The organism is Sphingobium sp. 22B (assembly GCF_001580035.1).
GTDB classification, from domain to species: domain Bacteria; phylum Pseudomonadota; class Alphaproteobacteria; order Sphingomonadales; family Sphingomonadaceae; genus Sphingobium; species Sphingobium fuliginis.
Genome location: NZ_LTAB01000002.1, coordinates 170,539 through 228,209 on the forward strand (window position 1 = coordinate 170,539; position 57,671 = coordinate 228,209).

Below are 57,671 nucleotides of genomic sequence, written 5' to 3' on the forward strand. Positions count from 1 at the left end.
TGCATAGCCGCCCGCCGCGATCGTCTCTTCCCACAGAAGATCGTCCGCGGGCACGCCGTCCGGCAGGTCGCCGGCCACCGGCGGCAACACCGGCATGGCTTCCACCGCGGTCCCGGCCTTGGCGCGGGCATGGTCGCGGGCGGCGGTGGGGTTGGTAAGGGCCGTCATGCCATCACTCCCTTGGTCTGTTTGCTGGATTCCTGTTCATAGAGCGGCGGCAGCAGGGCGGTTGTGGTGACGAGCTGGAGCTGGTGGACGCCGCGCACCCGCCGAAGCGCATCGCACAGTTCCTTGAGCAGCGAGGCAGGCCCCTGCACCAGCAGCACCTCAAGCGACTGGTCATCCTCCAGAAAGACATGCTGAGAGGAGATGACCTCCTTCAGATAGTCCGCCTGCGTCTGGGCAAGCTGATGCCGCACGCGGCCGCGGTCGCCGCGATAGACGATGGTGATGGTGCCGGCCAACATCTCGTCGGGCCGGGTAAAGGCCTCATGTTCGGCAAGCGCATGACGGATGAGTTCGGCGATGAGCTGCGAACGCGACGGCAGTCCGCGTTCCTCCACCATCATGTCGAGCTGCCGGAACAGGTCCGCCGGCAGGCTCATGCTCAGCCTTGCAAGGCCCGCAGATTCGCTACCCATGTCCAATCTTCTCCTCATGATGCCGGTCGCCGTTTTCCGGCGCGGCTATCGCCTCTTCCCCGGCCGCGTCGCTCGCGCGTTTGCGCAGGGCGAGGTCGTAAACAGCCGTCGCGCCGAAGCGGTGCGGGGCGTGCGGGTCGTGACGGCGCTTGTCGAGCGCCAGCACCCGCGTCCCCAGGTTGAAGGCTTCGTGGATGTCGTGAGTCACCATGATGATCGTCAGCGAATAGTCGCGCCAAAGCCGGGTGATCAGCCGGTGCATGTCGGAACGGATACCCGGATCCAGCGCGCCGAACGGTTCATCGAGCAGCAGGATGCGGGGGCGCTTGATAAGCGCCTGCGCGATGGCCAGACGCTGCTGCATGCCGCCCGAAAGCTGTGCGGGATAGAGGTGAAGGCTGTCGCCAAGGCCGACGGCATCCAGCATTTCGGTGGCTTCTTCCACCGCCGCGCTGCGAGCCCTGCCGAACAGGCGCGCCAGAAGCGGCGATTGGGCGCATTCCAGCCCGAAAACCGTGTTCCGCAAGGCCGACAGGTGGGGAAATACCGAATAGCGCTGAAACACGACGCCCCGATCGGGTCCGCATTCAGGCGTCAGCGGCATCCCGTCGAGAAGGATGGAACCCCGCGTCGCCGCTTCCTGGCCGAGGATGAGACGCAGCAGGCTGCTTTTGCCGGCGCCCGAAGGGCCGATGATCGACACGAAAGACCCTTCCTCGATATCGATCGTCACGCGTTCGAGCACGATCTTCTCGCCATATTCGATCCAGACATCACGAAGAGAGAGAAGCGCGCTCAATGGCTGACTCCGTGGGCCCAGGGGAACAGGCGCTGGCTGAGGAAGGTGAGGGAAAGATCCATCACCACGGCCAGCAGCGCGATCCACGCGACATAGGGAATGATGACATCCATCGAGAGATAGCGGCGGACGAGGAATATGCGGTAGCCAAGTCCGATGTCGGATGCGATCGCCTCGGCCGATATGAGGAAGACCCAGGCCGGCCCCAGCGACAGGCGTACGGCGTGAAGCAGGCGCGGCATGGCCTGGGGCAGCGCCACCCTTATCATGATCTGCCAGCTGCTCGCCCCCAGCGTCTGCGCCTTGATGATCTGCTCGCGCGGCAGGGCAGCGACGTGCGCGGCAATGTCCCGCACCATGACAGGGGCTATGCCGATGACGATGAGCGCGACCTTGGCAGTTTCCCCCAGGCCCAGGGCGATGAAGAGGATAGGGAGCAGCGCGATGGGCGGGATCACGGCGATGCCCGTTACCAAAGGTCCGAAGGTCGCCCGCACGGGGGGAAGGATGCCGAGCACCAGCCCCACAAGAAGCGCCGCGAGCGTCGCGATGCCCAAACCGATGCCAAGCCGCTCCAGGCTCGCCAGCGTATCCGCCCAGAATAGCAGCTGTCCCGTCAGCTGGTCCGGCTGGAAAAGCAGCCCGGACATCGCCTTCGTCATGCCGTCGGGCAACGGCAATATCTTGTCGAACTGATTGGCGGCGTGGCGCTGAGCCGCCAGGAAAAGATAGAGCAGGACCAGCAGCAGGATCGGCACCGCCCCCAGCAGCAGCCGGTCGCCTCGGCTGACATGTCGATTCACCCAGCGCATATCATCATCGTCCTACAGAGTGGATCGATCGGGGCAGCTCAAAGCTTTCCGTCGGCCGCCAGTTTCATGAAGCTTTCGTCGAACCGCAGCGTCACATGCTGCGCGTCGCCCAGCGTCTTCCCGCCGGCGAAGCTCATGCCGACGGCATCGGCTGAGGCCGCGCCCTTGAACAGGCCATGGGCGAAGCTGAAATCCCGCACCTGCGCCATGCTTTGAACGAGTGCGGGGGCAGATGTGGCCGCCACGGCGGATTTGGGATCGGCATAGAGATGCGTGGTCGCCAGCTGGCTCTCGAACACTTCGGGTGTCGTGCCCGCCAGCTTCGCCATGGCCGCGCGTGCCGCCTTGCCCTGCGCGTCCTGCCTTTTCATCAGCGCCATCGTATCGAACCAGATGCCGGTCAGCGCCTTGCCCAGATTCGGATTGGCTTTCAGGGTCGCCGTATCGACCACCAGCAGATCCAGTATTTCACCGGGGATCTGGGCCGAGCTGAAGACCTCCTTCGCCCCGGCCTGTCCCTTCATGACCGAAAGCTGCGGGTTCCATGCGACCGCCGCGGTGACGTCCGGACTGGAAAAGGCCCCGACGATATCAGCGTCGGAGGTGTTCACGGTCTTGATGTCGGTGGGCTTCATCCCCGACTTCTCCAGCGCGCGGGCGAGAAGATAGTGGGAGACCGAAAGTTCGACCAGATAGACCTGCCTGCCCTTGATCGCTGAAAAATTGTCGGCGCCCTTGAGCAAGATGCCATCATTGCCGTTCGAATAGTCGCCGACTATGATCGCGCTGGTATCTTTCCCGCCGGCGGCCGGAATCGTCAGGGCATCCATATTGGTCACCGTCACGCCATCGAATTTGCCGGCGGTATATTGATTCACCGATTCAACATAGTCGTTGACCTGAACGATATTGATCTTGATGCCGTATTTATCCGCCCACTTCTTCACGATTCCGGCCTGCTGGGCATAGGGCCATGGCATCCAGCCAGCGTATATCGACCATCCGATGTTGAACTCTGTCTTCGGCTTGGAGGGGGCGTCCGGCGCTTGCGAGCAGGATACAAGCAAAAGCGCTCCAGCCATCAGAGCAGCCCGGCCTGCATTGCGGAACATTCGGATCATTCTTTCGTCCCCTTTCGGCAAACACTATTGCAAAGCAGCACGGGTCTGTCCACCAAGAATTATTACCTTTAAAGTTTTAGGTAATACTCTCCATCGTGGCGGAAATCCGGGGTCCGGCGCCCTGACACCCGCCGTCGGGCCGGCTGAGCGACCGCGCCGATGACCCGCCCCTCCCCGCGAATCGACCAGTTTGCGTTATTTCGACGGATAGACGGCGGCAGCGTCGATCCGTTGGTCGGGGTTTGCGATTCGGGGCCGAACGGTCCCACATAATTCCCACACCGGTCCCACCGCCATTCCTCCCACCAATATTCGAATCGGTCTTCATCGTAAGAAAACCGCCATATTGTGCGTCGCACCCAAACATTGCAGTCATACTGAGCAAGTGCGAAATTATTACGCTTGACCCATTACGTAATATCCATACCGTATAGTTGATCGACCGCTCGTCGAAGCGGCGCAACAAAAGGGTAGATTAGCCGGGCAGTCACCGGCTTGAAGTGAGGGTTCGTGAATCGAAGAACGGCTCGCAATGCTGCTCTCTCAGGCGCTATGGCGCCGGTCGCCAGCAATGCGCGGCATTGTGACCTTGCCGGTTCATCGCACGGCGCTCGAACAGATCAAATGATGATTGCAGCCGCTTCGGTTGCAAAAGACCATGCACATCATGGCATGACAATGACGACTGGCCGGGAACCGGCCGACAAGGTGCCGGCCTAGCCAGAGCGCCAGGGAGAAGGATGTCACTTGAGGCTCAACTGCAAGGGGGTCGAAGTGACTATGAAATTGTTTCGCAATACATTGCTTGGCGCGACCATTCTTATGGGCGTTGGGACCACTTCGGCTTTCGCTCAAGGCGCCGCGGATGGTGCTGACGGTGCAGGCGGCGAGGGCAACGAGATCGTCGTGACGGCCACTCGGCGTGCGGTTTCGATCCAGGACGTGCCGATCAACATCAGCGCCGTCGGCCAGGAGCAGCTCGCCCGGCAGCGGATCGACGACGTGCGCGACATTGCCGACTTTACGCCAGGCGTGACCATATCGGACACGGGCCCGGGCTCGACCGGAACGATCGTGCTTCGCGGCCTCAACGCTTCGGATTCCAGTTCCACCGGCAATTCCTATGACACGGCCTTGGGCGTCTATCTCGGCGAGGTTCCGCTCTATTACGACTTCAAATTGCTCGACATCGCGCGCGTCGAAACGCTGCTCGGGCCGCAGGGGACACTCTATGGCCTTGGCACCCTGGCGGGCGCGATCCGCAATATCCCCAACCGGCCCGACACTGACAAGATCGAGGGCGAGGTGCATAGCCGCCTTTACGGCAAGGGCCACAGCGGCAAGCTGGGCTATCAGGTCGACGGCGTCATCAACATCCCGATCGTCAAGGATCATATCGCCTTCCGGTCGGCCACGGGCTATTTCTACGATCCCGGCTTCATCGACTATCCGCTGCTGCTCCAGACGCCGGGCGTTTCGCTGCCCCAGCCGGATGGTCCGACGAGCATCTCGCCCGCCGGCTATGCCGCGAACCTGAGAAAGGAGAAGGACCTCAATTTCGAGAAGACCTTCACCACCCGCAACCAGTTGCTGTTCCAGGTCAGCGAGGATCTGAAGGTCAATTTCACCTACGCGTTCCAGCAGACCAAGACCGATGGAGGTCAATATAATAGCGACGGCGTACTCGGAACCGGCAAATATCAAAGTGCGGCGCGTTATATCGAGCCGGTGAAGCGCCGTGCGCACCTGGGAGCGATGGAAATCAACGCCAACCTCGCGGACATTGCCGATCTTGTTTCGACAACTGCCTATACCGATGTCAAGAACGACAATCGGACGGACAATACCGACCTTCTGCTCGATCTCGATTATGGCTATGAATCCTTCCCCGCTTTTTCGAGCTGGAACGAAAGCCACGATCGCCGCAAGCAGTTCAACCAGGAAGTCCGCTTCGTTTCCCGCCATGGCGGTCCGTTCAACTGGGTGCTGGGCGGCTTCTACAATCAGCAGAAGCGGCTGCGCGAATATACCGAACATGTTCCGAATCATCCCTGGGTGGAATTCGGAACGCAACCCAACCCCGACGAAGTCGAGTATAACAGCTTCAACAAGTCAAAAGTGACGGAGAAAGCAGTCTTCGGTGAAGGCACGTTGAGGATCATACCCGAATGGCAGGTGACGGCAGGCGTGCGCTATTTCGGCTATACGTCGGACGTCAGCGGACGCGCGGTACTTCCACTGCTCGGCGATCCGGTCAGCCCCTATGATCTTCCTTCTGCCGGCGGCAAGTCGAAGAAGAGCGGCTGGGTGTGGAAGTTTAACAGCTCCTACAACTTCACGCCGGACATCATGGTCTATGGCACCTACAGCAAGGGCTATCGGATCGGAGGGCCGAACACTGTCGCGCCCTGCGTCCTGCCACTCGATCTAACGCAGCAGAATGTGTGCGCGCTGCCCAATGAAATCCAATATGGCCCGGACACCACGAAAAACGCGGAACTCGGCATCCGCACCCAGCTTCTGGATCGCAAGCTGACGTTCAATTTCAACGTCTTCCAGATCAAATGGAACGGTATTCAGGTCGATTCTGCCACCATTAACGGCATCGTGGGCATCACCGTCAACGGCGGCAAGGCGAAGTCGGAGGGCTTCGAAGCGTCGTTCCAGGCCAAGCCGATAGGAGGATTGTCGATCCAGGGAACATATTCCTACACCGATGCCAAGCTGACCCAGGATGTTCCGGGGATCATCGCGGTCAACGACCCGGCGGGAACCTATCCCAGTTCACCCATTCAGCTGGACGCGCTATCGGGTGATCGCCTTCCAGGCTCTGCAAAGAACAGCGGCAGCCTGGGCGCGACCTACACCATGCCGTTCATGGCCGGGAACCTGGTGGCGGACTGGACAGCGACCTATCGCGGCAATGTCGTGACGCGGCTGGGCTGGGACCGCGCCTATGGCGACAAGCTTCCGGGCTATGTGCTGCACCGCGCCTCGCTGGCCTATGAAACGGACCGTTACAGCCTCGTCCTGTTCGCGAACAATATCTTCGACAAATATGCGGTGGCTTCCGTCTCCAATGACCGCTCGCGCGTGGGCCTCAACGATGGAGTGGTACTGCGCTATTACAAGCAGACCGTGATCAATCCGCGCACCTTCGGCATCGAAGCACGCTTCAAATATTGATCTGATGATGCTGCCGGGGCGCCATTTCGAAAGGATGGCCCCCGGCGAGCGCGCAAAGTCATCCCAATGCTGCCTTGTATGAAAGGGAAAGGGCCATGGCCGCTGATGCGCGCAGGGTTCGACGGGTACGGACCCTTGGATTGAGTGCGGCGCTCCTGATGGCGAGCGGCTCGGGATATGCCCCGGACCTGAAGGCAGCTTGCGTAGCGCTGCCGAAGCTCTTCGCGGAAAAGTGGATCGACGGCACGCTGCCGCAGGAGCCCTTCACCCAGGTCCAGCAACTCGACGAGGACAGTTTCGTCATCCGCCAGTCGGTCAAGACTAATTTCGAAGCGCCCTTCCTTTATCTGCTCTTCGGGCGCGACAGGGCTTTGCTGATCGACACAGGGGCCGAAGGCGGCCGCATCAGGCCGACAGTCGACCGGCTGGTCGCGCAGTGGCTGGCCGCTCACGGACGCCGTTCGATCCCGCTCGTGGTCGCCCATAGCCACAGCCATGGCGACCATGTTGCCGGGGACGCCGCCTTCCGTGACCGCCCGGATACGACCGTCGTCGGGCTGAAGCCATCGGACGTGGCCAGCTTTTTCGGCATCTCCCCTTGGCCCGAGGGAGTTGCCAATTTCGACCTGGGCGATCGCGCGCTCAGCGTCATCGCAACACCAGGGCATCAGGCCGCCGCGATCATGATCTACGACCCTCGCCTCAAGATCTTGTTGTCGGGCGACACGCTCTATCCCGGCCGCCTTTACGTGCCGGTAAATTTCATGGCCGACAATCGCGCCAGCATCGAACGGCTGGCAGCCTTCGCGGCGAAGCATCCGATCTGCGCCGTCATGGGAGCTCATATCGAGATGACGTCCGAGTCGGGGCGCGACTATGGGCATGAAGCGTCAACCCATCCAGAGGAACATCCCCTCCCCTTGCCGGCGCAAACCATTGGTGAACTCCAGACCGGCCTGCGAGAGCCGCTGGAGACAGCCGACCAGCGGCAAGTCCACGATCACTTCATCATTGTCCCGGTACCCGCCCGCGCGGAATGATCCGGCGGCGTCGGAAGATTGCCTTCAAGATCAGAGCAAAGTCTGTGATTCTGGCGCAAGATCGATATGCCTCAAGTTGGACGTCACAGTTGGCCCAATCCTGAACGATATTCCCACAAGCCACCACCTTATGGGCTGGTGGGGCACAGAGCCTCGAACAATCCTGTCCGCCTCTCCTTCGGGGAATGGCAGCTTCTGCTGAAAGACGCTCGGCGCACCCGCGGCTTTCCCAAGAAGATTGTTCTCATGGCTGCGCTCCTCCCGATCACGAATTCAACGCCGCCCGTCGGTCCAGAATCTGCTTGAGAGGATTGGGTTTCCCCGGCGCCACACGCCGAAGGGTATTCGTATCGTGATGGTCGAACGGGTCGGGCCTGCCGTGGACGGCAAGAGTGGTGTGAATATCATAGCTCCAGCTATCGTCGCCGTCGAAGCGGATGTCGATCCGGTATGCATCCGTTCGAAAACCATATTCCAGGAAAGCGGTCGAGCATATCCCATATTGCGTCTGACCGCGTGCCGCGACCAGCGACAAATTGTCGTCGCCGACCTTGGCGTGGCCCGCGGCCAGCGCCACCTGCCCACGGGGAATAGCCAATGTCTGCAGGATCAGCCCGGTTGCCGGTTCCCATAGCCAGTAACCGACCTGATCGTGGAAGGTGATGTCCTCTTCCTCGGTCGTGATATGGGTGTGATAGCGCAGGCCGTAGAAAAGCTGCGGCCCGTTGGTTTGAGGATCGATGGCATCGAACGAAACGCGCTCAACGAACACGCGCCGCTCGGGAGCGTCTGCCTTGGGGTTGATATCAACACCCTTATGGGCCTCCCAGCGACCGGCCAGCCTTGCCAGCGGCCCCAGATTGGCGAGCGTGTCGGGGTCGACGCCGGTTGGCTCGGTAAAAATATCCTGAGGAAACGGATTCATGGCCTTTCCCTGCGAAACGAGTGGAACCCGCAACATAGGACCTGATCCTGGTCGACCCAAGGACTCAATTCCTTGCCTGGTTCATAGGCTTAGGGCAAAAAATATGCCGCTCATCGCGTGCGTGAACGTGGACAGCGCGGGAAGGAATATCGGTGCGCCCGTTGCACGCATTGCCGGGATGGGAGAAGAGGCGGGCGATACGGACGGAAACCCTCGTTACGATTCGCGGCATGATCCAGTGCAGGGTTCGTCCCTGAACCGCTTGAGGAAAGAGATATGAGCAAGGACATCATCATCGCTGGCTATGCCCGGACGCCCATGGGCGGCTTTCAGGGCGCACTTTCCAGCGTTTCGGCGCCGGAACTGGGCGCCGTTGCGGTGAAGGCGGCGGTCGAGCGCTCCGGCGCCGCGCCGGAGGCCATCGACCGCATCTATATGGGCTGCGTCCTGCCCGCCGCCCTCGGCCAGGCGCCCGCGCGGCAAGCGGCGCTTGGCGCGGGCCTGCCCCAGTCGGTGGAGGCGACGACGGTCAACAAGATGTGCGGTTCGGGCATGCAGGCGGCAATCATGGCGGCCGAAGCGCTGAGCGCCGGGGCCGTGGACATCGTCGTCGCCGGCGGCATGGAGAGCATGACCAATGCGCCCTATGCCCTGCCCAAGCACCGTTCCGGCGCGCGCATCGGCCACGATCGGGTCATCGACACGATGATGATGGACGGGCTGGAGGACGCCTATGATCGCGGCAAGCCCATGGGAGCCTTTGCCGAGGACACGGCCCGCGATTATCAGTTCACCCGCGCGGAAATGGATGCCTATGCGGTCGAAAGCCTCGCCCGCGCCACTGCGGCGATCGACAGCGGCGCCTTCGCTGCGGAGGTGGTGCCTGTCACCGTCAGGACGCGCGGCGGCGAGGTCCAGGTCGACAAGGACGAACAGCCCGGCAATGCGAAGCCGGAGAAGATACCCTCGCTGAAGCCCGCCTTCGCCAAAGACGGTGCGATCACGGCGGCGTCCTCCGCCTCGATTTCGGACGGCGCAGCCGCGCTGGTGCTGACCCGTGCGGATGTCGCTGAGAAGCTTGGCCTTGCCAGGGAGGCGCGCATCGTCGCCACCGCATCCCATGCCCATGCTCCCGCGCTGTTCACGACTGCCCCGGTCTTCGCGATCCGCAAGGTGCTGGAGAAGGCGGGCTGGTCCGCCGGGGACGTCGATCTCTACGAAGTGAACGAGGCGTTTGCCGCCGTCGCCATGATCGCGATGCGCGACCTCGACATTCCGCATGACAGGATCAACGTCAATGGCGGCGCCACCGCACTGGGTCATCCCATCGGCGCCAGCGGCGCGCGCATCATCGCCACGCTGGTGGCGGCATTGAAGGCCCGCGGCCTCAGGAAAGGCGTCGCGGCGCTCTGCATCGGCGGCGGCGAAGCGACCGCCGTGGCTCTCGAAATCCTCTAAGACGGATAGAGATAACAATTTGGACCGGCGCCGTCCTTCCGGATGGCGCCATCCTTTAATCCATGTCTCTCAGGTTATGGATTATGGCGCGGCGCGACTCATCGCGATGGAACGTCCTGCACGCGGCTGAAGTTTTCCGTTCAGTCGATGACCGGAGCCATGGAGCCAGCCGATGCTCGAACATATTCCCGCCTGGATGGGCAGGATCTTCACCAATGTCCGCGCCGGCCATGAAAGGCTGGCCATCGTCAGGGCCGGGCTGCAGGGAACGGCGCCCATGATCCCGCTGTCCAGCCCGGCTTTCGCTGCCGGCGGCCGGCTGCCGATCCGCTTCACGGCGGATGGCGAAGGGGTATCCCCGCCGCTTGTCTGGGGTGAGGTGCCGGCAGGCACGGCCAGCATCGCGCTGATCGTCGAGGACCCCGACGCGCCCACACCCAATCCGCTGGTCCATGGTCTGCTCTGGGACCTGCCCGGCGATCTCCGCCAGGTGGACGAGGGGGAGATTGCGGAGGGCAAGGAGGCCACAGTCGGTTCCGTTGGCCGAAACAGCTATCTTGCCCAGGCCTGGCTTCCGCCGGACCCGCCGACGGGTCATGGCGAGCATGATTATATTTTCCAGCTCTTCGCCCTGGCACAGTCCATTGATCTGGGGCCGGGGCCCGGCCGGTCCGACATCGTCAAGGCGATGGACGGCCAGGTGCTGGGGGTGGGCGTGCTGGTCGGCACCTATTCCCGCGGCGATCCGGCGCCCGTCGGACATGTCGGCCCCGGCCTGGCGCGCGGTTAGCCCGGGAACAAGGCAGGCGCCTCGTCCGCCTGAACCGGCCGACGCCGATCCTTGGAACGTCTCCGCCCTCAAACCGTTCGGGACATGAAACAGAAACAAATCAGCCTCGCCCGACCGGCGTCCAACCCAGGTTAGTTCGCGCTGCGTAATAAACCGATAGAAAAGCGACAGGAGGGTCGTGCCATGGGCGATGAAGACGACACCGTTCATTATGACGGCACGGAAGGCGGCTGGGGCTCGATCAAGGGCATGGCCGAAATCGCCTGGCGCGAGAAGCCGACGCCGGCCGTCCTCAACACGCTGCGCCGGCAAAACAAGGTCAAGGGGTTCATGTGCGTGTCCTGCGCCTGGACCAAGCCCGCCCATCCGCATGCCGCCGAATTTTGCGAGAACGGGGCCAAGGCCACGTTATGGGAACTGACCAGCCGCCGCTGCACGCCCGAAGTGCTGGCCAGGCACAAGGTCGGCGAGCTCAGGACATGGAAGGACCACGACCTTGAGCAGCTTGGGCGGCTCACCCATCCGATGCGCTTCGATCGGGCGAGCGACCGCTATGTGCCCTGCTCCTGGGAAGAGGCGTTCGAGGCGATCGGCAGGGAACTCAAGGCCATCGATCCCCGCGCCGCCGTCTTCTATTCATCGGGGCGGGCCAGCCTGGAAACAAGCTATCTCTATGCCCTGTTCGCCCGGGCCTATGGTCACAACAACCTGCCGGACAGTTCCAATATGTGCCATGAGACGACGTCCGTCGCGCTCAAGAAGCTCATCGGCTCCCCGGTCGGCACCTGCGTGCTGGCCGATTTCGACCTGTGCGACGCGATCTTCTTCTTCGGGCAGAATACGGGCTCCAACAGCCCCCGGCTGCTGCATCCGCTGCAGGAGGCGGTGAAACGCGGGGTGAAGATCGTGACCTTCAACCCGATCCGCGAAAAGGGTCTGGAAGTCTTCAAAAATCCCCAGAGCCCGACCGAAATGCTGACGCCCAAGGCGACGCAGATCTCGACGCTCTATCTGCAGGTCAAGGCCGGCGGGGACATTGCCGCCATCACCGGACTGATCAAGCATGTCCTTGCCGAGGAAGAAAGGAAGTGGCGCGAGGAACAGCGCCACGTCCTCGACATCGACTTCATCGAGCAGCACTGCACCGGATTCGAAGCGCTCAAGGCCCATGTCGAGGCGACAGGCTGGGAGGAGATCGAGCGCGAGAGCGGCCTTGCCCGCGCCGACCTCCGGCAGGCGGCGCAGATCTACATCGACGCTCCCCGCTCCATCGCCATGTACGGCATGGGCCTGACCCAGCATGTCCATGGCTTCGAAAATCTTGCGGCGCTCACCAATCTGTGGCTGCTCAAGGGCAATATTGGCCGCGACGGCACCGGCATATCCCCGGTCCGCGGCCATTCGAACGTGCAGGGCCAGCGGACGGTCGGCATTTCCGAAAAGCCGGAACTGGTGCCGCTGGACAGGATCGCCCGGCAATATGGCTTCGACCCGCCGCGGGAAGAGGGCATGAACACGGTGAAGGCGTGCGAGAAGATCCTGTCGGGAGAGGTGAAGGCCTTTATCGGCCTGGGGGGCAATTTCGTCCGCGCCATCCCGGAACGCGAGAAGATGGAGGCGGCCTGGCAGCGTCTGCGCCTGACGGTCCAGATCGCGACCAAGCTCAACCGCAGTCACCTCATAAACGGCGAAATCGCCTATCTTCTGCCGTGCCTTGGACGGTCCGAGGAAGACATGCAGGCATCCGGCCCGCAGGCGGTGACGATGGAGGATTCTCTCTCCTGCATCCACGGCTCGCTGGGCAAGAACAAGCCCGCCTCCGACCATCTGAAGTCGGAGGTGGCGATCGTGACCGGAATGGCGAAGGCGACGCTTCCCCCCAATCCAAAGCTGGAATGGGACGCATGGACGGCGGATTATGCCAGGATCAGGGACAGGATCGAGGAAAGCTACCCGGACCAGTTCCACGATTTCAACGACAGGGTGTTCACACCCGGCGGCTTCTACCGCGGCAATTCGGCGCGGGAGCGGATCTGGAAGACCGAGAGCGGAAAGGCGCAGTTCACCGTTCCCAAGACGATGAGTTCGGTCGGCTTCGAACCGGCGGTGGGCCGTTACAGGCTGGTGACCTTGCGGTCGAACGACCAGTTCAACACGACGATCTACGGCTATTCCGACCGGCTGCGCGGCATCGAAGGAACACGTGACGTCGTGCTGATGAACCCTGAGGATATGGGAGCCGCCGGCCTTCGGGAGGGCCAGGTCGTCAGCCTGGCGAGCGATGCCGGGGATGGCGTTCATCGTCAGGTCGACGGCCTGGCGGTCACGCCCTTCCTGCTGCCGCGCGGCTGCCTGGGCGCATATTATCCGGAAATGAATCCCCTGGTTCCGCTCTGGTACCACGACGAACAGTCGAAGACCCCTGCGGCCAAGGGCGTTCCCGTCCGCATCGTCATCTGAGATGCGGAAGCGTGGGGCAGCGGCATTGATGGTGATCCTGCTCGGCGGATGCAGCCAGGAAGCGCGCGACCTCGGCCCCGGCCTGCCGCAGACGGCGCCGCATGGCAATGCGGACCCGCGGATCGACGCCTATCAGGGGAATTTCTACCAGATCGCACAGGGCGGCCGCTATTTCGCCTGGTATGGCTGTTCGCCCTGTCACAGCGAACAGGCAAAGGGCGGCGCCCGATTGTCCGATGGGCAATGGGTTCAGGGCGGGGGCTTCGCGGACGTCTACCGGTCGATCGCGACGGGCCATGGCGGCGCCTATGGCCGACGTGTGCCGGTCGAGCAGCTTTGGCAGATCACGGCCTATGTCCGCGATCTGCCGCTGCACTATCCCGAAAAGCGGCGGCGGCTCCTGCTCGACCAGAAGGGCGAGCCGCAGGAATCGGCTTGGTCCGGCCCGCAATGAGACGATCGACATCGGTCATCGCCATGCTGATCCTGTCCGCCTGCACCGGCGTCCAGTCGCCGCTCGCGCCGGCAGGGGATCAGGCGTCCGCTCTCCACATGCTCCTGATCGTCATGACGGTGGTCTGCGGGCTGGTCTATCTGCTGGTGATGGGCGGGCTCGTCTGGGGCGTCATGCGCGCCCGCTCGCACCGCCGAAAGAATGAAGGACGCGCTGAAAAGCAGGTGGACCGCGCCCTCCATGTCGCGGCGGGGATCATCGTCGTCGGGCTCACCATCCTCATCACCGCCAGCTTCTTCGCTGACCGCGCCCTGTTCGCAACCCGCGGGCAGGACGCCATGGCCGTGCGCGTGACCGGGCATCAATGGTGGTGGCGGATCGAATATCGCGATCCGGCGAGCGGGCGCTGGATCGAGACCGCCAACGAACTCCATTTGCCGCTGGGCCGCACGACACGGGTCGAGCTTGCGTCGGGAGATGTCATTCACAGTTTCTGGGTGCCGAACGTCTCCGGAAAGATCGACATGATTCCCGGCCGTCGCAACCTTCTCGACCTGACGCCGCGTCGAACGGGCTGGTTTCGCGGGGCCTGCACGGAATTTTGCGGCGCGCAACATGCCCATATGGCCTTCGATGTGAAGGTGGAAGCGCCTGCCGACTTCGACCTCTGGCTGAAGACGCAGGCAGCCCCGGCGGCATCCGGCGCGCCCGCCACAGGGCGCGGAGCCCAGCTTTTCGCGACGAAATGCGCGGCCTGCCACAGGATCAGGGGCACATCGGCAACGGGACGGGCGGGACCCGATCTCACCCATGTCGCCGCGCGAAGGTCCATCGCCGCCGGCACGCTGCCCATGACGCGGGGCGCGCTGCAAGGCTGGATCACGCAGCCCCAGGCGTTGAAGCCCGGTACGTCGATGCCGGCCGTGCCGCTGCTGCCTGTAGATGCCGATGCGCTCGCCGCCTATCTGGCGAGGCTCAGATGACCGCCGACGCGACCCTGATCGAACGGCTGGACGAAAGGTGGCGCGACCCGCCGGGCCTGTGGGGTTTCCTGACCACGGTCGATCACAAGCGCATCGCCGCGCGCTACATCGTCACGGCGCTGTTCCTCATGTTCCTGGCCGGCATGCTCGCGCTCGACATGCGATGGCAGCTGTCGGTCGCCGAAAACACCCGCATGAGCCCGCAGCTCTACAGTGAAAGCTTTTCGCTGCACGGTTCGACCATGTTGTTCCTGGTGTCCGTGCCATTGATGGAGGCCATGGCCTTCTGGCTGGTGCCGCTGATGCTCGGCACGCGCAACATGGCTTTCCCGCGCCTTGGCGCCTTCAGCTTCTGGCTCTATTTCGGCGGCGTCCTGACCCTGTGGATCGCCCATGCGATCGACATCACGCCCGACCTTGGCTGGTTCGAATATCCCCCGCTCTCGGGTCCATCCTACAGCCCGGGGCATCGCGCCGACATCTGGGCGCAGATGATCACCTTCACGGAGGTTGCCGCGCTTGCCGCCTCGGTCAATGTCGCGGCGACCATCCTCAAGATGCGGCCCCCGGGCATGACGCTGGCCCGCATGCCGGTATTCCTCTGGGCCATGCTGATCGCATCGATCATGACGATCCTGTCCATGCCGGCGGTCATGCTCGTCACCTCCATGCTGATCGCCGACCGGCTCGTCTCGACCCATTTCTTCTCGCCCGCCGGGGGCGGCGACACGCTTCTGTTCCAGCATCTCTTCTGGTTCTTCGGGCATCCGGAAGTCTATATCATCTTCGTGCCCGCCACCGGGTTCATATCCTCCATCGTCGAGACCTTTTCGCGGCGGACGCTGTTCGGCCATGCCGCCCTCGTCCTCTCCATGATCTCCATCGGCGCGCTGGCCTTCGGCCTGTGGGTGCACCATATGTTCGCCGTCGGCCTGCCCCGCCTGGGCAATGATTTCTACACCGCTGCCAGCATGGCGATCGCGCTGCCCGCCGGATTGCAGATCTTCTGCTGGATCGCAACGATCTGGCTCGGCAGAATCCGTCTTGCGACGCCGATGCTGTGGATTCTGGGCTTCGTCGCGACCTTCGTCATCGGCGGCCTTTCAGGCGTGATGACCGCGTCGGCCGCTCTCGACCTGCAACTCACCGACACCTATTTCGTGGTGGCGCATCTTCATTATGTGCTGATCGGCGGGGCGATCTTCCCGCTTTTGGGGGCCTTTGCCTATTGGTACCCCAAGGCGACCGGGCGGCTGATGTCGGAACGCTGGGGAAAGGTCGCCTTCGTCCTGATCGTCGGCGGCTTCAACCTGGGCTTCATGCCGATGCATTTCCTGGGCCTGATGGGAATGCCCCGTCGCGTCTATACCTATCCGCCCGGCATGGGCTGGGAAACGCTGAACCAGGTCGCGACCGCTGGCAGCGCCATCGCCGTGGCGGGCGGGCTCGTCTTCGTGGGCAATGCGCTATGGGCCTATTGGCGCGGCCAGCCGGCGGGCGACGACCCATGGGGCGGATCGACGCTGGAATGGGCGTCCCCCTCCCCGCCGCCGCCGTACAACATGGCGCATGTGCCCGTGGTGCACGGCCTGACCCCGATGTGGGACGATGCCGGGCGGCTCGACGTCATGGACGGCCTTCGCCCGGACCGGCGCGAAGTGCTGGTGACGTCCGTGACCGACGCCATTCCCCTCTACAGGCAGAAGAGCGCCGCGCCGTCGATCTGGCCGCTGCTGGCGGCGCTCGCGGTCTCCGCCATGTTTATCGGCAGCATCTTCACGCCTTGGGCCATTGTCGTCGGCGCGGCCCCGGTCGCCGCCACCCTGACGGGATGGTTCTGGCCCAGCCGGCCCCGCTCCCGATCGGGACCATTGGGGGTGAATGCATGAGTCCTTCCCGGTCCATCCGGATCGTCGGCGATCTTTCCACCCTGCCGGAAAGCGCATCGGGCCCGCGCCATCTGGTCTGGTGGGGCAATATCGGCTTCATGGTCATAGAGGGGACCGGCTTCGCGCTCGCCGCCGCGGCCTATCTCTACCTTATGACCCAGGCCCCTGCCTGGCCGCCCAAGGGCGACGCCTTGCCCGGACTTTTGTGGAGCGCGATCTTCACCATCGGCCTGCTGCTGAGCGCGGTGCCCAATGTCTGGGTGTTGCGCTGCGCCAGGAAGAAGCATCTGGGCGGCGTGCGCTGGGGTACGCTGGCGATGGCGGTCATCGCAGCCTTGCTCTTCATACCCCGCGCGTTCGAGTTCGCGCATCTCGGCATATCCTGGCATCAGGATGCCTATGGATCGATCGTCTGGACGCTCCTCATCCTCCACACCACCCATGTCGTCACCGACTGGTTCGACACGGTGGTGCTGGGCGTCTGGCTTTTCACCCATGAGGTCGGAGACGATCAGTTCGCGGATGTGGAGGACAATTCCAATTATTGGACCTTCGTGATCCTATGCTGGCTGCCCGTCTATGCCCTCATCTACTGGGCGCCGAGGGCGCTATGACGCCCAGCCGCCTCAGCATCCGGGCGCGGGCCTGGATCGGCCTGCTGCTGCCGCCGATGACCTGGTTCCTGTTCGAACAGGGCCTTTCAGCACTGCTCCATGCCGATTGCGGGCGATGGCGGATCGGCCTTGCTTGGGGGGTGGTCAGCATCGCCCTTTGCGCCTTGGCGGCGCGCATCGCCTGGCCCCTGACAGGGTCGCATGGCCCCCTTTCCCATCCCTGGCTGGCGAGACTCGCCATCGCCGTCGCGGGCATATTCGCGCTGGCGAGCGCCTTCCAGACCCTCGCATTGCTGATCGTGCCGCCATGCGTCGGATAGGCGTGATCCTTCCAGCGGCGGCGCCGGGCTGTCTCGTCCATGCCGGCGCAACGATGCGCTTCACCCGCAAAGTGCCGAGGCCTGCCCATGGCTAGCCGCCCCGTCCCCTCAAGCCTCGTCTGGCTGGCAGCGATCCTTCTGCTCGCGATCTGCGTCACGCTTGTGGCGGGCGGCGCGATCTATCTGGAAACCAGGGCAGCCGATGAAACCCGCGCCGACGCCATGACCGGCGGACATTCGGAAAGGGGCCGGGCAGCCCTTTATCGCCATGGCTGCGGCGCCTGCCATGTCATTCGCGGCATCGACGGCGCGAACGGCATGGTGGGGCCGGACCTGACCCATGTCGGCCAACGCGCAAGCCTGGCCGGTTCGCTCCCCAACGATCCGGAGACGATGGTGCGATGGCTGATGCATCCGCAGGCGCTGCGGCCCGGAAGCGGCATGCCCGAACAGGGCCTGTCGGAGCGTCAGGCACGCGACATCGCCGCCTATCTCTATGCCCGGAACTGAGGGGAGGCATGGCACAAACAGGGTTCCACCAAGCCGAATCCTGGGGCCGATTCAGTTCAGGGTGGGCCGAAAATGGCAGTTTTCCGTGACCCGGAGCGCAGCATATTCAAAGTAAGCGAGCACCGGAAGCACGGGAATGGAAGCTGGGCAGGTGACTCGATTCAACCATTTGCAGGCCGCCATGAGCCTGAATGTAGATCGGTCCTAATGCGCGTCGCCGGATGGACGCTTCACCTTTCTGATCTGGCCGATCCCCAGGAAGACCGTGATGATCGTCACCGGGAACAGCGCGACATCGATCCAGGCGGGCAGATGCCATCCCTGAAGCTCCAGCGCTTCCTTCAGATGGTGCCAAAGGCCAAGGGCATAATAGCTGATGGCCACCACCGACAGCCCTTCCACCGTATGCTGGAGCCGCAATTGCAGCGCGGTCCGGCGGTCCATGGACGCCAGCAGGTCGCGGTTGCGGCGGGCAAGGGCGGTGTCGACCCGCGTGCGCAGCAGGGCGCTGGTCCAGGCGGTCCGCTGCGCCAGATCCTCCAGCCGGCGGGTGAAGGCATCGCAGGTGCGCATGGCCGGCAGCAGGCGCCGCTCGGTGAAATCGTCGAGCGAGCGGTAGCCCCGCACCGGCGCGACGGCGAGGCGGCGAATGCGGTCGCGGCAGATTTCCGCATAGGCCTGCGTCGCGCTCATGCGGTAGCGGGTGCGCGCCACGATCCCGGCCAGCTCCGCGCTCAAGGCGGACAGTTGCTCCAGCACCTGATCGGCATCCGCATCCTTCTGCGCGACGCGGCTCGTGATCGCGGTCAGCCGCTGTTCGAGCGCGGTGAGCAAGGGGGTCGCCTGTTGCGCCTCGGGCAGGCCGAGCAAGGCGATCTTGCGGTAATTGCCCAGTTCCTGGAGCCGCTGGACCAGTTGCGAGCTTTCGCCGCCTTGCAAACCCTTGTCGTGGATGAGCAGCCGGCCGAAGCCGTCGGCATGCAGGCGGAAGTCGCTCCAGATGCGGGCATGGCCGTCCGCAACGTCGGATATGATGAGGTCGTCGGTCGCGAAATGCGCGGCGATCGCCGCGGAGGGCGGTTCGTCCATGACCATGGCGATCTGGGTGGAGCGGATCACCCGGCCCGGCATGTCCGCCATCCATGCGGGCACGTCGCCAAATGGCGCGAGGTCGAACAGCGTCGCGCCCTCGACCGGCGCGAGGAAGCTGTAGGTCATGAATTCGGTATGACGCTCCCAGGAGAAATGGAGGTCGCAGATCCGCGCGGCAAGGAAGCGGTCGCCGGCCTTGAGGGCGGGAAAGCGGTGGGACAGCAGGGCGATGCCCTGCTCGGCCTGCTGCTCGTCGACCAGCAGCACGAATTGCAGCGCGAGGGCCGGCGCATCGAAACGGGGCAGGCCGCGAATATGCATTTCCCGCGAGAGGGACGCCCGCAGCGGATGGTCGCGCTGACCCAGCCCCGCAAAGGGATCGGCCGGGGTGCTGGTCATGTCGTCCATGGGCCGGTTCTTCCTTGGCAGGCTTGCGCTATTAAGTCCGACAATATCGTCCTTGTCGATTCATAATGCGGCTGGATCGCCATTGGCAATCCGCCCTGCCCGAAAGGATGACGGGCAGATGGGCGGGACGGACAGCCTCGCCCGACCCCCGCTATCTGAACAGATCGAGCGGGATCGCCCGGGCCATGGCGCGATAGCCTTCGGGCGAAGGATGCAGCGCATCCCCGACATCGTGGCGGGGAAGCAGGCGGTCGGGGCGAGCGGGATCGCGCACCGCCCGGTCGAAATCGATCACGCCGTCGAAATTCCCCGGTTCGCGAATCCAGCGGTTGACGGCCTGCCGGTCGGCTTCGTTGCGGGCGTCGGGATGATAATAGTCGTTGCCCATGAAGGGCAATATGGTTCCGCCGATCACCTTGATGCCCCGGGCCCGCGCCCGCATGACGATCTGGCGATAGGACCCGATGATGCGCGATACCAGCCGGGCATGTTCGGCATCGCTGACCGGCGCTTCGCGCGTCAGCGTGCCGATGTCGTTGATCCCCTCCAGCAGGATCAGGTAGCGCACGCCCGGCTGCGCCAGCACATCGCGGTCGAGCCGGGCAAGCGCGTTGGGGCCAAGGCCGTCGTTCAACAGGCGGTTGCCGCCTATGCCCTGGTTGACGACCGCCAGATGCCGCGTCGCTGGATCGGCCTGAAGCCGCCGGGCGAGATTGTCGGTCCAGCGGTCATTGCCGTTCGTGGTCGACCCCCTTCCGTCGGTGATGGAATCGCCCAGCGCGACGATCAGCTCCGCCGCCGTGCAGCGCTCCACCTCCAGCGCGGCCAGCGAGAACCAGTGCTCCACCGCCTGCGCCCCCGCCATGGCAGGGTCGGTCAGATGATCGCCCTTGAGCAGCCAGGAGGTCGCCCGCGATCCGGGGTGGGAGGTCTGGCCCGAAGGCTCCTCCCCAAAGGCGATGCTGATCGCCAGATCGTCAAAGGCGCGGACCGGCAGCGCCACCGGATCGGACAGATAATCCGCGCCGGCCGGGATCGTCACATCGCTGCGCCCGTCGAAGCGGAGCGGAAGGAGGGTCTTCGCATCGATGGCCGGCGATCCGGCCCGCAGCGCGCGCGCGATGCTGGCGCCCCTTATGTGCAGCGGCGCGGCGCCCATCAGATTGGACAGGCGCACCCGCAGCCGGTCCCCCGCCATGGAGGGCCGGACGATCTGCCGCAGGCTGCTGTCCGCCAGCATGCCCGGCGCCAGCGCATTGTCCCCGGTGGGCGCCATCTGGGCAGAGGCCCAGGCCGCAGTCCAACGCCCTGCGCATGGCGCCGCCAGAGCCGGGCCCGCGATGCAGGCCGCGAGCGGGAACAGAAAAGCCGCAAAGGTCAACCGCATGGGCTTGTCCTCGTCAGAACGAAAGAAAGGGGCCGGTCTTGCAACCGGCCCCAGGCTCCTTGGGGGAGGATCAGAAATTCGCGCGGATGCCCGCCAGCACCGTTCGGCCCGGATAGTAGATCGAATAGGGTGCATTATCATATTCGAAGGTGGTGCGGATCGGTTCGTTGGTGATGTTGAGCACATCCAGCGTCAGGCGCATCGCCTTGTTGAGGAAAGGCAGTTGATAACCGGCGGACAGATCAAGCTGGCCGCGGGCATCATTGCGCAGGGCGGCACCGGTAATGCCGTTCTGCGGCGCGTTGACCGCGATCGACTTGTCGTTCCAGACATAGTTCAGGCTGACCGAGAGGCCGTTATTCTCATAGAAGCCCTGGAGATTGTACGACCATTTGGAAACGCCGGTCGCAACCAGCCTGGTCGCCTGACCCGGCATCAGCTTCGACGACTGCTTGAGGTAGGTGCCGTTGGCCGAGAAGCCAAGGCCCTTCACCAGGAAGTCGAGCGGCTGCACCCAGGTTGCCTCGATCCCCCTGATCTTGAGGTCGCTGAGGTTGATCGGCCGGTTCACCGAAACGATCAGGTCGTTGATCGCCACGCCGGTCGATGCCGCGCGGTTGGTCAGCGCTTGCTGCTGGGTCGCGATCAGGCTGTCATAGGGAATATTGAGCGACCCGAAGGTGACATCCTGGGACTGGGTGACGGTAAAGCCCTGGACATTCTTCTGGAACAGCGACAGCCCGACATAGCCGATGCCGCCGGTGTAGATTTCGCCGCCCAGATCGTAATTGTCGGAAGTATAGGGCTTCAGCGTCGGATTGCCGGCGGTCGCCACCAGAGCCGAGGGATCGGTGAAGGTCACGCCCGGCAGGATCTGGCTCGCATCCGGGCGCGTCATGGTCCGCGAGGCGGAGGCGCGCAGTTTCACATTGTCGGCAATGTCGTAGGTCAGGTTGATCGACGGCAGGAAATTATCATATTTCGACCGCGAGGTGATGTCGACGATCGCCGTGCCCACCTGGCTGGGACCGACCACCAGCTGGTTGGTGGCGGCGTAGCGCATGCCGGCATTGACGTGCAGGTCGCGGCCCGCGATGGTGGTGACGCCATTCAGTTCGAAATAGGCGCCCCAGACCTTTTCATCCATGTCTCCGGTCGCGCCGCCCGTCACCGCGCCGCGCGTTTCCGGCGCGCTGTCGCGATAGCTGTAATAGTCGGTCGCATCCTTGATCGCGCCGAAATCAGGCATGATGAAGGCGTTATAGCCGATATTCCGGCCTGCCAGATGCCCGAAATTGCCGACCGTCATCGGCATCAGATATTGCGGAATGGCGCTGGTGGGGATCGATCCGGTGGCGCCGGTGCAGCCCGTGCCGCAGACCGAAAGCTGATAGGCCGGGCTGTTGTCATAGGCGCGGATCGAGCGCGTCGCCCGGTCATAGGCGGCGCCGACCTTCACGTTGAACATGGCGTCGCCCAGCATGACGTCCAGATGCGCGCCCTTGGTTTCCGTCTTGCGGCGAACCAGCGCGATGTTCTGGCGATACCATTGCCAGCCGAGATTGGGGTCGTTCAGGTCGACATTGGTGGTGATCGACGGATAATAGCCTTGCAGATTGTCATAATAGACGTCGACCCCCGAATTGGGCGGCGTCTGGAACGCGAAGGTCGGCTGCTCGCGGAAGAAGCGGCTCTTGGAATAATTGGCGCTGAGGTCGACCTTCAGGGTTTCGGTCGGCTGCCAGCTCAGGCTGGGATTGATGTTCCAGAACTTGGTGGTCTGCTTGAACTCGCTCGCCTCCAGGAAGAAGGAAGAGTTGGCGAAGGTACCCGAAGTCACGACCCCGTTGTCGTCGACGGTGAGATCGATCGGAATCATGCCGCCGGTCGCCTGCGCTCCCGTGCCGGGGCCGGAGTTGCGGACCTGCCAGTTCATGTTGATGCGCGAATAGTCACGCTTCGATTTTGCCCAGATGCCGTCGAGGGCGAAGTGCAGCGTATCGCTGGGCCGCCATTCAAGAGAGGCCAGGGCTGAAATGCGCGAACGGTCGCCGACCGTCAGCGTATTGCGGCCAAGGCGGGGCAGCAGCGCGGTGCTGAGCTGGCTGCGGGTCAGGCCGGAGGTCGCGACGACATCAACCGGCTGGCCCGGGATAAGGCCGTGACCTGCATTGGCGGGGACGGTCGAAGCCCAGAAGAAGTTGTTGCCGCCCGGATCGGGGACGCCATTGACCGGACCCAGATTGCCGTCGGTCCAGCCGACCGTGTCGAAGCCATCGATGCGGGTCTTGGTCTTGACGCCGGCCACGCCGACCAGAATGCCGAAAGTGTCGGTCGTATGGCTGGCCACGATCGCGCCGCGTGGGCTCAGCTTTTCATTGCTGTCGGTATATTGGCCTTGCGCGACCACGGTGACATGGGTGCCCGGCTTGTCGAAGGGACGGGCGTTGCGCAGGTTGACGGTGCCCGCAATGCCGCCTTCCAGCGTAGAGGGCGACGGCGTCTTGGCAAGGTCGAGGCGGGTGAAGAGTTCGGACGGGAAGAAGTCGAGGTCGACTTCGCGATTGGCGCTGCCGCCGTTCGTGCCGCCGTCCGACGCGACCTGAAGCTGAGAGCCGTTCAGCAGGACGCGGGTGAAGCTGGGGCCAAGGCCGCGGATCGCGACCTGCGTGCCTTCGCCGCTGATGTCGCGGTTCAGGCGCACGCCGGGCATGCGGTTCAGCGTTTCCGCAAGGTTGGTGGCGGGCAGCTTGCCGATGTCTTCGGCAAAGATGGAGTCGCCGAAGGCGACCGCGTTCTTCTTGGCGTTGGTGGCGCTTTGCAGGCTGCCGCGGATGCCGGTCACGACGATGTCGGCTGCTTCGTCCTGCTGGGCGACGGGTTGAGCGGCGGGCTGGGCCGCGCTGTCCTGGGCGATCGCCGCCTGGGCCAGCGTCAGCGCGCCGAAGGCCGACGCTGCGCAAAGCGCGATGCGGAAAGAGCGAATGTGAGAATCTGCCATTTGAAAATCCCCTCCTGAGCGCAGCTTCCGCCTATCCGGTAAGCCTGTCTGGTAGCGCTATCAGTGCGGCTTTGATAAACCCTGAGTTATTTTTGTCAAGCCCGGAAGCGTCTTTATTGGTAACGGTACAAACGGACCTTCTGGATCTGGAAGTTGCCGGCGGGCAGCCGGATATGGCGCCCCTGATGGGTCTGGTCGCCATTCAGCAATCGTCCGGCGATCCAGCGGCCCTGCGCGTCGAAATGCCCTTCCCAGGCGCTGTCGATCCCGGCGAGACCCGGTCCTGATCCCGCCGGGGCGAAGGTGACGGTGATGCCCTGCCCGGCGATCAGGTAATCCTCCGGCCCGGTCTGAATGACGATGCCGCCTGCGTTAACGGTATCAGGAGTGGCGACGGGTCTCTGGATGTCGGCGAAGGCGACGGTGAAGCGGTAATTGCCGATCGTCTCCGTCACCGGCTCATAGACCAGCGTTTCGTCATAGAGCGATTTCGGCCGGAAAGCCGACATTCGGCCCAGACCCTGCGCGGCGAGGATATGGGGGGCGAGCTGTTCCAGCAGGCCATAGGCCTCGCCCAGCGCCCCCGGCTTCTCGTCGATCGACTCGATGGAAAAGGGGCCGAAGCCGATCGCGTCCAGCTTGCCGATGGCGTAGAAGGCATTGCCGGGCACCTGCGGATGGTCGGCATTATTGGCTTCGGGGATGAACAGCGGATTGTCGGGCCGCTTGTAGATGTTCACGATGTCGACGAAGTTCGGGAAATAAATGTCGGGCGCCAGGAAATCGATGGCGGGCGCTCCCGCCTTCCACACGTCGATCAGGTGCGGCAGCGGCCCGCCGCTCGGATATTCGCCCGGCAGGCGACCGGGGCGGTTGAGCGCGACATTGACATACATGGGCATGGGATAGGCGCCCTTGCCCGCGCGGGTCAGGGCATCGGCAAAGCGCGCATAATGCCAGGCGGTGAAGATTTCCTCCGCCTGATGGCCGGGGCCGAACACTTCGGACCAGGTGCCGGCGGTCCTGTTCCCCTGCTCCTCCCACAGGCGCTTCATCTGCGGGACCAGCGTGTCGCGATGCTGCTGCAAATAGGTCATGAGTTCAGCGGGCACCGGCCCCCTGAAAGCGGCATCGGCGAGGGGACCATAGTCGCGGGCGACCGGCAGCATGCCTATCTCATTTTCCACCTGGGTCATCAGCACCGTATTCTGCCTGTCGTCCACGGCCCTGATGTGCGCCATCAGCGCGGCAAAGGCCTTCTGGTCGGCCTCCAGCGTCGCGGGCGCCATGGCGGAAAGGATTTCGACGCCCTGCCCATTGGGAAGCTGCGCGCGGGGGAAGCGGCTCTGGTCGCGCTTCACCCAGGCGGGGACGTAGGTCGACATGCTGTTCTTCCACGCGCCGAACCAGAGGATGACCAGCTTCAGGTCATTCGCCCGCGCGTCACGGATCAGCGCGTCCACCGAGGAAAAGTCGAACCTGCCCTCCTCCGGCTCGATCAGTTCCCAGGACACAGGGGCCAGCACGGTGTTGAGGTGCATGGCCTTCAGCCGCTTCCAGTGCGGCGCCATATAGGCCGCGCTCGACGCGCTGCTGTTGCCCAGCTCGCCCGCGATCAGCAGCATCGGCTTGCCCTGCACGCTGAGTTGGGTGGCGCTGCCCTGCCTGACGAGCCGGGGCGGTTCGGCCTGCGCCGTGGCGGCCAGCGCGAAGGCGGTGAGCGCGGCGCCGATCCTGGCGAATTGCATCATATTTTCTCCTGGAAGGTGGCGAGCGCGGCCAAGGCGCCCTGCGTTTCGAGGATGGCGAGCCACCGGGCCAGCGCCACGCGGAAAGCCGCATTCGCCGCCAATGCGGGCGGAACCACGGAGTCGAGGCGCAGGATCGCGGCGACCCGCTCCTCCGGCGTGTCGGCATCCGCGAGCCGGGCGGCGATCGTGCCTGCCAGCGGGTCGTCGACGACATGCGCCTTGCCGAGATCGTCCCGTCCCGCCTGCCAACGCACCCATGCCGCGACGGCCAGGGACAGCGCCCCTATCCCCTGCCCCGCCGCCAGCCTCGCGGCGATGGGGGCAAGCAGGCGCTGGGGCAGCTTCTGCGATCCGTCCATGGCGATCTGCCGCGTGCGATGGCGCAGCGTCGGATTGTCGAAGCGGGCCATCAACGCGTCACGATAGGCGGCGATGTCGAGTTCCGGTGGCGGCGACAGCGTCGTCTGCGCCTCATCCCACAGCGCCTCGACAAAGGCGCGTGCCGGGGGAAGCGCCAGCACGTCATGCACATGGTCGATGCCCGCAAGGCCGCCCAGATAGGCGATGCCGCTGTGGGCGCCGTTCAGCAGGCGCAGCTTCGCCTCCTCCCACGGGGCGACGGCCGCCGTCAGTTGCACCCCTGCCCCGAATTCCGGACGCGGGCCGCAAAATCGATCTTCGATTACCCATTGGATGAAGGGTTCGGTCTTGACCATCGCCCGGTCTTCCGCGTCCAGCCGTGCGGCGAGCGCGGCGACATCCTCCGGCGTGGTGGCGGGCACGATGCGGTCGACCATCGTCTCCGGGAAGGCCGCTTCTTCCGCGATCCACTCCGCCAGCACGGGATCATGGCGGCGCGCCAGCGCCAGCACGGCATTGCGCAACCGCTGCCCATTATGCGGCAGATTGTCGCAGGAAATCGCCGTGAAGGGCGGCAGACCCTGCGCCTTCCGCGTCGCCAGCGCCGCGACCAGATAGCCCGGCGCCGTCTGCGGCGCAGCGAGCGAGGCGAGATCGGCCGCCAGTTGCAGATCACCCTCGATCAGCGCGCCGGTAGCGGGGTCGAGCTTATAGCCCTTCTCGGTGATGGTCAGCGTCACGACATGGGTGTCGGGCGACGCCAGGGCGTCCAGCAGCGCCTGCGGCTCCTGCGGCGCGACGATGACCCGCTGGACCGCGCCGATGATCCGCGCCCGCCGGGATGCGCCGTCGCGCACCAGCATGGTGTAGAGGCCGTCCTGCGGCGCCATCTGGTCGCGCACCTGCGGCGAGCGCAGGGACGCGGCGACGATGCCCCAGCGCAGGTCGCCGGCATTCAGCACATCATCGAAGACCGCCGCCTGATGCGCGCGGTGGAAGGCGCCGATCCCCAGATGGACGACGCCGGCCTTCACCACGGCGCGATCATAGGCAGGCCGGATCACATCGGCGGGCAGCGTATCGAGCGTTGCGGAGCATAGTCGCCTCACAGCTTATAGGCCTGCTTCACAAGGTCGTAGGACAAGGCGCGGGCCAGTTCGAAAGCCTCGTCTTCTTCCAGCCGGTGTTCGGCCACCAGCCGCGCCAGCCAGGCGCAGTCCATCCGGCGCGCCATGTCGTGCCGCGCGGGAATCGACAGGAAGGCGCGGGTGTCGTCGTTGAAGCCGACCGTGTTGTAGAAGCCCGCCGTCTCGGTCGCGCGCTCGCGGAAGCGGCGCATTCCTTCCGGACTGTCATGGAACCACCAGGGCGGGCCCAGCTTCAGGGCGGGATAATGGCCCGCCAGCGGCGCGAGTTCGCGGGAATAAACATCCTCGTCCAGGGTGAAGAGGATCAGCGTCAGCCGCGGGTCATTGCCGTAGAGGTCGAGCAGGGGCTTGAGCGCCTGGACGAACTCTCCGGCCGCCGGAATGTCGCCGCCCTTGTCCCTGCCGAAACGCGCCAGCACGGCTGCATTATGGCTGCGATGCACGCCGGGATGGAGCTGCATCACCATGCCGTCCTCGATCGACATGCGCGCCATTTCCACCAGCATATGGCCACGGAACAATTCGGCGTCGCGGTCGCTGACGGGACCGGACATGACGCTGGCATAAAGCGCCTCGATCTCCGCCCTTCCGAGGTGCGCGGTGAAGGCGGTGGGGTGGCCATGATCGGTGGAGGTCGCCCCGGCGGCGCGGAAGTCTGCGCGACGCCTTTCATGGGCGCGCAGATAGCCGGCGAAGCTGCCCACATCCTCCCCCGCCATGGCGCAGAAGGCGCGGACATTGTCGGCAAAGCCGCGCACCGCCGGGTCCATCACCGGGTCCGGCCGATAGGCGGTGATCACCCTGCCGCCCCAGCCGGACGCCCGGATCGCCCGATGATGGTCGAGCGGGTCCAGCGGCCCTTCCGTGGTCGCGATGACCTCTATATCATAACGCTCGAACAGGGCGCGGGGACGGAAGCCGGGCGTCTTCAGCGCGGCGTCGATGATGTCGTAATAATGGTCGGCAGTCTCCGCCTCCAGCCGGACATCGATGCCGAAGGCTTCTGCGAAGACCCAGTCGAGCCACATGCGGGACGGCGTGCCGCGGAACAGGCGATAATGGGCGGCGAACCTGTGCCAGATGGCGCGGGGATCGGTTTCCGTGGGGCTGCCATCCTTGGTCGGAACGCCCAGCTCCTCCAGCTTCACGCCCTGGCTCATCAGCATGCGGAACACATAGTGATCCGGGACGATCAGCAGTTCGGACGGGTTGGCGAAGGGATCGTCATAGGCGAACCAGCGCGGATCGGTATGCCCATGCGGGCTGACGATGGGCAGGTCCCTGACGGTGGCATGGAGCGCGCGGGCGATGTCGCGGGTGCGCGGTTCGGCAGGGAAAAGGCGGTCGGGGTGGAGCTTCAGCGGCTTCATGAACGGGATTCCGAAAGGGTGACGGGCGCGTAGCGCGGCACGATGAGGTGGACGACCAGCAGCGCGATCAGATAGGCGCAGGCCGCGACGATGAAGATCGGCTGGAAGCTGCCGACGCTTTCCAGGATCATGCCGGCGAACTTCGCCATCAGCATGCCGCCGATGGCGCCCGACAGCCCGCCAAGGCCGACGACCGATCCCGCCATCCAGCGGGGAAAGAGGTCGCCCGGCAGCGCATAGACATTGGCGGAAAATCCCTGGTGCCCGGCGCAGGCAAGGCCGATCAGCCCGACCGCCACCCACAGGCCCGGCGCCTGCGCGGCGAAGGCGATGGGCAGGGCGCAGAGCGCGGCGCAGAACATGGCCGTCTTGCGGGCGCGGTTGATGCTCATGCCCCGGCCCATCAGTCGCGACGACAGCCAGCCGCCGGTGACGGACCCCACGTCCGCCAGCAGATAGACGGCGATCAGCGGCGGACCGAAGTCCAGCATCTTGACGCCATATTGCTTGTTGAAGAAGTCCGGCAGCCAGAAGAGGAAGGTCCACCACACCGGATCGATCAGGAAACGCGCGGCGATATAGGCCCAGGTCTGGCGATGGCGGAACAGGGCGCGCCATTTGACCGGGCGCTGCGGCTCCTGCGGGTCGGCTTCGATCCAGGCGAGTTCTTCCTGCGAGAGGGTCTTCTTCTCCCGCGGGCGGCGATAGAAGCCGATCCATGCCGCCAGCCAGACCACCGTCAGCAGGCCGGTCAGGATGAAGGCCCAGCGCCAGCCCATGGTGACGGCGATGACGGGCACGATCAGCGGCGTCAGGATCGCGCCGACATTGGACCCGGCATTGAAGATGCCGATGGCGAAGGCGCGCTCCTTCCTGGGGAACCACTCATTGGTCGCGGCGATGGCGGCGGGGAAGGTTCCCGCCTCCCCGATGGCGAGCGGAATGCGCGCAAGCAGCATCCCCGCCGTCGAGGTGAAGAAGATGTGCATGACGTGGCCGGCGGTCCACAATCCCACCGCCAGCGCATAGCCCGCCCGCGCCCCGATCCGGTCGATCAGCCGCCCGAAGAAGACATAGGCGATGCCGTAGCCCGCCTGGAACCAGATGGCGAGGTCGGCATAGCCGCTCTCGCTCCAGCCGTAGCGGGCCTGGAGATCGGGCTTGAGCGTCGGCAGGACCAGCCGGTCGACATAGCTCAGCACCACCGCCGCGAACAGCAGGGCGCAGACGATCCAGCGGACCTTGCCGGAGGGTTTGGGGATGGATCGGGTCATGGTCGGTCCCTATGATCCGTCATCCCCGCGCAGGCGGCGATCCGGTTCGCGCCCCATATCCAGCCGCAAGGCCGGGAGAGGGATACCCGCCCGCGCGGGGCTGACGGAGAAGGAGGGGCAGGCACGGATCACCAACTGAACATCGTGCCGTCTTCCAGCCGGTTCACCGGCAGGAAGGCGCGCTTATATTCATATCCGGCGGCCAGTTGCTCGTCGATGTCGACGCCCAGGCCCGGCGCCTCGCCCGGATGCATCATGCCGTCGGAGAAAGTGTAGGCATGGGGGAAGACCGCGTCGGTCTCGGGCGTGTGCCGCATATATTCCTGAATGCCGAAATTGGGCACGCTAAGGTCGAAATGCAGCGCGGCGGCCATGCAGACCGGCGACAGGTCGGTCGCGCCATGGCAGCCTGTGCGGACCTGATAGAGATCGGCCAGCGCGGCGATCCGTCGCAGATGGGTGATCCCGCCCGCATGCACCACGGTCGCGCGGATATAATCGATCAGCTGGTTCTGGATCAGGTCCTTCGCGTCCCAGATCGAATTGAAGATCTCCCCCACCGCCAGCGGCGCGGTGGTGTGCTGGCGGATCAGCCTGAACGCCTCCTGATTTTCCGCCGGCGTCGCATCCTCCAGCCAGAAGGGGCGATATGGCTCCAGGTCCCGGCCCAGACGTCCGGCCTCTATGGGGGTCAGGCGGTGATGGATGTCGTGCAGCAGATGCACGTCCCAGCCCAGCGCTTCGCGGGCGGCCTTGAAGAGTTCGGGAACGACGCGAAGATATTTGGACGTGTTCCAGACATTTTCGGTCGGCAGGTCGGCATCGGCGGGTTCGTAGAAATATTTGTCCTTCGACACGCCATAGGTCGACGCCATGCCCGGCACGCCGCATTGCAGGCGGATCGCCTTGTAACCCTGCGCCCGATATTCCAGCGCGGCGTTGATCGTATCCTCTATGGTCGTGCCGTTGGCGTGACCATAGACCATCACCCCCTCCCGGCTGGCCCCGCCCAGGAGCTGATAGACGGGCAGGCCCGCAATCTTGCCCTTGATGTCCCACAGCGCCATGTCGACCGCGGCAATGGCGGTCATGGTGACGGGACCGCGCCGCCAATAGGCGCCCTTGTAGAGATATTGCCAGATGTCCTCGATCCGGTGCGCGTCCCGCCCGATCAGACAGGGAACGACATGGTCGGCCAGATAGCTCCCCACCGCCAATTCGCGGCCGTTGAGCGTCGCATCGCCCACGCCATGGACGCCCTCATCGGTGATGATCTTGAGCGTGACGAAATTGCGGCCGGGGCAGGTGACGATGACCTTGGCATCGATGATCTTGGGCATTGGATGATCCTGTTCAGATGATTTCGAGCGTGGTTTTCTGGAGATTTTCACTGTCCGGCCCGGTCATGACGTCGAACAGGCCGGGTTCGACCACTTCCTCCATGTCGAGATTCCAGAGCGCGAAGGCGGCGGGGCCCAGCGTCATGCGCACGGCGCGGCTCTCGCCGGGGGCCAGCGTTATGCGTTCGAAGCCCTTCAGTTCCCTGATCGGCCGGGTGACGCTGGCGGTCTGGTCGCGAACGTAAAGCTGCACGACCGCATCCCCTGCCCTCTGCCCGGCATTGCGGACGTCGACCTCCACCGTCACCTCGCCGCCCGTGCCGATGCGCGGCGACGACAGGCGGGGCGGCCCGAATTCGAAACGGGTGTAGCTGAGGCCGAAGCCGAAGGGGAAGAGCGGCGAAATATCCTCGAACACATAGCCGCGCCGGGCCGATGGCTTGCGGTTGTAGAAGATCGGTATCTGCCCCGCGTCGCGCGCCACCGTGACGGGCAGCTTCGCGCCGGGATTGACGTCCCCGAACAGGATGTCGGCCATGGCGGTGCCGCCCTCCTGCCCCGGATACCAGCACTCCAGCAGCGCATTGGCGCCATCTGCGACCATGGGATAGCTGGGCGGGCGGCCGTTGATGGCGCACACCACCACCGGCTTGCCTGTCGCCTTCAGCGCGGCGAACAGGGCGTTCTGCTCGCCCAGCAGGTCCAGGCTCGTGCGGTCGCCCAGATGGTTCTTCGCAAAGCCTTCCCGGCTGGTCTGTTCCGTGTCGCCGATGGCGAGCAGGACGATGTCCGCCGTCTTCGCGACCTCGACCGCCTGCGCGATCAGGGCGCGGTTCTCCGCCGGGTCCGCCAGCAGCACCTCGTCCGCAGAGCGATCCTCGCTCCGCGTGATGAAGACGCCCTGGGCATGGACGACCTCCGCCTTGCCCCTGAGCTTCGCCTGCACGCCTTCCAGCAGGGAGACGGTCTGGCGCGGGACGCTGCTATAACCGCCCAGTCGCGCAATGGCGGCATTGGGACCGATCACCGCAACCCGCCGGTGCGCGCCGGGCGTGAGCGGCAGCGTGCCGTCATTGCCGAGCAGCACGATGGAGCGATGCGCCGCCTTCAGCGCCAGCGCGCGCGCCTCCGCATTGCCGGTCAGCCGCTCATGATCCTTGCGCGGCCAGGGATTTTCGAACAGACCCGCACGGAACTTGAGCGTCAGCATCCGGGTGCAGGCCAGATCGACCGCCTCAAGCGGCACCTTGCCCGCCCGGACCTGTTCGACGAGCGTCCGATAGGTCTGGCCATCGGGCAGTTCGCAATCGACGCCCGCCCGCAGCGCGGCGCGCGCCGCCGCCTCCGGGTCGGGCTGGACATGGTGGATGCTGTCCAGTTCGTGGACCGCGCCATAGTCGCTGACCACGGCGCCGTCGAAACGCCATTCGCCGCGCAATATGTCGTTCAGCAGCCAGCGGTTCTGGTGCGAAGGCACGCCGTCTATCTCATTATAGGACGGCATGACGGCGGCGATGCCGGTGCGCTTCACCACCTCCCGGAAGGGTGGAAAGAAATTCTCGCGCAGTTCCCGTTCGGAGATCGGCGCGGGCGCGATATTCTCGCCGCTCTGGGGTTGGCCGTGGCCGGTCATGTGCTTGAGCGTCGCCATGACCTTGTCCGGGCCGATCCGCCTGCTCTCGCCCTGAAGGCCGCGCACGGCGGCCACGCCCATCTCGGCGCAGAGATAGGGGTCTTCGCCGAAGGTCTCCTCGATCCGGCCCCAGCGCGGGTCGCGGGCAATGTCGACCACCGGCGACAGCGCCAGATGGACGCCGCGCGCCCGCACCTCGCGGGCGATGACGGACTGAACCTCCTCCATCAACTGGCGGTCGAAACTGCCCGCGAGCCCGATCGCCATGGGGAACATGGTCGCCTCTGTCGCCATGAGCCCGTGCAGCGCCTCCTCATGGAACAGCACCGGAATGCCGAGCCGCGTCTCCTCCGTCGCCCATTTCTGGACGGCGGTGATGAAGGCGACGGTATCGGCGGGCGTCCGCCAGCGCGCGCCCACGCCGCCCGCCTGGGTCGATCCGTTCGGCGCGCCGCGGCGGTCGGACGGGCGGGTGATCTGGCCGAAGCCGTCGGGATAGGCCTTGCTCGCCTTGGCGGGAGAGAAGGTCAGATCGTCCATGATGTCGGCCTTGGTCGCCCAGAGCGCGATGATCTGGCCAACCTTTTCCTCCAGCGTCATGCGCGCCAGCAGGTCCCTGACGCGCAGGTCGATGGGGGCGGAAGCATCCTTGTAGAGCGGCCCGCCCCTCCCCTTCGCGGCGGCGGGCGCGGCGGCGAGCAGCGAGGTCGAAGCGAGCAGGCCCAGCGCCTGCCGGCGCGCGAAACCGTTCATGGCACCACCGTCAGCGTTGCCGATTTGAGCGCGACCGAACTGTTGCCGGTCATGATCTCGAAATCGCCCGGCTCGACCACGCGGTCCATATGATCGTTCCACATCCGCAGCGCTTCCGGCCCGACCGTGAAGGTCACCGTGCGAACCTCGCCGGGCTTCAGCGTCACGCGCTGAAATCCCTTCAGTTCCTTGATCGGCCGGGTGACGGAACTGACCTTGTCCCGCACATATAATTGGACGACCTCGTCGCCCTCTCGCTGGCCGCCATTGCGCACGTCGACCGACACGCTGGTCGTGCCGCCGACGCCGATCTTCGCGGCCGACAGTCGCGGCGCGGACAGGTCGAAGCTCGTATAGCTGAGGCCGAAACCGAAGGGGTAGAGCGGATCGGTCGTATCGAAAAGATAGCCGCGCCGCGCGCTGGGCTTCGCATTGTAGAACATCGGCAATTGCCCCGCCGAGCGCGGAATGGTCACCGGCAGCTTGCCGCCCGGATTGACGTCCCCGAACAGCACGTCCGCCACGGCATGGCCGCCCTGCTCGCCCAGATACCAGCCCTCCAGAATGGCGTCCGCCTGTTCCGAAACCTTGACGGTGGAGGCAGGGCGGCCGTTGATGAGCACCACGGCGATCGGCTTACCCAGCGCCTTCAGCGCGTCGAACAGGTCCTGCTGCTCCCCCACCAGGTCCAGGCTGGGCCGGTCGCCCAGATGATTGTCGGCCCAGCCTTCCCGGCTCGACTGTTCCGTGTCGCCCAGCGTCAGGACGATGCGATCGGCATGACGGGCCGCCTCGACCGCCTGCGCGATCAGGCGGCGGTTTTCGGCGGGATCGGACCGGACGACCTTGTCGGCCCACCAATCGTCATTCTCCGTGATCCTGACGCCCTGCGCGAAGACGATCTTCGCCCGGGTTCCGGCTTTGGCCCTGATGCCTTCGAGGATCGAGACGCTATGCGGCGGCTGGCCATAATAGCCGCCCAGCCGCGCCACGGCGGCGCTGGGGCCGATGACGGCGATGCTGCCCTCCGGCTTCAGCGGCAGCATGCCGTCATTCTTGAGCAGGGTGATGGAGCGCTGCGCCGCCTTGAGCGCCAATGCGCGGGCCTGCGCATTATTGGTGATCTTCTCCGACGCCGCCGCATCGGCATAGGGATTTTCGAACAGGCCCGCGCGGAATTTCAGTTCCAGCATGCGCCGCACGGCACGGTCGACCAGTGCCTCGCTGATCCTGCCCTCGCGCACCTGCCGGCCGAGCGTCGCATAGGAGAGGCCATCGGGCAGGTCCGCATCCACGCCCGCATCCAGTGCGCGCCCCGCCGCCTGTTCCAGATCGCCGGCAATATGGTGGATGCTCATCAACTGGTCGATCGCCGAATAGTCGCTGACCACCGCGCCCCTGAAGCCCCATTCGCCGCGCAGCACATCGCGCAGCAGCCAGCGATTGGCGTGGGAGGGCACGCCGTCGATTTCATTATAGCTGGCCATCACCGCCTCGATCCCGGTGCGTTTCACCACCTGTTCGAAGGGCGGAAAGAAATTCTCGCGCAGTTCGCGTTCGGAAACCGGCGCAGGACCGACATTGGTGCCGCTTTCGGGCTGGCCATGGCCTGTCAGATGCTTGAGCGTCGCGAACACCTTGCCCGGCGGCAGCAGGCGCGAACGCCCCTTGCCCTGCAGCCCCTCGACAGCGGCCACCCCCATTTCTCCGACCAGATAGGGGTCTTCGCCATAGGTTTCCTCGATCCGGCCCCAGCGCGGATCGCGGGCGATGTCGACCACGGGGGAAAGGACGAGGCTGACGCCGCGCGAGCGGATTTCGCGGGCGATGACGGCATTCACCTCGCGCAGCATGTCAGGGTCCCAGGATGAGGCCAGGGCAATCGACTGCGGAAAGCTGGTAGCGCCAACAGCCGCATAGCCGTGCAGTCCTTCCTCATGGAACAGGATCGGAATGCCCAGCCGCGTCCGCGTCGTCGCCCAGCGTTGCAGCGCATTGACCAGCGCCACTGTCTGGCGCGGATTTCGGCCGGGAACTTCGCGGGGGGAAAAGGCCCCCTTGGCATCGGACGGGCGGGTGAACTGCCCCATGCCATGGGGAAAGATCTGCGCCAGTTTCGATGGGTCGAGCTGCAACCTGTCGTCGAAAATCTTGACCTTGTCGGTCCACACCGCCGTGATCTGGGCGATTTTCTCCTCCAGCGTCATGCGGGAGAGCAGATCGTCGACCCGCGATTCGATGGGGGCGGAAGCATCCTTGTAGAGCGGACGCGCGCCCGTCGACGCAGGCGCCGCCAGAACGGGGACGGCGGGCGTCGCGACCGTCAGCGTCAGCAGCGAAACCGCGCCCAACAGCTTGCGGAACCGGATCACGAAACAGCCTCTCCCCTTTTTTGCGGCGGCTTCCAGCTTTTTGCTTGCCGCATCCCAACTGATAGCGTTAACATTGCTCAGACAAGAGCGGCCTGTCAATGCCCTTCGATCCGAAGCGTCGGTTCGGGTGAAGACGGGAAGGAGAGGAAAGGGGATCTATGTTCGCGCGTCTGTTCTGCTGGACCGTCGCCACCGCCGTGATGACGGCGCCCGCCATGGCGGAGGACGGCTATGATCTGTGGCTGCGGCACGAAAAGGTGCAGGATGGCGGCAATCTGGCGCGGCACGCCACGGCGATCGTTGCGCCGGGCCGCGGTGCGACCGCACTGGCCGCCCGCGATGAATTGATGCGCGGCCTTGCGGGCGCGAATGGCGCGGCGCCGGCGCTGGCTGACAAGCCCATGAATGGCGCGATCTGGCTGGCGACTCCGGCTTCCGCCCCCGATCTGCCGGTGAAGCTCGATGGGCTGGGCGAAGAGGGCTATGCCATTCGCTCGGTCGCGCTGGACGGCCAGTCCGTGACGGTGATCGCGGCCAATGGCGATGCCGGACTTCTTTATGGGGCCTATGCCTATTTGCGGCTGGCGGAAACGGGCGCCCCGCTGGACCGGCTCGACATTCGCAGCGCGCCGCGCATGAAGCTGCGCTTGCTCAACCATTGGGACAATCTGGATGGCACGGTGGAGCGCGGCTATGCCGGTCAATCCATCTGGGACTGGTGGCGCCTTCCCGACTGGAAGGGGCCGCGATACGCCGACTATGCCCGCGCCAATGCCTCCATCGGCATCAACGGCACGGTCCTCAACAATGTGAACGCCAGGTCCGACAGCCTGACCGCGCCCTATATCGCCAAGGCGGCGGCGCTGGCGGACGTGTTCCGGCCCTATGGCATCAAGGTCTATCTGTCGGTGAAATGGACCGCGCCGATGGAGCTGTCCGGCCTCGGGACCGCCGATCCGCTCGACCCGGCAGTCGCCGCCTGGTGGAAGGCGAAGGCCGACGAGATCTACAGGGCCATTCCCGATTTCGGCGGCTTCCTGGTGAAGGCGAACAGCGAAGGGCAGCCGGGGCCGCAGGATTACAGGCGCACCCATGCCGATGGCGCGAACATGCTGGCCGCGGCCGTGAAGCCGCATGGCGGCATCGTGATGTGGCGCGCCTTCGTCTATGCGCATGACAATCCGGACGACCGCGCCAAGCAGGCCTATAACGACTTCAAGCCGCTGGACGGCCAGTTCGCGGACAATGTGCTGGTGCAGGTGAAGAACGGCGCGATCGACTTCCAGCCGCGCGAACCCTTCCATCCTCTGTTCGGCGCCATGCCCCGGACGCCGCTGATGATGGAATTCCAGATCACCAAGGAATATCTGGGCCAGTCGACCCACCTCACCTATCTCGGCCCCTTGTTCGAGGAGACGCTGAAAAGCGACACCTTCGCCCGCGGCAAGGGGTCGACCGTGGCCAGGGTGATCGACGGGTCGCTGGAGGGCCACAAGCTGACTGGCATTGCCGGCGTCGCCAATATCGGCGCCGACCGCGACTGGAGCGGATCGATCTTCAACCAGGCGGACTGGTACGCCTTCGGCCGCCTTGCCTGGGACCCGGATCTGTCGGCGGAGGCGATCGCACGCGAATGGGCGGCGCAGACTTTCTCGACGGATGCGAAGGTGGTCGATCCGGTGGTCGCCATGATGATGGGATCCCGGGAGGCGGCGGTCGACTATATGACCCCGCTCGGCCTGTCCCATGTCATGGGCACCGGCCATCATTACGGCCCGGCTCCCTGGATTTCAGAGCTTGCCCGGCCCGAATGGAACCCGGTCTATTATCATAAGGCGGACGCGCAGGGGATCGGCTTCGACCGGACGAGGACCGGCAGCAACGCCATCGCCCAATATGCCCCGCCGGTCGCCAGGATGCTCGCCAACCCGAAGACGACGCCGGAACGCGACCTCCTCTGGTTCCACCATGTCGGCTGGGATGCGAAGCTGAAATCGGGCGAAACCCTGTGGAACGGCCTCATCCGCCATTATGACGCGGGGGTAGCCTATGTCGCGGCCATGCGCAGGACGTGGGACAGCCTGCGTCCCCATGTCGATGCGGAACGCTTCGCCCAGACGCAGTCCTTCCTCGGCATCCAGCATCGCGAGGCGAAATGGTGGCGCGATGCCAGCATCGCCTATTTCCAGACGCTGTCCAAACGCCCGCTGCCGGCGGGCACGGCACCGCCGGAACATGATCTGAACTGGTACAAATCGCTCGCTTTCCCCTATGCGCCGGGCAATCCATGACTGGCTTTCAATGGCCGCAAAGGCTAGGCGGTGAACGACCATGAACGAACGTAAGCCGCCGACAATCCGGGAAGTCGCAGCGCGGGCCGGCGTGTCCGTGATGACCGTGTCGCGCGTCGCGAACAAGCAGAGCTGGGTCAGCCCCCAGACCCGAGCCCGGGTGGAAAAGGCGATCGCGGAACTGAACTATGCGCCCAATGTCTCCGCCCGGGCGCTGGCCGGGGGCGACGACCGGCGAGTGGCGCTGCTTTACCGCAATACGACGACCTCCGCCTATCTGGGCGAACTGTTGCTGGGCGGGTTGGACGAGGCGGCGAAGCATCACCTCCACCTGGTGGTGGAACAGTGCGAGATGGGCGCCACGGCGCAGGACATCGTCGCCCAGGTTCTTCAGGCGCGCGTTTCCGGCGTCATCGTGCCGCCGCCCCTGTGCGACTGGGACGAACTGGCGCAGGCGCTCGGGCGGCAGGGCATTCCCTGGGTCGCGATCGCGCCGGACGAGAACCATGGCATGATGGTGGTCGCGATAGACGACCGCCAGGCCGCGAGCGAGATGACGCGGCATCTGATCGACCTCGGCCACCGCCGCATCGCCTTCATCCAGGGCAATCCCCAGCACCGTTCCAGCGCGCGACGGCTGGAGGGCTTTCGCGTCGCCATGACCGCGCAGGGCCTGCCGGTTGAGGAAGATTATATCGTCGAGGGCGATTTCAGCTACCGGTCCGGGCTGGAGGCGGCGGCGCATCTGCTGAGCCTGAAGACGCCGCCGACAGCGATCTTCGCCTGCAACGACGATATGGCCGCGGCGACCATCACCATCGCGCATCAGCGTCAGATCAACGTGCCGGCCGATCTGACGGTCTGCGGTTTCGACGACACGCCGCTTGCCGCCGCGATCTGGCCCACGCTCACCACCATCCGCCAGCCGATTCGCGACATGAGCCGGGCCGCCATGACCCTGCTGGCGGAAGCCATGAAGGGCGGGGAAGAAGTGGACGGGCGGGGGTTGGCGCGACTGGACTACAGCCTGGTCCGCCGGCAATCCGACGCGGTTCCGCGCCTGCACCACCGACGGGGGTAGCGGGCCGGGCCCGCAAGCCATGTCCTGCCGCAAGGGCTGGAGCAGCTTTCCACCGCTATCCTGGGACCTGAAATTTCCTAGGCAAAGCGCGCCAGCAACTGGTTGAGCAGCGGACGCAAGCGGCGTATCTCATCGCGATGCGTGGCCGACAGCTTCGCCAGCAGGTCCAGCGCGCCCGGCGTCAATTGCAATTGCGCGCGCCGCCGGTCCGTGGCGCTGGCATGGCGCGTCACCAGCCCCAGCTTTTCCAGCCGGTCGACCAGCCCCGTCGCGCTGTGGGGCTTCAGCAACAGTCGCCGCGCGACATAGCCGACGGTCGCATCCTCGGCCGGCGCGGCGCGCAGTGCGAGCAAGGCCTGATGCTGCTGCGGGGTGAGTCCCACCCTGGCCGCCCGCTCGCTGCTGAACGCCTGGAACTGTCGCAGAGCGAAGCGGAATTCCGCCAGCGCCGCATAATCTTCATCCTGCAATATGGCGCCGTCTGCTTCCATCTGACCTTCATCTTCATATATCGCGTCGCGATTTGATCGCGCAGCCTGACAGCATCAAAGAAGGATTTGCATGATTCGGGAACCCCCGCGTCGGTCCCGGCGCGATTTCTACCGGCGGCAGAGGAACATCGGCGCGTGCGGGCGATCTGCGGCTAGCCTGCCGGACTGACGGCGTCATTGAAATAAGGCATGGCCACATAGGTGATCAGGCCATTGGCGGATCCCACCCGCCCTTCCGAAAAGGCATTCATCGCCTTCGCGGTCAGCCAGGCGTTGCGAAGGGCGCCCCAGGGCCTGAACAACTCAAGTCGTTGCTCTGAAACGGCATTGCCCCCGCACCGATAATATTCCTCGAGAAAGTCAGTCCAGGGCATGACCTGCTCGACAGCCGACCGGCAATAGGCAAGGTCTTCCGCAGGATCGCCCAGCAACGCCAGTTCCCAGTCGAGCACCGCGCTGACGCCATTCCCGTCCGCGAGCAGGTTGTGGGGCCCGAAGTCGCTATGGACAAGGGCCTCCGCCGGGGCGACATGATCGCTGTCTGCATGGATCCGGGCGAAGGCCATTTCGATCCGGGGCGACACCTCCCTCGTGTTCGCGCGCCATTCGTCCCATGCCTGCCTGATGCGCCTGCGCAGGCGATCCGCAGGAGAAATCCCGCCGCCCAGAAGCGCCGGAGGCAAGTGGGAAACAGGTGTCGCATGTATCCGGGCGAGAATTCCCGCCAAGCTGCGCACATGGGCGGGATCGGCATCGATGAAGCCGAATGCGCTGCCCATGGGTTTCCCCGCCACGCGATCGGTCAGGATGAACGGCGGGCCCAGTTCCGAATTGTCGCGCTCACACAGGAAAAGCGTCGGCACCGGAACGCCCTGTTGCTTCAGCAGGCGCAGCAAGGGCGCCTCCTCGCTGACGCGCGTCCGTATGAAGGCGCTCTCAATATCCTGACGCAAGACCAGGGAAGATCCGGCTTCGAATCCCGACGCGGTGATGAAGATCGTCGATTTCGAACGGCCTCCCGGCAGGACATTGACCGAACCCACCTCGATCTTCGCGAATTCCGGCGCCGCCCGCCGCAAATATCCCGTGACGACATCCGGCTGAAGCCGGTCGCGCACCTGCTGGAGCGAGGAAATGTCGATGTCCGTGGCCTGCGCGACATAGGCCACCGCATCCGCTTCCCGCGCGCCCCAGCGGGCTTCCTGTTCCTCTATCGCGGCAAGCAGCCGGGAGGCGGCATCGGCTTTGGTCCCTTGCCCGCCGGCCCTGTCGGACAAAGCCGGGATCGAGGCCGCCAATGCAGCCCGGATGTCGAGGAGCCGGGCGAACGCGCCGCCCTCCCCTCCCGCGTCATGGGCCACATCCGATCCCCGGCCCAGAAGGTCGTCCGCACATGCGGCAAGCCGCTGATATTCGGTGCAGCTCTCGGCCGCGACATGCTCCAGCGGGCCCAACTGCGCGGCAAGCCGCAGCAGCGTGGGCCGCAGCAACGACACGATCTCCAGCGCTTCGCCATCAAGCTGCGGCTCGACATATTTGGCAAGGTCGCGCGCCGCCACGCCCAGCAACTGGCTGATCCGGTTCAGCGGCGCCCGGCTGGATGGGCTCTCCTGACGGTCCATCTCAGCTTCCCTGATGCAAGGATCGGGAGAGGGCCATGCGTCGGCCGCCCGATGCTCCCATGGAATATGGGATGGGAGATGTCGTTCCGCCGGTCATGTTTCTCTCCGCTGCCCGGGCATCAAGGTTCCGTTTCTTACCAGAAGGCGTTGCCGTAGCGCTTCACCAGATACCATCTGCCGTCCACCTTCCGGACCGTATCAGTATATTGGCCATAGCCTTCGAGCAGCGCCTTGCCGTCCTTCATATTGCCCATGGCCACGAAGGAGATCACGGTGGCCTCATCGGGCCTGGCCGGATCGGGGATCACTTCCGGGGTCGACACGATATGCCGCATCGGCGTGCCGGGGCCGCAGATGCCGGCTTCCTGCATCTCCCGCGCCCGCCGCATGATGCCCTGCCGCCCGACATAGGGTTCCAGCCCTTCGAGATGCCAGACGCCGTCCTCGACATATTCCGCGGCAAGCTGCTCCAGCGTTTCCCACTGGTCGGTGACGCGCGCGACGCGGGCGATGAGGTTGCGAATGGCGAGTTCGTCTGCGACTTCCATCGGATATTCTCCTTTGCGCTGGTCCGGTCAGGGACGTTCGATGCGGACGACATGGTCCGCCACGGGCATCCCGTCGAACAGAGGCACGACAAGCTCCATGGCACGGGCCCCTTCCGGCGATTGCGGGAATTCGACAAGATGGGCTTCGACCGACGCCCAGTTCATCATCATATAATATATGCCGGGCGTATCGATCGATTTTTCAAGGGCGCAGCCCCTATATCCCTTGAGCGCCGAAGTGATCTCGCACGCCTCGTAGAAGACTCGCTCGAACTCTTCTTCCTTGCCCGGCAATATCTTGACGCGGGAAATCTCCAAGATCATCGGATGCTCCATCGTTGCGGGCGGATCGCCAGAGGCGGCCCACCCTATATTATCCTAGAATTTCACAGTGCCGGTCACGCCATAGGTGCGCGGGTCGGCGCGGATCGTGAGATTGCCGAAACCGCCCGGCGAACCCTGTTGCAGATAATATTCGTTCGTAAGGTTCGCACCCCAGAGCCTGAGGCCATAGCGCTCATCGGGTGAAGTCCAACCCAGCGCCGCGGAGAGCAGATAATAGTTCTTCTGCGGGAAGTTCTTGTCCGGTCCGAAATAATAGCCGTCATTATAGTAGAGCGAGGATGACAGGGCAAAGCGGCCCGCCTTGGTCGGAACGACATATTCGAAACCGATATTGCCCGCGAAGGGCGGCGCGGCGACCGTGTCGTTGCCCGTGGCGTCCTGCGTCGCCGGATGCGGAGTAAGCGGCGACGGAGTGAAGAGCGGCGCATCGGGATAGCGGTCATATTGTCCGTCGAGTATCGAAAAGCCGGCCGTGATCGTCAGATTTTCGATCGGTATCGCCTGGATTTCAGCTTCGATCCCCTTGATCGTGGCGCGGGCCGCGTTGGTGGAGAAGGAGGTGCCGTTTCGAATGACCTGAAGCTGTATATCCTTATATTTGTAGAGGAAGGCAGCCGCGTTCAGGCGGAGCCTGCGGTCGAACAGCTCGCTTTTCAGCCCGACCTCATAGGCGTCCAATATTTCCGGCCTGAACGAAGGCGCCGTCGGCGTCAACAGGTTGAAGCCGCCGCTCTTCACGCCCCGATTGTAGGAAATATAGCCATGGACGTCGCGCGCCACTTCATAATCGAGCGCCATGCGCCATGTCAGCTTGTCGAAACTCTGCTCTTGCGGGCCGACCGGCACAATGCCGAATATGGTGCGCGTGTCCCCGAAGAAGCGCTGCTTCTCGCTCGTATAGCGCAATCCGCCGGTGGCCTTCAGCCCCTTGACCAGTTCCACGGTCGCCTGGCCGAACCCGGCATAGGATTTGCTCGACTGGCCATTGTTGAAGTCGATATAGGGAACGCCGCTCAATTCTATCGCCAGTCCCGACAGGCGGCCGGAAACGTAACGAGCCTTGTTGTCATAATAGAAGGCGCCGACGATCCATTGCACGGGTGAAGCCGAGGGCGAACTGATCTGGAATTCCTGCGTCCAGTTGCGTTGCCTGTTCGGCAGGTCGGCGCGGATGAAATCCAGCGGCGTCCCGTCGGAATCGAAGGCGCTGTGCGTATGCGTCTCGCGATAGGCGGTGATGCTGGTGAACAGGACGGACCCCGCATCATATTCCAGCCGCAGCGAACCGCCATATTGCTTGAGGTCGCCCGTCGGCACGACATTGGTGCGCGTGTCGAAGCTACCGGTGGTCAGTTCGCCATCGATGCCGAGCACGCCCTTGGGCAGCACGAAATCGGGGTGCATGGCCGAACTTTTCGCATAATCGCCCGACAGGCGGACGGTCAGGGCATCGGTCGGCTCCCAGATCAGCTTGGAACGGATGCCGAAATTCTTCGACTTGCGCGTTTCCCTGTCCAGGATCAGGTTGCGGCCGAAGCCATCGCCCTGGTGCCGCCATGTCACGGCCACATCGGCCGCCAGCGTCGAACCGATCGGCCCGGTGACATAGCCATTGGCGCTGAACGTGTCGTAATTGGCATAGCCGGCGCTGAACTCCCCGCCGGGCGTATGAGAGGGGTCCCTGGTGACGATCTGGATCACGCCGCCCGTGGCGTTCCGCCCGAACAGCGTGCCCTGCGGGCCTTTCAACACCTCGACCCGCTGGATATTGTTGAACTGGTTGAGCGCGGCGTTCGGGGAGGCGATGTAGACCCCGTCGATGTAGAGCGCGACCGATTGTTCGATATTGGGATTGCCGTCATTGGTGCCGACACCGCGCAAATAGACCGCCGAAGCGACGCCCGTGGTCTGGAATTGCAGGCCCGGCACGCTCGCGTTCAGTCCCACCAGCGAGTCGACGCCCTGCCGCGCCAGTGCATCCGAAGTGACCGCCGATACGGCGATCGGCACATCCTGCAACCGTTCCGCGCGGCGCTGGGCCGTGACGACAATGTCCTCCAGCTGCCCTGCCGATGCCTGATCGGCCGGCGTGCCGCCGGACTGCGCCCAGGCCGGGATCGACGGAACGGCACAGATCGCCGCCATGGAGCAGCGATATAGGAAAGACCTGCCTGTCATCTTCACCTCCCCATCCTGCCCCGGCCATTGTCGATATTGCCGACGGGATTTTCCCTATCCATTCTTTTCCTGCCCTTTATCGAGCCGCTTCGTCCCCCTTTCGATGATCCGATTGCATGTCCCGGGTCATGCTGCGTCCGGTTCCGTCAAGACTTCGACGGGGAAGGTCTTGCGGAGCACCCGTCTGGCGATCTTCCACTTTCCGTCGACCTTGCGATATACATCTTCATATTTGACCTGATAGCGCGCGTTCATGCCGTTCTTCATGAGCGCCTGCGTCAGGGCGAAGGCGGTCCCGGTCGCCACCCCATCCTTGACATCATGGATGATGTGGGTGGCCATCAGATGAACGGCATATTCCGTTTCGCGCACGATCTTCTTGCCATATTCGGCAATGGCGGCGCGCCCGTCATGAAGGCCCAAGCCGAATTCGCGTTCATCGAAAAATGCATCATCCGTAAAAAGATCGACCCATTCATCGATATGGAAGTTGTCGACATGATAGGCGTAGAGATGGTTGAGTTGCTGCAAATCCAGACGATCTTGATCAATCATCGCATATCTCCCCGGAACGGCCGATTGTCCCGATACAAACCCCGTCAGGCGGACGCGCGGGTTCCGCTGTGCCGATAATCAGGGTCTTCGACGATGTCGTCGGAGACCGGAAGCAGGAACGTGCCCATCGTCCGCGAATCGTCGAAGGCGGTGTTGACCGAAATGCCGCTGGCGCCCAGTTCGTGCAGCCGTTCGGCCACGCGCTCCAGATCCTCCTCGGTACGGGCGCGGATCTTGTACACGGCGGTATATTCATGGCTGGGCTGCGCCAGCACGCCGGGCGCCAGTCGCGCCCGCGCCACCTTGTAGCGGCGGCAGGAGGCAATTTCCTCGACCGTCAATATGTCCGGAACATGAACCTCGGTATACCAGCGATTGAAAGCATCATGGTCGGTGCCGGGATGCGTCGTCGCCGTCAGAATTAGAAGAGCCGATACTTCTTCCGCCTCGCTCATGATCCGTCTCCTGCTTTTTTCTGGTCGATCCGCCCGGAGGCAGCTTCAGCCATCCAGCATATAGATCGCATCCATATAGTCAACTAGCGATATAATTCTTCCCCGTCGCCGGGGCTGAACCGCGGCAACGGTCCCGACGCTAAGGACGGTGAAGATGGACATGGGTTTTCAACGCCTGGCTGCTGCCGCTCCGCATCGCCTCCAGCACGGCGGGAACCTCGTCCAGCCCGACCCTCCGATCCACCAGGCTGCGCGGCTCAACGCCGCCCGCGTCGAACGCGTCGGCCGTGGCCTGAAACTCTTCGAGCGAATAAGCGGAGGTGAAACGGATCACGGCCTCCTTCATCGTGGCCGCCGCCGGCACGAAGCTGGCGCTGCCGCCGCATATGCCGATGAAGACGATGGTGCCGCCCGGCCGGACAAGGTCGATCGCAGCGGACACCATCTCCGGCGCGCCGGTGCATTCGAACACGATGTCGGGCGCGCCTTGCAGCGCCTCGGCAACGGCGCCCGGCTCCGACGGCATCGGCACCAGGCTGGTCGCCCCCATGGTGCTGGCGAGATCGCGGCGGCGGGCGGACCGCGCAAGGGCGGCGACGCGGGACGCTCCCTGCCGGCGCGACCAGTAGATCGCGCCCGCGCCCATGGCGCCGACACCGATGACGGCAATGCGGGAGGTCGCGTCCACCCCGCCCATTCTGACGCCGCGCAGGGCGGAAGCCATGGGCTCGATCAGCGCGCCGTCCGTTTCCGACAGGGTGGACGGCAGTTTGACCGACCAGCGTTCATCCGCCAGCGTAAATTCGCCAAGGCCACCCATCATCATCCGGAAGCCCCTCTCGCAATCGAGCGGGCGTCCGGCAATGCAGGGGCGGCAGGCGCCGCAGCCGGCCTGCGGCATTACGGCCAGGCGATCGCCAATCCTCAGCCGTTCCACATCCGGTCCCAGCGAAACGACCTCGCCGCAAAATTCATGCCCCAGCGCTGATCCCAGGGGGTAGTTCCAGCCCACGCCCGAGGTCATGGAAACATCCGTGCCGCAGATGCCGCAGCGGCTGACCCGCACCACCGCCTCGTGCGGACCGGGCACCGGTTCCGGCACCTCCTCGATCGCGAGCGGCTGGCCCGCGCCCTTGAAGATCGCGGCCTTCATAAGCCGAGCAGGCGGAAGACGTCATGATCCAACAGCGCATTGGCCGCCCGCACGGCATTGCGCGTGTTGACGGCCTCCGGTTGCCATTTGCTGCTGTTGTTCAGCCAGATCAACAGCGAATAGACGATGGTGCAGCGATAGGCATACCACGCCTCCTCGAAACTGGGCGCAACGGCGCCATGCGCCTTGAGCCCGGCGATATAGCGGGCCAGCAGGGGCCTTTCCCAATTGCGCCTGTCGCCGGTGTCCAGCACGGAGACCAGAAAATAGGAAAAGCTGATCGGCCATGCCTCGACCCGCGCGCACCAGTCGAGGAAACCGGGCGTCCCATCGGCTTCGAGATAGAGGTTGCCGAGATGCTCGTCGCCATGGATCACAGTGCGCGCCATGCCGCGATGCACGGCATGCATGCGCTTCATGGCCGCCGCCATCCGGCTTGCGTCGCGCAGCATGCGGGGCAATGCCTCGCCACGCGGCAGGGTGACGAAATTGTCCCAATATTCCGGCTTCACCAATTGTTCGATATAGCTTTCGTGGATCTTGAGCGTTCGCTGGACGAGCGGAGACCCGGGACCGAAGCGGCCGCCGGGTTCAAGCTCCGCGCTGCCGAGCCATGGCGCATGCGTGCGGGCCAGGCTGTCTATGAAGGCGGCAGCCTCGTCATATTCCAGTTGCGCGCGCTCCTTGAGCGACACCGCCCCGGCGGCATGGATGTCCTTCAGGATCGCCACGCCCTCGCAGCGCTCCTGATCGAAGCGCATGGCGTAGCAATCCGGGGTGTTGACCGCGATGAAGGGAACCACCTCCTCATAGCTCAGCAGTTCCAGCTCATTGCCCACGTCCAGACCCGATTTCGGAGCGTCCGGATCGGCCTTGAAGCTGCCCTTGACGAAGACGCTCTGCGGAACGCCGTCAAATGGGGGCGCGCCATGGTCGAGGTACACCACCGCCTTGTTCGGCTTGTGCCCGACGAACCCCTCGACCCTGACCGCCTTCACCCCGATCCCCGGAAAGCGCGCAGCGAGGCCCCGGTTGATCCAGTCGGGCGTGATGTCCGACAATGATCGGGGAATGGGCAAATCTGGCGAAATGGCGTCGGTCGCTGGCATAAAAGGTCCATTCTCAATCTGCCGCCGGCAATGCGCGCCTGGCTGCCGCGGCGGTTTCAGTCCAGCCGTTCGGGTCCATCCATGATCAGCCGCGTCGCCGCTTCGACGAAGCGCGGCAGGTAGAAGAAACCGACATGGGCGATGTTCAGATTGTCGAGCCTGCCCGTCGCAAAGCAGTTGGTCGCGAGCGCCGCGGCCAATGCGTTGCGGCAATATCCCCAGACCCGGAAATAGTGCAGCCGGGCGGGATCGAACTCTATTCCCGAAGTCGACCGGTAATCGTCCAGGAAGCGGCGCCAGTCGAGATGGGGACCGGCCGTGTTCCTGACATAGGCGACATCCTCGGCCGGGTCCCCGATATGCGCGAATTCCCAATCCAGCACGACGCTGAGCGCGTCGCCGTCGAACAGGATGTTCTGAAGCCCGACATCGCCATGCAACAGAGCCGGCGCACCATCGGGAGAGGGCACATTGTCCAGCAGCCAGCCCTCCAATGCGCCGAGGCCGGGCACCGCAAGTTCCTGCTCCCTGCGGTACAGGGCGAAGAAGCCGCGGATATAATCGCGCGTCACCTCGCCAATGGGCATGGACCACAGGTCCGAACGGATGGATGGCGTCAGGTCGCCCAACTGGTGCATCGGCGGCAATCGGTGCAGCCTGCCGATCCCCTGGGCCAGTGCCGTGAACGCCCCTTCGGGCAGCTTGCCCGACGATCCGAAAACATCCCCGATCACCCTGCCCCTGGCGCGCTTCATGACGAAGAAGCTGCCCGGAATCGCCGTACTCGCGGTTTCGATCCACAGCGCGTCCGGGGCAGGGAAGCCGGCCTTGAACACTTCGCGGACGACCGGATATTCGGCCTCCACATTATGGCAGTCATTCTCCAGCGTGGGACGGGCCCGGTCCCGCCGCAGCACGAAATCGCCGTCCAGCCCGTTGCCACGCGCGGAAAAGAGCACGGTTTCCTTGCCGAACCCGCCGGAAACGCGCTGCACGCCGGTGAGTTCGAGGGTGGGATCTTCCAGCCGCTCGACCAGATATTGCCGCAGCTTTTCGGCCGTGACGCCGTCGTCGCCCGCATCATTGCCATCCGCAGCGCTGCCGGCCAGGCCGTTCAGGCGCGCCGCGTCCCATTGCGCCACCCTTATGGCTGCTCCCTTCTGTGCGGGCGACAGCCGCCGGTCGGCCATGAAACGGCTCAACAGCGCCTCGAGTTCGGCAAGGAGAGTAGTATCGAGAAAGCCGGCGTCCTGAAGGCGGGCGGCGAAAGCCTGCAACGCGGCGTGCAGATCCGGGGCAACCGCCGGCAACGCGGCATCACCGCTCAAGGGCTTCAGCGCATGGCTAAGGTCGCGGACCTCCGCCAGGTCGCCGGCACGCCCGCGCCGCGCCTGCGCCTCGATCATGGCGATCGCCGCAAGCGCGGCTTCCTCGTCCGAGGCATAGCCGATCTGCGCACCGAATTTCCGGGTGAGAAATTCCTTGAGGCCATGTGCCAACTGAGCGGTGGGCACCTGCATCAGGCAAGACTCCCTCTGCGCGAAGCCAATGTGGGCATCCGCATATTCATACCTCTATTCCCGACCGCAAGGGACCGAAATCCTCCATGCTGATCAAATGCCATCCGACGGTTCATGCCGGGTTCCCTGGGCCGCCAGTCGGTCGGGCTGGCCCAGCAGATCGGCCACGAAACGGACGAAGCGGGCCGCATCGGCGCCATTGATGACGCGATGATCGTAGCTGAAGGACAGGGGCAGCATCCTGCGCCACTCAATGCCTCCCTCTTCGGTCGGGAACGGAACGGGACGGGCCTGCGTCACGCCCAGGATCGAGACGTCCGGCGCATTGATGATCGGGGTGAAACTGGTCCCGCCGATATGCCCAAGGGAACTCAGGGTAATGCAACTGCCCGACATCTCCGACAGGCTCAGCCCCTTGCTCCTGGCCTTTTCCGACAAGGCGCGCAGCTCGGCCGCAATCTCCTTCAGGCCCTTTTTGTCGACGTCGCGGATGACCGGGACGACCAGCCCACGCGGCGTGTCGACGGCAATGCCGACATGGCGATAATGTTTTTCGACGATCTGCTGGTTCACCGGATCGAGCGAGACGCAAAAGGCGGGAAAAGCCTCCAGCGCAAGCGCCAGAGCCTTTGCAAGGAAGACCACCGGCGTCAGCCTGCTTTCGGGATTGGCGTCGTTCCATTCCGCCCGCCAGGCTTCCAGGACGGTGATGTCCGCTTCGTCATTATGGGTGACATGCGGGATGGTGACCCAGTTCCGACCGAGAAAATTCGCCGTCAGCATTTGCATGCGATCGGCTTTCCTGACGCTGATCTCTCCGAATTCGGCAAAGTCCGCGACAGGGAGCGGCGCCAGGGCGGACAGGAAAGTAGGAACGTCGGTCATGATGTTTTTTCAATCCTCATCCTGATGCGCCTTTGCGGGTCTCTGGATGCCGTGGCCGCGATCAATTCGCGCATCCGCCGGGCTGAAATTTCATATAGTGCGTATATATATAATACGCAATATTGCTTTTTACGGGGAAGAGGGCGGCTGAATATGGAAGTTCGCAGCACGCCTACTGGATATGACAATCACCTCTGACCGCGGCGATACAATCACGCCCTAAGCGATTGATAATATTGCCGCTGAGGCCCGGACCCGATGGACCCCGCCCACAACCCATTGGTCGGCCCATGGCCAGATCCTCCTTCCCGTCCCCTTCCTTCCCCGTTGACAACCTCCGGCAAAGTTGAAAGAGTAAGCTAGCGAACAATCAAGCAAAGAGGAATTGGCGGGGGAAGGAGCGGGAGGCACTTTGGCAGGCAAGCCGGCTGCGACCACGGCCGGGATTCCGGCCCCGACGCCGGGCGCGGAACTCCCCGGAGAAGCGCAGCGGCTTGTCCGGCGGGCCATGCCCGGAAGCCATTGAGCGCCTCCCCTCCATCGCGGCAACGAAAAGCTGATCGCCATCACGTCGGCCGCATGCGCAGCCGGTCAACAGGAGAGAGACTTTGGAAGCAAATTTTCCGACGCCCGATGGAGCAACGCTCCTGGAAATCTACCGCAAGGCGACGCTGATACGCCAGAATGACGATCGCGCGCACAAGGTCATCCGGTCCGGCCGTCTGGTCATGCCCTTCTACAGCACCAAGGGACAGGAGATCATACCGTCCGCCGTTTCGGTGAACCTGCGGCCCGACGACTATCTCTGCACCATCTATCGCGGCCTGCACGACTCGCTGGCCAAGGGATTGTCGCTCAAGAAGCTGTGGGCCGAACTGGGCGGCCGCGCCACCGGATCGTGCAAGGGCAAGGGCGGTCCCATGCACATCACCGATCCCTCCGCCGGGATCATGGTCACGACGGGGATCGTCGGCAGCACCATGCCCATCGCCAACGGCCTGGGCTGGGCTTCCAGGCTGGCGGGCAACGGCCGAGTCACCATCGCCAATTTCGGCGACGGCGCATCCAATATCGGCGCCTTCCACGAATCGCTCAATCTGGCCTCGGTCTGGAAACTGCCGGTGATCTTCATATGCCAGAACAACCGTTATGCCGAACATACGGCCTATGCCACCTGCACCGCCGTGGAGAAGGTGTCGACCCGCGCGCTGGGCTATACCATGCCCGGATATACGGTGGACGGGAACGACCCGGACGAGATGTACGGAACAGCGCGCATCGCCATCGAACGGGCGCGTGCCGGCGAAGGCCCGACCCTGATCGAGGCGATCACCTATCGCCATAACGGCCATGTCTATGGCGATGACGGCTCCTATCGCGACCGTGAAGAACTTGCCGCGGCCATCGCCGCGGACCCGGTGCCCAGGCTCAGGGCGCGGCTGATAGCCGAAGGCATCGCCTCGGAGGATCAACTGAGCGCAATCGAGGAAGGATTCGAGCGCGAACTGGACGAGGCGGTGGATGCCGCGCTCGCCGCGCCCTTCCCTGCGCTCGACGAACTGAAGCGCGACATCTTCGCAAATGAGATCGGGTGAAAGAAATGGCTGACGTAGAAAAGATGACGATGTTCCAGGCCATCGGCGTCGCCCTGGACGATGCCATGGCGGCCGATGACACCGTGCTCTGCCTGGGCGAAGACCTGGCGGACGGGGAAGGCGGCGGCGTCATGGGCGTGACGCGCGGGCTGTCCGCCAAATATGGGGATGAACGGGTCCGCTCCACGCCCATCGCCGAACAGGCCATCATCGGCGCGGCGATCGGCGCGGCGCTGGGCGGTTACAAGCCCGTGGCGGAGATCATGCTGATGAACTTCATCACCATCGGCATGGATATGCTCGTCAATCATGCGGCCAAGCTGCGCTTCATGTCCGGCGGCCAGACCAATGTGCCCATCGTCGTGCGCACGATGACGGGTTCGGGCCTGTCGCTGGGCGGACAGCACAGCGACTATCTGGAGGCGTGGTTCGCCCATGTCGGCGGCATCAAGGTGGTGGCGCCATCCAATCCGGCGGACGCCTACGGGCTGATGCTGTCCGCCATAGACGATCCGGACCCGGTGCTTTTCATCGAGAATATCCCCATCGGAACGGCGCGCGGCGAGCTTCGCGACAGACATGTGCGCATTCCCATCGGCAAGGCCCGCGTGGCGCGCGAAGGAACCGATCTGACGATCGTCACCCATTCGCGCATGGTGGTCGAATCGCTGGCCGCCGCCGCCGCACTGGAAAAGGACGGCATCATGGTGGAGGTGATCGACCTGCGCACCATATCGCCATGGGACCGGGACGCCGTGCTGTCCTCCGTCGCGAAGACCAGGCGCGCGCTCGTCGTGCAGGAGGCCGCACGCGAATTCGGCATCAATGGCGAGATCGCCTCCGTCATCACGGAGGAGTTTTTCAGGGATCTCAGGGCGCCAGTAGGACGTCTGGGCGGGGAGATGTGCGCGGTGCCCTTCTCCAAGCCTCTCGAGACCGCCTTCGCCCCCTCCGCCGCGGGCATAGAGGAATCGGTTCGTTCATTGATCGCCAGATCGGCGCAGTGACGACGACTTGGGGCGGACGCCCGTGGAGCCGCGTTCGTCCCAAGCATGAATTGCCGCATGAGGAAGCGGAAGATGCCGAAGGTCATCAGCTTTCACCGAACCGGTGGGCCCGAAGTCCTCAGCTATGCGGAAACGGCCTTTGGCGAACCGGGGCCGGGCGAACTGCGCATCCGGGTCGCGGCGATCGGACTGAACCGGGCGGAGTTGCTGTACCGCGCCGGCCGGATGGGGCAGCCGGCGGGCTTCCCCGCCACGCTTGGTTCGGAAGGCGCGGGAACGGTCGAGGCGGTGGGGCAAGATGTCGAGGGCTTTACCCCCGGGGATCGGATCGCAACCATTCCGGGCTTTTCCACCCTGCCCGGCTTCTCGACCGAGCCGACGGCCCATGCCTGCGCTGTCTATGGCGAAAAGGCGTTCGTCCCGGCCGCCATGGCCGTGAAAATCCCCGACGGCATGTCCTTTGTCGAGGCGTCCTCGATCTGGATGCAATATGCCACGGCCTATAGCGGGCTGGTCGATGCGGCTTCGCTGCGCGCTGGACAGTTCGCGCTCATCACGGCTGCGTCGGCATCCACCGGCATTGCCGCGATCCAGATCGCCAAGCTGCTTGGCGCAACACCCATCGCCGCGACGCGAAGCCGGGCGAAGGCCGAGGTCCTGGGCCAGCAAGGCGCCGCCCATGTGATCGTAACGGGCGAAAGCGACCTTGCCGGGCAAGTACGGCGCATCACGGGCGATGCGGGAGCGAACGCGATCTTCGATCCCGTGGCGGGCGCCGGCGTGGCGCAGCTTGTGGAGGCAGCCGCTCATGGCGGCCATATCATCCTCTACGGCATCATGGACGATCGGCCGACGACCATAGACGTGGCCCAGGCCATGGCCAAGGCGCTTCATCTGCACTTCCCCTCGCAATTCACGGTCAGCCTGGACCCGGAAAAGCGGGAACGGATGAAGCGGCTGGTCCTTGGCGGATTGGCGACCGGCGTCCTCAAGCCCGTGATAGACCGCGTCTTCCCCTTCGACCAAATGATCGAGGCGCACCGCTATCTGGAAGGCCAGGCGCATGTGGGCAAAGTCGTCGTCGCCGTCGAATAGCCGAATCATCCTGCGGATAATCGAGATCAGCTGCCATTCGTTCGGGCTGAATGACCTGAATTCAATGCAGGCTATGCTAGACCGCACGTTCCTGCGCGCGGGCATGGTATCCGACGTCGTTGAGATATTCGGCGACGATGTTCTTCTCCATGAAATGCCAGACGCCGTCCATCTTCTCGAACCTGTCTTCATAGCGTCCGGCAAGCACGATCTGATAGGCTTGCCCCGGCGGGCGCTGATAGACGGTGTAATATGATATTCCGCTGCCCTTGTTGCCGTCCAGATGGATCGAATGATTGCTGATCACATGGCGCGTCAGCGGATCGCCGCGATGTTCGGGCAGAACCAGCCGGCCCGCTGCGTCATAGGTCGAAACCTCCCGGCGGTAGAATTGCTCCACCTCCTTCGCTCCCGTGAACCATGGCCCCTGCACGCCCAGCCATGTCACGCACATCCGACCATGGCGCAAAAGTTCGCCGAGGCCGGCGAAATCCCCGGCGTCGAGCAGATAGCTATATTCATAGGATAGCTGGCGTATCCGTTCGTAATCGTCGCTCATGCCTGATCCTCTCCATTTGCGGTTTTCAGAAGCGGTAGCCGGCGGTGACGCCGAAGGTGCGCGGCAGGCCGGCGAAGCGGTCCAGATTGTCGGCGCTATAGGCCACGGACTGCCAGTAGTCTTCATCGGTGAAGTTGCGGGCGAACAGACCGATGCGCCAGCCCGCCCCGGCTTCGACACCGATCCGGGCATCCAGCACGGCCCGCGCGGGAATGCGCGTCACCGCACTTTCGCCCAGGTCCGCGAAGGTTCTGCTGCTGAACGTTCCGCCAATGCCCAGATAGCCGGAGAGGCCCGAAGAGAGTGGCGCGCGATATTCGGCATCGAACGTTCCACTCCAGGGCGGAGCGAAATTGAACTCCCTGCGACCGAAGTCCACCACCTGTCCCAGGCTGTTGAAGCCGCGATATGCCCGCACTTCCGTCTGCACATAGGTGACGCCGCCCCGAAGCGTGAGGCCTTCGAACGGCCGGACGACGATTTCGGCATCGAAGCCATAATCTTCCGACCGAGGAATGTTGATCAGGGTCGAAACGGAACCGATGGCCGGAACGGGAACATAGGTGTAGAACTGCTTGTCCTTATAGTCATAATAGAAGATGGACAGGTTCATCTGCAGTTTCCTGTCGAACAGGCTGAATTTCCCGCCCAGTTCGTAGGAGGTCAACTCTTCCTGCTTGAGGTCCCTGACCTGCGAAGCGAGCAGGACGCCCGTCAATGGATAGGTGCCCGATTTATATCCCCGGCTGACCAGACCATAGACCAGCGTATCGTCGTCCGGCTTGATATTGATGCCCAGCCGCCATGACAGATTGTCCTCATTCTGCGCATGCGCGGTCGTGGTCGGCAGATAATCCGCATTGGGGCCGATGTCGTTCACGACCAGACAGCGGGCGGAAAAATAGGCATTCTCGACACCCGGCCGGCTCATGCCCGCTATCGTCCCCTGCACGGCAGCCATGAGAACATTGCCTTCCAGGCATCCGTCGACGGTCTGCCGGCTATCGGTGTAGCGAATGCCCGCCGTAAGCGCGACATTCCGGCTCAGATCGACATCCACATTGCCGAAGACGCCCGCGGCGCGATTGCTGAGATCGAACTTCCAGTCCGGCCGAGTCCCGGCAGGCAGGCTTGAAAAGCCGTATTCCGCGGTCACATGGTCGAATATGTCGTCATATTGATAATTGGCGCCGACGATGTAGCGGACGCCTGCATCCGGCATCTCGCCCGACAACCGCACTTCCTGGAAGATGGTTTCGATCGTGCCGCCCGTCGTGCCGCGCGCCAGGACCAGCACCGTTCCGTCATAATCGCGCGGCTGATAGACCTTCGTGTTCACATAGCTGGTCAGCGACGTCAGCGTCATATGGTCGTTCAGTTCGAAATCCGCCCGCAGCGCGGCATTGAACTGGCGATTGCGCTGGTGGAAGTCATAATCGCTGTCGACATCCGCGTCCCGGTTGCCGCGCGGCAGAGGATAACCGATCAGGCCGGGCGCCGCAGCCGCCGGAATGATCGGTGCGACCAGATGAAGCTGCGCCTGCTGCGATTCGCCATGGTCGTAATTCGCGCCGATATGAAGGGCGAACTTCACCCGCTCGCCGGGCGTCCAGTCGAGCAGGAGCCTGCCGCTGGCGCGGTTCTGATCCCCTATCTCACGCGTGCCGAGATAATAGCCGCGTTGCCAGGCGCCGCCCTGCGTCGTCGTTGCAGCGACCCTCGCGCGCAGACTGTCCGACAGAGGGCCGCTGACGAATCCCTCCACCATCACCTGGCCGAAATGATTGACCTCGCCGCTGAAGCCGGCGCTCAGCCTCTCCGTCGGTTTCGCCGCTATGAGGTTGATCGACCCGCCCGTGGCGTTCTGGCCGTATAAGGTGCCTTGCGGCCCCTTCAATATCTCCACCCGCTCGAGATCGAACATCATGCCCGCGGTCATCGGCGCATAGGGGAGCGCCGCCTCGTCCACATAGACGCTGACCGCCGGGGGAGTCGCGATCTGGGCAGCGTTGAAGTTGACGCCCCGCATGGAAAAGACGGGGAATCCGGCATAGGTGGTGCCGGTGGTCAGGCCCGGTGCGATCTTGGGCAGGTCGACCACTTCGGTGACGCCCGCGCTCTGCAATTGCTCGCCGGTCGCCGCGACGATGGTGATGCCCACGTCGCTCAGCCGCTCCGCACGCCGCTGCGCGGTGACGATGATGTCGGAATAGCCCGATGGCGTTCCCGTAGCGGTCGTTTGCGCCACGGCCGGGACGGCCAGAGCCAAAAGGGAGCAACAACCTGATAGGGCAGTAACATGCATGACATTCCCCTCCTTGGTTCGGGCGGCGCATTTCCAGCCGCTTCCGATCGTCCTGCTTCCTGTCTTCGTTCGGGCTTGGCTTTCGGCGATGGCGCGAGCGGGCCGCTCCGACAGGGCGTCGTCACGATGAACGAAAACGCTCCAGCCCCTGGAGGCCGCATTTGCCGAGCCGTCGATCCTCAAGGGTCAACGGGACAATGCTCCCGCCCAGCCGCATTCGGGCACTGACGGAAGCGTGCAAAGATCCGGCGAGGCGCTCAATCGAGCATTTCCCTCGTTTCCCCGACACCGAAAATGATCAACGAAACCCCTGTCCTGCCAAAGGTCGTCATGTCATGCTTGCCTTCGTCGGAAGCGAAGGCATCCTCCGCGGACTGCTTGTCGTCGAACCAGAGAAAGGCCAATCCGTCATGGCTCGGTTCCCCGCCGAACTTGCCTGTCACCGGGTCGAAGGAATCCGTGGGCGGATGCACCGTATAACGACGAAGGCCGGGCAATTTCCTGGCGATTTCAGCATGATCGTTCAACCACCAGTCCCGGAATTGACCGGCCGTCCAGTGATCGGGGCGCTTCATGATGCCGACGATAGCGTACATTCGGGCTTCTCCTCCCCTGTGCAGGATAAAATCGCGCGGTCGGCCTTGGCGACTCGAATTCATTCGCTAGCGGACATATTGCTATTTGATTGTACGAAAGCTATCAATATCGCAACGCCGGATGGACAAGCCGGCAACAGCGCGAGAGGCGGTGAGAGGTATCATGAACAAGCCATTTGATTTTCGGAAGGGATTCTCCGTCGACAAGGACGCCAAATATGGCGAGAAGCATCCCTATATCGACAACGGCACTGCCCTCATCGATCCGAAGCGTTATTACGACCCGCAGGAGGCGGAGCGCGAATGGGACAAGATGTGGACCAAGACATGGCTGATGGCCGGCCTTGCATCGGACTGCCCCAATGTCGGTGACGTCTTCAAATTCGATGT

General features: G+C 64.1%; 47 protein-coding genes (2 of these 47 only partly in view). 17 read left to right on the top strand and 30 right to left on the bottom strand.

What is annotated here, in order from left to right:
• The 5 genes in view from A0J57_RS03740 to A0J57_RS03760 are tightly spaced (at most 38 nt apart) and all read right to left on the bottom strand, a layout consistent with a single transcriptional unit that may run on beyond the window.
• On the bottom strand, positions 1–168 hold the 5' portion of the coding sequence (locus A0J57_RS03740) for an urea amidolyase associated protein UAAP1 (RefSeq protein ID WP_061933910.1). Its footprint begins 654 nt before the window's first position; only the first 168 of its 822 coding nucleotides appear in the window; the start codon lies at positions 166–168; its stop codon lies beyond the left edge, outside the window.
• Complete coding sequence (locus A0J57_RS03745; protein WP_025546584.1) at positions 165–641, bottom strand: CopG family ribbon-helix-helix protein; 477 nt, start codon at positions 639–641, stop codon at positions 165–167. The genes A0J57_RS03740 and A0J57_RS03745 overlap by 4 nt, the downstream gene beginning before the upstream one ends.
• Positions 634–1,440: an ABC transporter ATP-binding protein gene (locus A0J57_RS03750; protein WP_044660831.1), complete on the bottom strand. Its 807-nt coding sequence runs from the start codon at positions 1,438–1,440 to the stop codon at positions 634–636. Before A0J57_RS03750 ends, A0J57_RS03745 begins: the two co-directional genes overlap by 8 nt.
• Positions 1,437–2,252 carry an ABC transporter permease gene (locus A0J57_RS03755; protein WP_044660832.1) on the bottom strand — a complete coding sequence of 272 codons (816 nt, stop codon included), beginning with the start codon at positions 2,250–2,252 and terminating at the stop codon, positions 1,437–1,439. The genes A0J57_RS03750 and A0J57_RS03755 overlap by 4 nt, the downstream gene beginning before the upstream one ends.
• Positions 2,253–2,290: 38 nt before the next feature.
• Entirely contained in the window at positions 2,291–3,373 is a 1,083-nt protein-coding gene (locus A0J57_RS03760; protein ID WP_044660833.1) for a putative urea ABC transporter substrate-binding protein, read from the bottom strand.
• A 780-nt stretch (positions 3,374–4,153) separates the two neighbouring features.
• Here A0J57_RS03760 and A0J57_RS03765 point away from each other — a divergent pair.
• Both A0J57_RS03765 and A0J57_RS03770 read left to right on the top strand, forming a co-directional pair.
• A complete protein-coding gene (locus tag A0J57_RS03765; RefSeq protein ID WP_061933912.1) occupies positions 4,154–6,559 on the top strand; it encodes a TonB-dependent receptor in 2,406 nt (801 codons plus the stop codon).
• A gap of 158 nt (positions 6,560–6,717) precedes the next feature.
• Entirely contained in the window at positions 6,718–7,599 is an 882-nt protein-coding gene (locus A0J57_RS03770; protein WP_101756437.1) for an MBL fold metallo-hydrolase, read from the top strand.
• Between the two features lie 265 nt (positions 7,600–7,864).
• On the opposite strand, the gene A0J57_RS03775 is transcribed toward A0J57_RS03770, so the two are convergent.
• Complete coding sequence (locus A0J57_RS03775; protein WP_235600776.1) at positions 7,865–8,560, bottom strand: FABP family protein; 696 nt, start codon at positions 8,558–8,560, stop codon at positions 7,865–7,867.
• Positions 8,561–8,800: 240 nt separating this feature from the next.
• On the opposite strand from A0J57_RS03775, the gene A0J57_RS03780 reads away from it, so the two are divergent.
• The 9 genes from A0J57_RS03780 (at position 8,801) to A0J57_RS03820 (ending at position 18,002) form a co-directional block, all read left to right on the top strand.
• Entirely contained in the window at positions 8,801–9,982 is a 1,182-nt protein-coding gene (locus A0J57_RS03780) for an acetyl-CoA C-acyltransferase (protein WP_061933918.1), read from the top strand.
• 172 nt (positions 9,983–10,154) lie between these two features.
• Positions 10,155–10,772, top strand: a complete 618-nt coding sequence (locus A0J57_RS03785) for a YbhB/YbcL family Raf kinase inhibitor-like protein (protein WP_061933920.1) — start codon at positions 10,155–10,157, stop codon at positions 10,770–10,772.
• Positions 10,773–10,955: 183 nt separating this feature from the next.
• Positions 10,956–13,232 carry an FdhF/YdeP family oxidoreductase gene (locus tag A0J57_RS03790; RefSeq protein ID WP_061933922.1) on the top strand — a complete coding sequence of 759 codons (2,277 nt, stop codon included), beginning with the start codon at positions 10,956–10,958 and terminating at the stop codon, positions 13,230–13,232.
• Positions 13,233–13,260: 28 nt separating this feature from the next.
• Positions 13,261–13,686, top strand: a complete 426-nt coding sequence (locus A0J57_RS03795; RefSeq protein WP_153017801.1) for a cytochrome c — start codon at positions 13,261–13,263, stop codon at positions 13,684–13,686.
• A complete protein-coding gene (gene coxB / locus A0J57_RS03800) occupies positions 13,668–14,669 on the top strand; it encodes a cytochrome c oxidase subunit II (RefSeq protein WP_201030920.1) in 1,002 nt (333 codons plus the stop codon). Before A0J57_RS03795 ends, coxB begins: the two co-directional genes overlap by 19 nt.
• Positions 14,666–16,558, top strand: coding sequence for a cbb3-type cytochrome c oxidase subunit I (locus A0J57_RS03805; protein ID WP_061933928.1), 1,893 nt, complete (start codon positions 14,666–14,668; stop codon positions 16,556–16,558). The genes coxB and A0J57_RS03805 overlap by 4 nt, the downstream gene beginning before the upstream one ends.
• Positions 16,555–17,172: a cytochrome c oxidase subunit III gene (locus A0J57_RS03810; RefSeq protein WP_048575588.1), complete on the top strand. Its 618-nt coding sequence runs from the start codon at positions 16,555–16,557 to the stop codon at positions 17,170–17,172. The genes A0J57_RS03805 and A0J57_RS03810 overlap by 4 nt, the downstream gene beginning before the upstream one ends.
• Complete coding sequence (locus A0J57_RS03815) at positions 17,169–17,492, top strand: hypothetical protein (protein ID WP_061933930.1); 324 nt, start codon at positions 17,169–17,171, stop codon at positions 17,490–17,492. The genes A0J57_RS03810 and A0J57_RS03815 overlap by 4 nt, the downstream gene beginning before the upstream one ends.
• Positions 17,493–17,579: 87 nt before the next feature.
• Positions 17,580–18,002: a cytochrome c family protein gene (locus tag A0J57_RS03820; protein WP_082718569.1), complete on the top strand. Its 423-nt coding sequence runs from the start codon at positions 17,580–17,582 to the stop codon at positions 18,000–18,002.
• Between the two features lie 204 nt (positions 18,003–18,206).
• Here the strand turns inward: A0J57_RS03820 and A0J57_RS03825 are convergent, their stop codons facing one another.
• From A0J57_RS03825 to A0J57_RS03870, 10 genes are all read right to left on the bottom strand, one after another.
• The gene (locus tag A0J57_RS03825) at positions 18,207–19,502 is read right to left on the bottom strand and encodes a DUF3422 domain-containing protein (RefSeq protein ID WP_061933932.1); all 1,296 of its coding nucleotides are present in this window, start codon (positions 19,500–19,502) and stop codon (positions 18,207–18,209) included.
• A 151-nt stretch (positions 19,503–19,653) separates the two neighbouring features.
• Positions 19,654–20,889 carry an SGNH/GDSL hydrolase family protein gene (locus A0J57_RS03830; RefSeq protein ID WP_061933934.1) on the bottom strand — a complete coding sequence of 412 codons (1,236 nt, stop codon included), beginning with the start codon at positions 20,887–20,889 and terminating at the stop codon, positions 19,654–19,656.
• A 70-nt stretch (positions 20,890–20,959) separates the two neighbouring features.
• Positions 20,960–23,890, bottom strand: coding sequence for a TonB-dependent receptor (locus tag A0J57_RS03835; RefSeq protein ID WP_061933936.1), 2,931 nt, complete (start codon positions 23,888–23,890; stop codon positions 20,960–20,962).
• Between the two features lie 113 nt (positions 23,891–24,003).
• Positions 24,004–25,641, bottom strand: coding sequence for a DUF5597 domain-containing protein (locus A0J57_RS03840; RefSeq protein WP_061933938.1), 1,638 nt, complete (start codon positions 25,639–25,641; stop codon positions 24,004–24,006).
• Positions 25,638–27,110, bottom strand: a complete 1,473-nt coding sequence (locus A0J57_RS03845; RefSeq protein ID WP_061933940.1) for a mannitol dehydrogenase family protein — start codon at positions 27,108–27,110, stop codon at positions 25,638–25,640. The genes A0J57_RS03840 and A0J57_RS03845 overlap by 4 nt, the downstream gene beginning before the upstream one ends.
• Positions 27,107–28,519 carry a glucuronate isomerase gene (gene uxaC / locus A0J57_RS03850; RefSeq protein ID WP_061933942.1) on the bottom strand — a complete coding sequence of 471 codons (1,413 nt, stop codon included), beginning with the start codon at positions 28,517–28,519 and terminating at the stop codon, positions 27,107–27,109. Before uxaC ends, A0J57_RS03845 begins: the two co-directional genes overlap by 4 nt.
• On the bottom strand, positions 28,516–29,793 hold the full coding sequence (locus A0J57_RS03855; protein WP_061933944.1) for an MFS transporter: 1,278 nt from the start codon (positions 29,791–29,793) through the stop codon (positions 28,516–28,518). The genes uxaC and A0J57_RS03855 overlap by 4 nt, the downstream gene beginning before the upstream one ends.
• Positions 29,794–29,921: 128 nt before the next feature.
• On the bottom strand, positions 29,922–31,133 hold the full coding sequence (gene manD / locus A0J57_RS03860) for a D-mannonate dehydratase ManD (RefSeq protein WP_025546910.1): 1,212 nt from the start codon (positions 31,131–31,133) through the stop codon (positions 29,922–29,924).
• A gap of 13 nt (positions 31,134–31,146) precedes the next feature.
• Entirely contained in the window at positions 31,147–33,519 is a 2,373-nt protein-coding gene (locus A0J57_RS03865; RefSeq protein WP_061933946.1) for a glycoside hydrolase family 3 N-terminal domain-containing protein, read from the bottom strand.
• Positions 33,516–35,891 carry a glycoside hydrolase family 3 N-terminal domain-containing protein gene (locus tag A0J57_RS03870; RefSeq protein ID WP_061933949.1) on the bottom strand — a complete coding sequence of 792 codons (2,376 nt, stop codon included), beginning with the start codon at positions 35,889–35,891 and terminating at the stop codon, positions 33,516–33,518. The genes A0J57_RS03865 and A0J57_RS03870 overlap by 4 nt, the downstream gene beginning before the upstream one ends.
• A 158-nt stretch (positions 35,892–36,049) precedes the next feature.
• On the opposite strand from A0J57_RS03870, the gene A0J57_RS03875 reads away from it, so the two are divergent.
• A complete protein-coding gene (locus tag A0J57_RS03875; RefSeq protein WP_061933950.1) occupies positions 36,050–38,182 on the top strand; it encodes an alpha-glucuronidase family glycosyl hydrolase in 2,133 nt (710 codons plus the stop codon).
• A gap of 40 nt (positions 38,183–38,222) precedes the next feature.
• Positions 38,223–39,263, top strand: coding sequence for a LacI family DNA-binding transcriptional regulator (locus A0J57_RS03880; protein ID WP_061933951.1), 1,041 nt, complete (start codon positions 38,223–38,225; stop codon positions 39,261–39,263).
• 77 nt (positions 39,264–39,340) lie between these two features.
• Here A0J57_RS03880 and A0J57_RS03885 read toward each other — a convergent pair whose 3' ends face one another.
• From A0J57_RS03885 to A0J57_RS03935, 11 genes are all read right to left on the bottom strand, one after another.
• Entirely contained in the window at positions 39,341–39,754 is a 414-nt protein-coding gene (locus A0J57_RS03885; protein ID WP_061933953.1) for a MarR family winged helix-turn-helix transcriptional regulator, read from the bottom strand.
• 152 nt (positions 39,755–39,906) lie between these two features.
• Positions 39,907–41,376 (bottom strand): phosphotransferase family protein, encoded by a 1,470-nt coding sequence (locus tag A0J57_RS03890; protein ID WP_061933955.1) that lies wholly within the window; start codon positions 41,374–41,376, stop codon positions 39,907–39,909.
• Positions 41,377–41,510: 134 nt separating this feature from the next.
• Positions 41,511–41,924: a nuclear transport factor 2 family protein gene (locus A0J57_RS03895; protein ID WP_061933956.1), complete on the bottom strand. Its 414-nt coding sequence runs from the start codon at positions 41,922–41,924 to the stop codon at positions 41,511–41,513.
• Between the two features lie 27 nt (positions 41,925–41,951).
• Positions 41,952–42,248 carry an antibiotic biosynthesis monooxygenase gene (locus A0J57_RS03900; RefSeq protein WP_061933957.1) on the bottom strand — a complete coding sequence of 99 codons (297 nt, stop codon included), beginning with the start codon at positions 42,246–42,248 and terminating at the stop codon, positions 41,952–41,954.
• Positions 42,249–42,302: 54 nt separating this feature from the next.
• Positions 42,303–44,447 carry a TonB-dependent receptor gene (locus A0J57_RS03905; RefSeq protein WP_082718570.1) on the bottom strand — a complete coding sequence of 715 codons (2,145 nt, stop codon included), beginning with the start codon at positions 44,445–44,447 and terminating at the stop codon, positions 42,303–42,305.
• Between the two features lie 126 nt (positions 44,448–44,573).
• Positions 44,574–45,002 carry a nuclear transport factor 2 family protein gene (locus A0J57_RS03910; protein ID WP_061933959.1) on the bottom strand — a complete coding sequence of 143 codons (429 nt, stop codon included), beginning with the start codon at positions 45,000–45,002 and terminating at the stop codon, positions 44,574–44,576.
• 44 nt (positions 45,003–45,046) lie between these two features.
• Entirely contained in the window at positions 45,047–45,457 is a 411-nt protein-coding gene (locus A0J57_RS03915; protein ID WP_061933960.1) for a DUF4286 family protein, read from the bottom strand.
• Positions 45,458–45,596: 139 nt separating this feature from the next.
• Entirely contained in the window at positions 45,597–46,610 is a 1,014-nt protein-coding gene (locus tag A0J57_RS03920) for a zinc-binding dehydrogenase (RefSeq protein ID WP_061933962.1), read from the bottom strand.
• Positions 46,607–47,719: a hypothetical protein gene (locus A0J57_RS03925; protein WP_061933964.1), complete on the bottom strand. Its 1,113-nt coding sequence runs from the start codon at positions 47,717–47,719 to the stop codon at positions 46,607–46,609. Before A0J57_RS03925 ends, A0J57_RS03920 begins: the two co-directional genes overlap by 4 nt.
• A gap of 56 nt (positions 47,720–47,775) precedes the next feature.
• Positions 47,776–49,239 (bottom strand): phosphotransferase family protein, encoded by a 1,464-nt coding sequence (locus A0J57_RS03930; protein WP_061933966.1) that lies wholly within the window; start codon positions 49,237–49,239, stop codon positions 47,776–47,778.
• Positions 49,240–49,332: 93 nt separating this feature from the next.
• Entirely contained in the window at positions 49,333–50,124 is a 792-nt protein-coding gene (locus A0J57_RS03935) for a 2-oxo acid dehydrogenase subunit E2 (protein WP_061933969.1), read from the bottom strand.
• Between the two features lie 608 nt (positions 50,125–50,732).
• On the opposite strand from A0J57_RS03935, the gene A0J57_RS03940 reads away from it, so the two are divergent.
• The 3 genes from A0J57_RS03940 to A0J57_RS03950 all read left to right on the top strand — a co-directional run bounded on the left by A0J57_RS03940 (position 50,733) and on the right by A0J57_RS03950 (position 53,821).
• Positions 50,733–51,719, top strand: coding sequence for a thiamine pyrophosphate-dependent dehydrogenase E1 component subunit alpha (locus A0J57_RS03940; protein ID WP_061933970.1), 987 nt, complete (start codon positions 50,733–50,735; stop codon positions 51,717–51,719).
• A 5-nt stretch (positions 51,720–51,724) separates the two neighbouring features.
• Entirely contained in the window at positions 51,725–52,726 is a 1,002-nt protein-coding gene (locus A0J57_RS03945) for an alpha-ketoacid dehydrogenase subunit beta (RefSeq protein ID WP_061933972.1), read from the top strand.
• Between the two features lie 72 nt (positions 52,727–52,798).
• On the top strand, positions 52,799–53,821 hold the full coding sequence (locus A0J57_RS03950; RefSeq protein ID WP_064232601.1) for a zinc-dependent alcohol dehydrogenase family protein: 1,023 nt from the start codon (positions 52,799–52,801) through the stop codon (positions 53,819–53,821).
• Between the two features lie 76 nt (positions 53,822–53,897).
• Here the strand turns inward: A0J57_RS03950 and A0J57_RS03955 are convergent, their stop codons facing one another.
• From A0J57_RS03955 to A0J57_RS03965, 3 genes are all read right to left on the bottom strand, one after another.
• Positions 53,898–54,380, bottom strand: a complete 483-nt coding sequence (locus tag A0J57_RS03955) for a nuclear transport factor 2 family protein (protein WP_061933976.1) — start codon at positions 54,378–54,380, stop codon at positions 53,898–53,900.
• Positions 54,381–54,405: 25 nt separating this feature from the next.
• Positions 54,406–56,628, bottom strand: coding sequence for a TonB-dependent receptor (locus A0J57_RS03960; protein WP_158298500.1), 2,223 nt, complete (start codon positions 56,626–56,628; stop codon positions 54,406–54,408).
• Positions 56,629–56,942: 314 nt separating this feature from the next.
• Positions 56,943–57,281, bottom strand: coding sequence for an EthD family reductase (locus tag A0J57_RS03965; RefSeq protein ID WP_061933980.1), 339 nt, complete (start codon positions 57,279–57,281; stop codon positions 56,943–56,945).
• Between the two features lie 163 nt (positions 57,282–57,444).
• Here A0J57_RS03965 and A0J57_RS03970 point away from each other — a divergent pair, with 163 nt between their 5' ends.
• Positions 57,445–57,671, top strand: the 5' portion of a protein-coding gene (locus A0J57_RS03970) for an aromatic ring-hydroxylating dioxygenase subunit alpha (RefSeq protein WP_061933982.1). The gene runs 1,141 nt beyond the window's last position; 227 of the gene's 1,368 nt are visible here — the first part of the coding sequence; it begins with the start codon at positions 57,445–57,447; its stop codon lies off the right edge, out of view.

Excerpts from the sequence above, each read along its gene's own strand:
- A0J57_RS03945 (WP_061933972.1), top strand. The coding sequence starts at position 51,725 with ATGGCTGACGTAGAAAAGATGACGATGTTCCAGGCCATCGGCGTCGCC.
- A0J57_RS03745 (WP_025546584.1), bottom strand. The coding sequence starts at position 641 with ATGGGTAGCGAATCTGCGGGCCTTGCAAGGCTGAGCATGAGCCTGCCG.
- A0J57_RS03950 (WP_064232601.1), top strand. The coding sequence starts at position 52,799 with ATGCCGAAGGTCATCAGCTTTCACCGAACCGGTGGGCCCGAAGTCCTC.
- A0J57_RS03920 (WP_061933962.1), bottom strand. The coding sequence starts at position 46,610 with ATGAAGGCCGCGATCTTCAAGGGCGCGGGCCAGCCGCTCGCGATCGAG.
- A0J57_RS03935 (WP_061933969.1), bottom strand. The coding sequence starts at position 50,124 with ATGACCGACGTTCCTACTTTCCTGTCCGCCCTGGCGCCGCTCCCTGTC.
- A0J57_RS03855 (WP_061933944.1), bottom strand. The coding sequence starts at position 29,793 with ATGACCCGATCCATCCCCAAACCCTCCGGCAAGGTCCGCTGGATCGTC.
- A0J57_RS03815 (WP_061933930.1), top strand. The coding sequence starts at position 17,169 with ATGACGCCCAGCCGCCTCAGCATCCGGGCGCGGGCCTGGATCGGCCTG.
- A0J57_RS03925 (WP_061933964.1), bottom strand. The coding sequence starts at position 47,719 with ATGCCAGCGACCGACGCCATTTCGCCAGATTTGCCCATTCCCCGATCA.
- A0J57_RS03790 (WP_061933922.1), top strand. The coding sequence starts at position 10,956 with ATGGGCGATGAAGACGACACCGTTCATTATGACGGCACGGAAGGCGGC.
- A0J57_RS03825 (WP_061933932.1), bottom strand. The coding sequence starts at position 19,502 with ATGGACGACATGACCAGCACCCCGGCCGATCCCTTTGCGGGGCTGGGT.
- A0J57_RS03885 (WP_061933953.1), bottom strand. The coding sequence starts at position 39,754 with ATGGAAGCAGACGGCGCCATATTGCAGGATGAAGATTATGCGGCGCTG.
- A0J57_RS03770 (WP_101756437.1), top strand. The coding sequence starts at position 6,718 with ATGGCGAGCGGCTCGGGATATGCCCCGGACCTGAAGGCAGCTTGCGTA.
- A0J57_RS03795 (WP_153017801.1), top strand. The coding sequence starts at position 13,261 with ATGGTGATCCTGCTCGGCGGATGCAGCCAGGAAGCGCGCGACCTCGGC.
- A0J57_RS03755 (WP_044660832.1), bottom strand. The coding sequence starts at position 2,252 with ATGCGCTGGGTGAATCGACATGTCAGCCGAGGCGACCGGCTGCTGCTG.
- A0J57_RS03840 (WP_061933938.1), bottom strand. The coding sequence starts at position 25,641 with ATGATGCAATTCGCCAGGATCGGCGCCGCGCTCACCGCCTTCGCGCTG.
- A0J57_RS03830 (WP_061933934.1), bottom strand. The coding sequence starts at position 20,889 with ATGCGGTTGACCTTTGCGGCTTTTCTGTTCCCGCTCGCGGCCTGCATC.
- A0J57_RS03810 (WP_048575588.1), top strand. The coding sequence starts at position 16,555 with ATGAGTCCTTCCCGGTCCATCCGGATCGTCGGCGATCTTTCCACCCTG.
- A0J57_RS03775 (WP_235600776.1), bottom strand. The coding sequence starts at position 8,560 with ATGTTGCGGGTTCCACTCGTTTCGCAGGGAAAGGCCATGAATCCGTTT.
- A0J57_RS03785 (WP_061933920.1), top strand. The coding sequence starts at position 10,155 with ATGCTCGAACATATTCCCGCCTGGATGGGCAGGATCTTCACCAATGTC.
- A0J57_RS03760 (WP_044660833.1), bottom strand. The coding sequence starts at position 3,373 with ATGATCCGAATGTTCCGCAATGCAGGCCGGGCTGCTCTGATGGCTGGA.
- A0J57_RS03900 (WP_061933957.1), bottom strand. The coding sequence starts at position 42,248 with ATGATCTTGGAGATTTCCCGCGTCAAGATATTGCCGGGCAAGGAAGAA.
- A0J57_RS03875 (WP_061933950.1), top strand. The coding sequence starts at position 36,050 with ATGTTCGCGCGTCTGTTCTGCTGGACCGTCGCCACCGCCGTGATGACG.
- A0J57_RS03820 (WP_082718569.1), top strand. The coding sequence starts at position 17,580 with ATGGCTAGCCGCCCCGTCCCCTCAAGCCTCGTCTGGCTGGCAGCGATC.
- A0J57_RS03805 (WP_061933928.1), top strand. The coding sequence starts at position 14,666 with ATGACCGCCGACGCGACCCTGATCGAACGGCTGGACGAAAGGTGGCGC.
- A0J57_RS03835 (WP_061933936.1), bottom strand. The coding sequence starts at position 23,890 with ATGGCAGATTCTCACATTCGCTCTTTCCGCATCGCGCTTTGCGCAGCG.
- A0J57_RS03965 (WP_061933980.1), bottom strand. The coding sequence starts at position 57,281 with ATGTACGCTATCGTCGGCATCATGAAGCGCCCCGATCACTGGACGGCC.
- A0J57_RS03930 (WP_061933966.1), bottom strand. The coding sequence starts at position 49,239 with ATGCAGGTGCCCACCGCTCAGTTGGCACATGGCCTCAAGGAATTTCTC.
- A0J57_RS03905 (WP_082718570.1), bottom strand. The coding sequence starts at position 44,447 with ATGACAGGCAGGTCTTTCCTATATCGCTGCTCCATGGCGGCGATCTGT.
- A0J57_RS03910 (WP_061933959.1), bottom strand. The coding sequence starts at position 45,002 with ATGATTGATCAAGATCGTCTGGATTTGCAGCAACTCAACCATCTCTAC.
- A0J57_RS03880 (WP_061933951.1), top strand. The coding sequence starts at position 38,223 with ATGAACGAACGTAAGCCGCCGACAATCCGGGAAGTCGCAGCGCGGGCC.
- A0J57_RS03955 (WP_061933976.1), bottom strand. The coding sequence starts at position 54,380 with ATGAGCGACGATTACGAACGGATACGCCAGCTATCCTATGAATATAGC.
- A0J57_RS03890 (WP_061933955.1), bottom strand. The coding sequence starts at position 41,376 with ATGGACCGTCAGGAGAGCCCATCCAGCCGGGCGCCGCTGAACCGGATC.
- A0J57_RS03895 (WP_061933956.1), bottom strand. The coding sequence starts at position 41,924 with ATGGAAGTCGCAGACGAACTCGCCATTCGCAACCTCATCGCCCGCGTC.
- A0J57_RS03780 (WP_061933918.1), top strand. The coding sequence starts at position 8,801 with ATGAGCAAGGACATCATCATCGCTGGCTATGCCCGGACGCCCATGGGC.
- A0J57_RS03765 (WP_061933912.1), top strand. The coding sequence starts at position 4,154 with ATGAAATTGTTTCGCAATACATTGCTTGGCGCGACCATTCTTATGGGC.
- A0J57_RS03865 (WP_061933946.1), bottom strand. The coding sequence starts at position 33,519 with ATGAACGGTTTCGCGCGCCGGCAGGCGCTGGGCCTGCTCGCTTCGACC.
- manD (WP_025546910.1), bottom strand. The coding sequence starts at position 31,133 with ATGCCCAAGATCATCGATGCCAAGGTCATCGTCACCTGCCCCGGCCGC.
- uxaC (WP_061933942.1), bottom strand. The coding sequence starts at position 28,519 with ATGAAGCCGCTGAAGCTCCACCCCGACCGCCTTTTCCCTGCCGAACCG.
- A0J57_RS03915 (WP_061933960.1), bottom strand. The coding sequence starts at position 45,457 with ATGAGCGAGGCGGAAGAAGTATCGGCTCTTCTAATTCTGACGGCGACG.